Source organism: Micromonospora phaseoli (genome assembly GCF_900109115.1).
Classification (GTDB): Bacteria; Actinomycetota; Actinomycetes; order Mycobacteriales; family Micromonosporaceae; genus Micromonospora; species Micromonospora phaseoli.
Window position 1 is genome coordinate 57,213 of sequence record NZ_FNYV01000013.1, and the last position, 57,671, is coordinate 114,883.

The following is a 57,671-nucleotide window of genomic DNA, read 5'->3' on the forward strand; positions in this document are numbered from 1 at the left end:
ATCATCGTCACCGAGGAGATCATCCGATCCGGCGGCTCGTCGGGGCTGGTCGCCGCCCTCTTCACGCACGGCATCGCGCTGCCACACCTGGTCGCCACCGCCGAAGCGCACCTGATCGACCGGTACGCCCGGCCCACGCTGGCCGGTTCGATGATCGGCGCCCTGGCGATCACCGAACCGGATGCCGGCTCCGATGTGGCGAGCATCCGCACCCACGCCCGCCGCGACGGCGACCACTACGTGGTGAACGGCGCGAAGACCTACATCACCAGCGGCGTACGGGCCGACTTCGTGACCACCGCGGTCTGCACCGGATTTCCGGGCGACGGCTCGCTGAGCCTGCTGGTGATCGACAAGAGCACGCCCGGGTTCACCGTCGGCCGTCGGCTGGAGAAGCTGGGCTGGCACTGCTCGGACACCGCCGAACTCTCCTTCGTCGACGTACGCGTGCCGGTGGCGAACCGGATCGGCGAGGAGAACACCGCCTTCCTCGCGATCATGCAGCAGTTCGCCGCCGAACGGCTCTCGCTGGCCACCCAGGCGTACGCCATCGCGCAGCGCTGCGTCGAGCTGACCGTGAACTGGTGCCGGGACCGGTCCACCTTCGGCCGGCCACTGGCCAGCCGACAGCTGGTCCGGCACCGGCTGGCCGAGATGCACACCCGGGCCGAGTCCGCCCGGGCGTACGTGCATCAGGTGGCCGCGCGGGTAGCCGCCGGCGAGCCGGTGGTGACCGAGGTGGCGATGGCGAAGAACGTGGCGGTGGCGGCCGGCGACTGGGTGGTCGACCAGGCCCTGCAACTGCACGGCGGCTTCGGCTACCTGCGTGACGCCGAAGTGGAACGGCACTACCGGGACGCCCGGATCCTCGGCATCGGCGGTGGCACCACCGAGATCATGAACGAGATCGTCGCGAAGGGCATGGGCCTATGACCACGTTGGAGAGCACGGTCGACCCCGCCGCGCCGGCGCACCGGGCCAACCGGGAGGCGCTGCTGGAACGCCTCGCCGAGTTGGACACCGCGCTGGACCAGGCGCGCCAGGGCGGCGGCGAGAAGTACGTGACCCGGCACCACAAGCGCGGCAAGCTGCTTCCCCGGGAGCGCATCGAGCTGCTGCTGGACCAGGACAGCCCGTTCCTGGAGCTGTCGCCGGCGGCGGCGTACGGCACGGACTTTCCGGTCGGGGCCAGCGTGGTGACCGGGATCGGCGTGGTCGAGGGCGTCGAGTGCCTGATCGTCGCCAACGATCCGACGGTACGCGGCGGCGCGGTCAACCCGTGGTCGCTCGCCAAGACCCGGCGGGCCGGCGAGATCGCCCTGGCAAACCGGCTGCCGATGGTCAACCTGGTCGAGTCGGCCGGCGCCGACCTGCCCACCCAGGCGGAGATCTTCATTCCGGGCGGACGGGTGTTCCGCGACCTGACCCGGCTCTCGGCCGAGAAGATCCCCACGGTCAGCGTGGTCTTCGGCAACGCCACCGCCGGCGGCGCCTACGTGCCCGGGATGTCGGACTTCACCATCATGATCCGGGAACGGTCGCAGGTCTACCTGGCCGGGCCGCCGCTGGTGAAGATGGCCACCGGCGAGGACGCCGACGACGAGTCGCTGGGCGGCGCGGCCATGCACGCCACCAAGTCCGGCCTGGCCGACTTTCTCGCGGCCGACGAGCGGGACGGCATCCGGCTGGCCCGACAGTGCGTACGCCGACTCAACTGGCGTAAGCGGGGTCCGGCACCGCGCAACCCGATACCGCGACCGCCGAAGTACGACCCGGAGGAGTTGCTCGGCATCGTCAGTGCCGACCTCAAGGTGCCGTTCGATCCGCGTGACGTGCTGGCCCGGGTCCTCGACGGCAGCGAGTTCGACGAGTTCAAGCCGGCCTACGGCACCGCGCTGGTCACCGGCTGGGGCGAGCTGCACGGATATCCGGTCGGCGTGCTGGCCAACGCCCGGGGCGTGCTGTTCAGCGATGAGGCGCAGAAAGCCACCCAGTTCATCCAGCTCGCCAACGCCGCCGACACTCCGCTGATCTTCCTCCAGAACACCACCGGCTACATGGTCGGCACTGAGTACGAGCAGCGCGGCATCATCAAACACGGCGCCCTGATGATCAATGCCGTGTCGAACTCGAAGGTGCCGCACCTGACGGTCAACCTGGGTGCCTCGTACGGCGCGGGCAACTACGGCATGTGCGGCCGGGCGTACGAGCCGCGTTTCCTGTTCACCTGGCCGAACGCGCGCTCGGCGGTGATGGGCCCGGCGCAGCTGGCCGGGGTGCTGTCCATCGTGGCCCGGCAGGCCGCCGCCGCCCGCGGCCACGAGTTCGACGAGGACTCCGACAAGGCGATGCGGATGATGGTCGAGCAGCAGATCGAGTCGCAGTCCGGCGCGCTCTTCCTCTCCGGCCGGCTCTACGACGACGGGGTGATCGACCCCCGGGACACCCGTACCGTCCTCGGCCTCTGCCTGTCCGCCGTCCACAACGCACCGGTGAAGGGCGCCGACGGCTTCGGCGTCTTCCGGATGTAGGAGACCTTCCACATGATTTCCAGATTGCTGGTGGCCAACCGTGGGGAGATCGCCCGTCGGGTCTTCGCCACCTGTCGGGCGCTGGGTGTCGAGACGGTCGCCGTGCACTCCGACGCGGACGCCGACGCGCCCTTCGTCGCCGAGGCCGACCACGCGGTCCGGCTGCCGGGAAACACACCCGTCGAGACGTACCTGCGGATCGAGGCGATCCTGGACGCGGCCCGCCGGTCCGGCGCGGACGCCATCCACCCGGGCTACGGCTTCCTCGCCGAGAACGCCGACTTCGCCGCGGCGGTGACCGATGCCGGGCTGACCTGGGTCGGTCCGCCCGCGAAGGCGATCGCCGCGATGGGTGACAAGCTGGCCGCCAAGGCGCTGCTCGCCGACGCGGGCGTACCGATGCTGCCCAGCTGGACCGACCCGGAGCAGGTCACCGGCTTTCCGGTGCTGGTCAAGGCGTCCGCCGGGGGCGGCGGTCGCGGCATGCGGATCGTCCGCGACGCCGGTGGGCTCGCCGAGGCCGTCGCGAGCGCGCGCCGTGAGGCGGCTGCGGCCTTCGGCGACGGCACGGTCTTCATCGAGCGGTACGTCGAGCGTGGCCGGCACGTCGAGGTGCAGATCGTCGGCGACCGGCACGGCACGGTGCTGGCCCTCGGTGAGCGCGACTGCTCGATCCAGCGCCGGCACCAGAAGATCGTCGAGGAGGCGCCGGCAATCGTCGTCACGGAGCTGCGGCAGCGGCTGCACGCGGCGGCGGTCGCCGCCGGCCAGGCGGTCGACTACCTGGGCGCGGGCACGGTGGAGTTCCTGCTCGCCCCGGACGGCGAGTTCTACTTCCTGGAGATGAACACCCGTCTTCAGGTGGAGCATCCGGTCACCGAGGCGGTGACCGGGCTGGACCTTGTCCGGCTGCAGTTGCTGGTCGCCGAGGGCGAGCCGCTGCCGCTGGCGGCGACTCCGCCGGTCGAGGGCCACGCGATCGAGGTACGCCTCTGCGCCGAGGATCCGACCCAGGGTTTCCGTCCGGCCGCCGGCACCCTGCACCGCTTCACTGTTCCCGGGGTCGTCGGCGAGTTCACCCCGACGCGCGGCCTGCGGCTCGACTCCGGTGTGCTGGGCGGCTCGACGGTGGGTGTCCACTACGACTCGATGCTGGCCAAGCTGGTCGCCTGGGCACCCACCCGCGCCGGGGCCACCCGTATCCTGGCCGCCGCGCTTGCCCGCGCCGAGCTGCACGGCGTCACCACCAACCGCGACCTGCTGGTCCGGGTGCTGCGCAGCAGGGAGTTCGGCGCGGCCGAGGTCGACACCGGTTTCCTGGACCGGCACCCCGAGGTCTTCGCCGCACTGCTGCCGGCCGGTGAACTTCCGCTGGCCGCCCTGGCCGCCGCGCTCGCGTCGGCCGCTGACCGCCGCGTCGCCGCCCGGGTGCTCACCGGGCTCCCCTCGGGCTGGCGCAACGTGCCCGCCTTCCCGCAGGTCGCTCGCTTCGCCGGCCCCGACGGCGGCGAGATCGAGGTCCGGTACCGCCTGGACCGCACCGGCGGTCTCGCCGAGTGGTCGACGTCGACGGGCAGCGAGCCACCGCCGACGGTCACCCTGGTCGGGGCCACCGGGCAGCGGGTGGTGCTCGACGTCGACGGGGTACGGCGGGCGTACCGCGTACACCGGGTCGGGCCGGAGGTGTTCGTGGACGGCCCGGACGGGGCGGCGAGCCTGGCCGAGCTGCCACGCTTCCCGCTGCCCGGCGCGGAGTTGGCCGCCGGATCGCTGCTGGCGCCACTGCCCGGCGCGGTGGCTCGGGTGCACGTCGAGGTCGGTCAGCGCGTCGCCGCCGGCGACCTGCTGCTGACCCTGGAAGCGATGAAGTTGGAACATCCCGTCCTCGCCCCGACCGGCGGCGTGGTAACCGAGCTGCCGGTGCTGGCCGGCGGGCAGGTCGACACTGGTGCGGTGCTGGCCGTGGTCGACCCTGTTGAGGAGGCATCGTGATGAACTTCGACCTCACCGCGGAGCAGGACCAGCTCCGCGACGCGGTCCGATCGCTGGGCAGGCGGTACGGTCACCGCTACTTCGTGGAGAAGGCGAAGGCCGGCGAGCACACCACCGAGCTGTGGCACGAGGCCGGCCGGCTCGGCTACCTCGGTGTCAACATCCCCACCGAGTACGGCGGCGGGGGCGGCGGCATCACCGACCTGGCCATCGTCTGCGAGGAGTTGGCCGCCGCCGGCTGCCCGCTGCTGCTGCTCGTGGTCTCCCCCGCCATCGCTGCCACCGTGATCAACCGGCACGGCACCGAGGAGCAGCGCAAGCGTCACCTGCCCGGCCTCGCCGACGGCTCGCAGAAGATCGTCTTCGCGATCACCGAACCGGAGGCCGGCTCGAACTTCCACCGCCTCGCCACGACGGCCCGCCGCGACGGCGACGACTGGGTGCTGTCGGGCCGCAAGTGCTACATCTCCGGCGTTGACGAGGCCGGTCATGTCCTCGTGGTGGCTCGTACCGAGGACACGGCGAGCGGGAAGCTGAAGCCCGCACTGTTCGTCGTGCCGACCGGAGCCGCCGGGATGACCTGGTCCAAGCTGGACATGGAGATCGTGTCCCCGGAGAACCAGTTCCTGCTCTACCTGGACGAGGTGCGGCTGCCCGCCGACGCGCTGGTCGGCGAGTCCCTGGACGCCGGCCTGCCGGCGCTGTTCTCCGGGCTGAACCCGGAGCGCATCACGGTCGCCGCGATGGGCGCCGGCACCGGCCGGTACGCCATCGAGCGGGCTTCGGAGTACACCGCGACCCGGTCGGTGTGGGGCGGTCGGACCATCGGCTCGCACCAGGGCGTGTCACATCCGCTGGCGCACGCCGCGGTGCAGGTGGAGCTGGCCCGGCTGATGATCCAGAAGGCCGCGACCCTCTACGACGCCGGCCGCGACCTGGAGGCCGGCATCTCCGCCAACATGGCCAAGTACGCGGCCGGCGAGGCCGCGGCCCTCGCCGTCGACACGGCGGTGCAGGCGCTCGGCGGCGCCGGCATGACCACCGAGTACGGGGTGGCAACGCTGTTGGGGGCGGTCCGGGCGGGCCGGATCGCCCCGGTCAGCCGCGAGATGATCCTCAACTTCGTCGCCCAACACGTACTGGGTCAGGACAAGTCGTACTGAGCGGAGCCTGACCGCCTGCGCCCCGGCACCGTCAACGGCAGGCGGCGTCCATCCGGTGGACCGGGCGTACCCGTCGTCCCAGCCCTTCCAGCAGCGAGTCCTCGACGTGGAAGTCGTGGATCCGCAGCTGGTGCCGGGGCAGCTCCTCCTCCGAGGGGCAGAGCACCTGGCCGCGTACCTGCTCGACCGGCACGTAGCGCACCCCACCGCGCTCCTGAAGGATCACCATGTTGACATCGTCGGTGGTGACCACGTGCCCACGGATCTCCTCGGTCGCCTCGGCGGAGGTGCCGACGGTGGTCACGGTGAGCGGCAGCACCGGCGTGCTGATCACCGGCAGCGCCGCCCACGCCAGCACCACCAGCACCGCGAGCTGGGTCACCGAGGCGAGCGGCCGGATCACCACCCCGGGCAGCGGCCCGGCGACGAAGAGGGCCAGCAGCGGCGGTACGACCAGCAGCAGGATCGGCAGCGTCGCCCCCTCCCGCCAGGCGATGCGCAGCGTCGGCAGGAGCAGCCACAGGTAGCCGGCGTACCCCGCCGCGACGATCAGAGCGCGCACCACGGGGTGTTCGTGCAGGCGTTCCGGGCGGAGCTGGAACGCCGCGGCCAAGGTGGGCAGCAGCAGTGGTAGGTACAGCAGCGGCCAGGTGACCAGGGCGATCAGGAAACTCGCCGTCACGAACCAGCTCGGCGTGATCTCCATCCACCGGGCCAGCAGCGGCCGGCGGGGCATTCCGTGCGCGCTGGCGGCGAGCACGCCGCCGAGTGCGAACACCGCGACCAGCACGGTGGAGAGCAGGCGGGCCGCCGTGGTGAGGAAGCCGGCGAGCAGGTTGACCGGCCCCACATTGGCTACCAGCAGCAGCGTCGTCTGCAGCTCACCGCCGGCCTCCACGCCGAGTCGCAGGACCGAGAAGATCGCCGGTACGCCGACCACGGCCGTCCAGAACGACTGGCTGGCCCGCGCCCGGCGCTCCACCTGGTCCCAGCCACCGGCCGCCGTCCCGGTCGGCTCGGCGGACGGTGGCCCGACGTCGGTGGCGGGTTCACTGCGAGTGGTCGCCGCCGCCGTGCTCATCGCTGGGGCACCTTGTCGTCGAAGTCGACCAGCTCCGGCACGTCCAGCGGCGGCGGCTGCCGCTTCTCGACCCGCAGCCACGGCCCCAGCGTCCGGTTGTAAGCGGTCTGCCATGGGCTGGCTTCCCCCTTGAGCCCCTGTTGGTAACTCTTGTGCAGGAAGTACGCCACCAGGTCGCGCAGCGCCGGGTCGCCGATCGGCACGCCCACGCCGAGCAGTTCGCTGGTGCCGAACGGCATGTCGACGATCTCGAAGTCCTTGGGGTGGCGGGCCATGAAACCGGCGAGGATCGTCAGGTCGGAGCTGACCGCGTCGTACCTGCCGGCCCGGATGCCCTTGACGCAGTCCCGGACGTCCTTGACCACCAGCATCGGGACCTGGTGTTCCTCCAGCTCGGCCTCGCTTGTCGAGCCGCCGCTGGTGCAGATCTTGTACTTCGGGTTGCGCAGGTCCTCGATGGTGCGGATCGTGTCCCGGTGTCGGGTCGGGATCAGCACCTCCTGCGTGGTGACGAAGTACGGCCCGGCGAAGCTGACGTGCTTCTTACGATCCTCGGTGATGGAGAAGCTGGAGACGACGAGGTCGACGATGCCGCCCTGGAGGGCGGGAATCCGGTCCTCGGTGGACACGCTGACGAACTCGATGCGGTGGTCGCCCACGTAGCCGAGGGAAGCGGCGATGTAGCGGGCGATCTCGACGTCGAAACCGACATGGACGCCGTTGCGTACCTCGCCCATCAACGGCTCGTCCTCCGCCACTCCGATCCGCAGGACGGGCTGGCCCCAGATGTGCGACTCGCGGAGCTTCTCCTGCACGGAGGGCAGCTCCGGCTCCTGTCGGCTGTCACAGCCGGCCGCCGCGCCGAGCAGCAGCGTCAGCGCCACGGCGGCGGTGGTGGCGACCGAGCGGTACCGGAACCTGGAAACGCTTTCGCCCACTGGCCACCTCGCTACGTGTCGGAGTCCATACGACACCGACAGTAATAACCGCTGTCCAGAGGGGCGGAACAGCCTCAGCGGTCGGTGAGGTTGATCAGCGACAGTAGATGGGCGACCAGGGTGACAGGGACACCGAAGGCGGGGACGAGGCTCATCGGCAGGGTGGACATGAGTCCGGTGTCGACATCGGCGAGCAGGACACCGGCCGGGCTGGCCGAGTAGAGGACGCCGAGGGCGACGGCCAGGAGGAGATCGGCGATACCCACGGCCGTCCACACGACGAACAGTCGGTCGGCGCGATCGACCACGAAGAGCGCCACCAGCGGCGCGGTCAGCCCGATGGCCACATCGCCGAGGCCGGCGGGCAGGGCGAAGCCGGCGGGCAGGGCGTCGACGGCGGCGAGCGCCAAGAACGCCAGTCCGGCGACCCGCCAGGTCTGCAGGAGGGTGAGGAACCGTAGGTCGATGCCGCGGGCCCAGGCGCGGAATCGCGACGAACGCAGACCGAGGATGAGCACGACGAGCGGCGGGGCACCGGCGGCGAGCGCGAGGACCACCGGCGGCTCTCCGGGTGGCGTACGGAAGGCGCCCAGGGCGCTCGCGGCGAGCGCGGCACTGAACCAACCGGCGGCGATGACCGCGGCCGGGGTGGACCTCCAGGGAGACCGGGTACGTGTTGGTGCCGCCATCGCCCCTCCAGTTACTTTTGTTTTGCAAGCGACTGTAGGGGCGTAGCTTGTACAGTGCAAGTGACCAGGAGGTGCGAATGCCATCGGCCCGGAGCCCGGCACCCCGCTCGGACTGCGCGATCGCCGGCACGCTGGATCTCGTCGGCGACAGGTGGTCCCTGCTCATCGTGCGCGACCTGCTGTTCCGAGGCGACCTGCGCTTCGCGGACCTGGCAGCCTCAGCCGAGGGGGCACCGACGAACACACTCACAGATCGACTGCGCCGACTGGAAGAGTGCGGGATCCTCGCTCGCCGCCCCTACAGTGAACGACCCCGGCGGCACGAATATCGACTGACCGAGCGCGGCCGGGACCTCGCCCCGGTCCTGGACGCCATCGCGACCTGGGGAACCGCTCACCTACCCGGCACCCGACGGCTCGACGGCGGGTGAACCGACGCCTGGCGTGATGACCCATTCACGCTGCGTGTAGATGTTGTCTACTGTTTCGGATCCCGCCCGCGACCACCGTTGACAGATCGGCAATCTCCGACATTCTGGACGGGTGAGACGGTTCCCCGGACCTGACGCACGGACCGTGGCGACGGTCGCGGCGCTCGGGGCACTCTGGCTGCTGATCGTGCTGATCGCCGGGCGCCGACAGGACCTGCTGGGCGTCGCCATGGCCCTGCTCTGCGTCCTGCTCGCCACCGTCGCAGGTGTGGCCGTGACCGCCGCCCGGCAGCGCGACGCCGACGGCCGACCAGGTCCGGGTGGGCCCTCCGTCCACGCGGCGGTCGAGCCGCCCGGCGTCGACGCGGACACGCTGGAGACACTGGGCGACCGTGAAGCGATCCGTGCGATGCGGGACCGTCACCGCCGCGACGACCGCAGCCGCTGACCAATCGCACGGCGACGCCGGTCGGGGGCGGTCAGCCGCTGGTCAGAGTGGGTGAAGCCAGCCCATCGAGGCCCCGCCCGGCCAGGCACCGGTAGGTACGGTCGATGTCGCCGTCGGGCGGCGGCAGCACCTCAAGATTCCAACCGGCCGTCTGCCGCAGCCCGCTGAACCTCTGGAACGTCCCTTCGTTGCAGACCCGGCGCACCGCCGGATCCGCAACGATCTCGTCGTGGCCGGCATCGACCAGTGCGGCGGGCAACTGCCCCTGGGCGTAGCTCTCCCAGGTGTGCCGGGCATCGCAGGGCACCCGGCTCGCCTCGGCCCGCTGGCCACGCACCTGCACCGGCCCGAAGCACTCCAGCTCCGGCGCGCACTGAGCGCCGTCGGGCAGCGCCCCCGGCAGGGTGGCACAGCCCGGACGGAGCACGCCGGTCGCCGCCGGGCGGGCCGGAAGGGTGGGCTGCGACGACGGCACACCACCGGCTGCCCAGGCGCCGACACCCGCCGACGCGGCGAGCGCCACCACGGCCGCGGCACCCAGGAACCAACGTCGCCGGCGGTGACGTTCGGTGGAGCTCTCCGTGGGGGTCGCCGCAGCCTTCCCTGGGTGGCCGGCGGCATTGCCGGTCGGTGCGCCCATGCCAGCGGGCGTCGGGGTGTCCAGCGACAGATTGGTGAGCAGGTCGCGCAGCTCCGCGGCGGAGGGCCGGTCGCCGGGATCGTTGGCCATGCCGGCGCGCAGCACGTCGACCAGCCCTTCGGGGATGCCCGGCAGGTTGGGGATCGGCTGGTGGAACATCTCCATGACCGTGACCAGGCTCGGATTGCGCTCGGCCTGCCAGCGGGGCGGTCGCCCGTGCATGACCGCGTAGAGGGTGGCGCAGAGTGCGTACACGTCGACGGCCGGCGACGGCGGGCTGTGGCTGAACATCTCCGGCGGCGCGTACGCCGGAGTGAGCACCTCCAGAGCGACGGACGCGTCCCGCATCTCGGCGACCACGGCCAGCCCGAAGTCGGCCAGCACCGCCGAGTTGAAGTGCGAGTGCAGGATGTTGGCCGGCTTCACATCGCGGTGCAGCACGCCGGCGGCGTGCGAGTGTGCGATCGCATCCGCGATCTTGATGCCCAGGTCACGGGCCTCGGCGGCACCCAGCGGCGAGTTCCGCATCCGCTCGGCGTACGACCCGTCGCAGAGTTCCATGATCAGGTAGGGGTGCTGGTCGATGGTCACCCCGACGTCGAACAGGTCGACCACGTGCGGGTGGGACGACATCCGGCCGGCCGCGCGCGCCTCGCGCAGGAAACGCGCCTGGTCCCGCTCGCTGACCAACGTCCGGTTCTCCACCTTGACCGCGACCTCACGACCCACCGAGATCTGGGTGGCGCGGTAGACCGTGGCGTAACCGCCCCGGGCAAAGACCTGCAAGTCGGTCAGACCGGGCACGATGGGCGTCGGCAGGGCGCCGGGCGGGGTGTCGGTCACAACTTCGAAAATACCGAATGGGGCCGGCGGCTCAGCGAACCGCATCGGTGGCCGGTCCCACGCCCGACGTCTCGGCGCCGCTCCGGTCGCCCGGCAGCGGCTCGTCAGCGGTCGATCCGGCACCGCCCGAAGCGCTACGGCGGGCGTCCCACCAGAGCCCGGCAGCGGTGGCCAGCGCGCCCACGCCCTCCCAGGCCGCCACCCCGAAGAACCCGCCCGGTGCGACGTCGGCCAGCACCGCGAGGGTGAAGACCGTGAACGTCACCAGCCGGAAAACGACCGTGAAGCGGTAGAAGGCGCGCCATTCGGTGGCGGTGGCCAGCAGGTAGTAGACCCCCATGTTGAACGAGGCCATCGACGATGCCGTCACGAACACACCGGTGTGGTCGCCGGGCGCGCGGGTCTCCGGAATCTCGAAGCCGATCATCCGCAGCAGCGCCTCCGGCCAGAGCAGGCCGACCGCGCCCATCACCAGCGCCAGCACGCCGAACACCGCGATCGTCCAACCCGCGACCGAACGCGGCAGCCTCATCTGAGCCCTCCCCATCGACGGCACGACCGTCGACGTCGACGGCCGCGTGCAACTGCCACGCTAGCGGCCGCCCCCGACATGCCACATCCCCGAAACCGCCAGATCCGCATTGGTCACGCATCGACCGGACGAATCAGGCCGCACCGACCGCCGGACGGTCAAGGTAGACCCGGCAGGCGCGGGAGGAGGAGTCAGCCGGGGATGCGCAGCCGGGTGTGCAACGCCTCGGCGGCGGCCCGCTCGCTGCGCTGCTCGGTGGCGTACGCCAGGCGAACCGCATCCTCGGCGCTGGCCAACGCCTCCGCCGCTCGCCCGCAGGCGGCCAGCGCCTCGGCGAGGACGCTCATCGCGATCACCTGGCTGCGGACGTCCTCGGCCGGCAGGTTCACCGCCCGACGGGCCCAGTCCAGCGCCTGCTCCCGCTGCCCGTGAGCGAGCAGGGCCGAGGCGTAACGCGCCATCGACTGCCGACGGGAGAAGAGCAGCGACGGCGTGGTGGCGGCCGCGGTGGCGACCGGGGCCAGCAGGCCGACCGCCATGCCGGAGTCGCCGGCCGCCAGCCGGGCCGTCGCCAGCAGCACCCGGGGGGCCACCTGTGCGGGCGCCTGCGGGTTGTGCGGCTCCACGCTGGTCAGCACCGCCCGGGCGTCCCGCTCGGCGGCGGCCACGTCACCCATGTCCAGGGCGACGAAGCCACGCAGTGTGCCGGCCATCCCGGTGAGCAGCGGATGGGCCGTCCGGTGGCCGTAGGAGAGCGCGTCGGTGAGCAGGTCGGCGGCGTGCTCCGGCTCACCCAGCCCTCGGGCGACCACGCCGCGGACCACCAGCGCGAAGCCCTGCCCCCAGTCGTCGGAGGCGGCGGCGAAGTCCCGGTAGGCCCGCCGGGCCTCGCGGTCGGCGTCGACCAGCTCACCCAACTCGGCATTCGCGTACGCGTCGACGGCCCGCAGGGTGCCGACCGCCCACGCCTCGCCGACCCGCTCGCCGAAGGGCAGGAAGATCCGGGCCAGTCGACGTGCCTCCCGCAGCCGGCCGGCGAGCAGCCGGGCGAAGGCGGTGGTGCCGCGCAGCCACGCCCGGCCATACGGGTCCTTCAGCTCGGCGAAGAGCCGGGCGGCCCGGCCGAGCACCGCGTCCGTGCCGGCGAAGTCGCCCCGGGTGGTGGTCACCCAGGCCAGGTTCTGCAACGACCACGCCTGCCCTCGGCGGTCCCGCACACCCAGGCTGACCTGGTAGGCGGCGGCGAGCCGACTGCTCGCCTGGCCCAGCCGCCCGGCCAGGAAGTCCGCCATGCCGAGCCGGCGCATCGCCGACGCCCGCAGGGCCGGCAGCTCGGCATCGGTGGCCACCTGCAACGCCTCCCGCCAGCAGGACTCGGCCCGCCGCAGGTCGCCCATCGCCTGCTGGGCCTGCCCGGCGAGCAGCAGCGCACCGGCCCGGGTCGCCGCGTCCCCGGCGTTGGCAGCGATCTTCTCAGCGGAGGCCAGCGCGTCGGCGGCCCGCCCGACCTGCAACAACGCCCGGGCATGGACCACCCGGTCAACCGCCGGTACGCCGTCGCGGGCCAGTTCGGCGGCGCGTTCGGCGTACTCGACGGCGAGTATCGGCTCACCCGCGTGCAGTGACCGGCGGGTGGCCCGACCGAGCGCGGCGACGCCCAGCGGCGCGACCGCTCGGGCCGGTGCGTCCGGACGCAGCGTGACCGCGTCGGCCAGCACGGTGGCCCGTTCGACGTGCTCGGCCACGAAGTCGTCCCGGGCCGCCTCACTGAAGCCACCTGGGCCACTCGCGACGGCGACCGGGCCGCTCGGGGGCCCGACCGGGTCGGCGGGACCAGCTGCCGGAGCCGCCCAACGGGCCAGCGCGGCGTGCCGCTCGGCCAGCTCCGCCTTGCTGATCCCGGAGTACGCGGCCTCCCGCATCAGCGGCGTGGCGAACGCGTACCCGCTGCGGGTGCGGTGCAGCATCCGGCGTTGCAGCAGCTCCTCGACCGCGCGCTCCAGCTCGACGGCGGCGACCGCGGCCGGGCGGCCGTCCCGGCCGGACCGCTGTTCCCGCAGCGCCTCCAACGCGCCGTCGGGCACCGTGTCACCGACCACCGCGGCGTCCCGCAACACCGAGCGCGCCTCGGCGGGCAGCGCGTCGATCCGGGCGGCCAGCACCGCCGCGAGATCACGGGAGAGCAGCCGGCTGCCCAGTGAACCGGGGGCCAGCCGCCAGTTGTTGCCCATGCCGGCGGTGAGCGCGCCGCGCTCCATCAACAGGGTGATCAGCTCGGCCAGGTAGAACGGGTTGCCCTGGGCGGTGGCGAGCAGACGGTCGGTGTCGGCCTGGGCCAGTCGCCCACCGCCGAGGTAGCTGGTCAGCAGCCGGGACGCGTCAGCGCCGCGCAGTGGCGGCAGCGGCTGCACCTCGGCGTCCGCGACCCGGGCCAGGGTGCCGGCGGTCCGGACGAGCTCGGGCCGGCCGAGCAGCAGCACCAGTACCGGCCCGGTGAGCCGGGACAGCGTCACCTCCAGCGCCCGGATGGTCTCGGCGGTGGCGTCGTGCAGGTCGTCCACCACCATCACCAGCGGCGCCTCCTCGGCGAGCGCACTGAGCAGGTCGGCCACCGCGTTGGGCACCGCGTCGGCGTCGACCGACGGCTGGGCGCTGCCCCACTCACCCTGGTCGGTGGGGCTGCCGGCGGGCAGTTCGGCGTACCCGAGCAGGGCCAGCAACTGGTCGACGGCGACTGGTGCGGGTTCGGTGCGGGCGCGGCTGAGCCGCTGCCCGAGCCGGCGCAACCGCTCCTCGACGGCCGGGCGGGTGACCGCGGTGGCCGCGTCGTTGGGCAGGCCCGTGGCGGCCCGCACCAGGTCGGCGAGGGGTGCGAGCCGACGACGCTCGCCGAACGCGGCGCAGCGTACCGAGAGGACCCGCGCTCCGGTGTGCGCGGCGTACCGCCCGGCACCCACGTCGTAGCCGGCGGCGAGGCGTTCCACCTCGGCGGCGAACCGGGACTTGCCGATGCCCGCCTCGGCGGTCATCAGCAGCACCCGGGGCTCACCGCGGTCGATCACCTCGGCGAGCCGGCCGGCAACCCGACCGATCTCGGTCTCCCGACCGACGAAGGGCGCCTCGTCGCCGAGACCGGAGCGGGTGCCGGGGGCGTCCAGCAGACCAAGCAGCTCGTACGCCTCGACCGGCTCGCGCTTGCCCTTGAGCCGCAGCGGACGCAGCGCCCGCCAGCTGGCCACGTGCCGGGTGGCTGCGGCGGTGCGCCCCCCGGCGTAGACGGCACCGACGGCGGCGGCGTCGGCCAGCCGAGCGGCGGTGTTCACCGTGTCACCGATGACGGTGTACTCGATGGCGGCCTGGATGCCGGCGATCACGTCGCCGGTGTTGAGCCCGACCCGCAGGCCCAGCGGCGCACCGCCGCCCCGCTCGTCGTCGAGCACCCGGCGGACCGCCCGCTGCATGGACAGCGCCGCGCGGACGGCCCGCTCGGCGTCGTCCTCGTGGGCGACCGGGGCACCGAAGACCGCCATGATCCCGTCGCCGGTCAGCTTGTCGACGTGCCCGCCGAAGGTCTTGACCGCCCCGGCGAGGGCGGCGAGCACCCGGTCGGTGACCGCGCCGACGCGTTCCGGGTCGAGGTCCTCCGACCAGGAGGTGAAGTCGGACAGGTCGCCGAAGAGCACGGTCACCACCCGGCGCTCGGCGGCGGGCAGGGTCGCGGCGGCCGGCAGCGCGGCGCCGCAGTTGTGGCAGAACCGGGCGCCGGGCACGGCGACGGTTCCGCACACCGGGCAGGTCACGGTCGGTCCAACCTCGCGTCGCCGCCGTCGGATTCCCGGCCCAGGTATTCCAGTTGGGCGCGGACGGACCACTCGGCCGCCCACCACAGCGACCGGTCGACATCCGCGTAGACCCTGGCGACCACCTCGGGCGCGGTCCGGGCGCCCTCGTCGAGCGCCGAGCGGACCTGGTCGAGGCGGGCGCGGCGGTGGGCGAGGTAGAAGTCGGCGGCGGCACCGCAGTCGGCCAGCGCCGGGCCGTGGCCGGGCAGCGCCGGGATCCCCCGGTACGTGGCGAGCAGTTCCAGGCTGGCCAGGTAGTCGCCGAGGTGGCCGTCCGGATGGGCGACCACGGTGGTGCCGCGGCCCAGGATCGTGTCGCCGGTCAGCACGACCCGCCGACCGTCGTGCTCGACCAGGAAGCAGACCGAGTCGGCGGTGTGCCCGGGGGTCGGCACGAGCCGGATCGTCAGGCCGTGCCCGTCCGGGGCGGCACCGTCGAGCGCCGGGCCGCCGATGCTGTACGCGGGGTCCGCCGCGCGGACGGGCACCCCGTCGAGCAGCTCGTGCAGGCGCGGAGATGCCTCGGTGTGGTCCCCGTGCCCGTGGGTGATCAGCACCAGGCCGATCGGGCCCCACGCGGCGATCGCCGCCAGGTGTCCCTCGTCGGCTGGTCCGGGATCGACCACCACGCCGTGCGTCGCGCCCGGCGCGCGCAGCAGCCAGGTGTTGGTGCCGTCCAGCGTCATCGGCCCGGGGTTCGGCGCACGCAGCAGCGTCACCCACTCCGGCAGTTCGCTGGCGAGGGCGGTCACCGCCCCCGTCACATGCCCTCCCATGGCTGCGATCGTACGACTCCCCGGGCGAGCCTCCGCGATCTTGCAGTTCTGGTCGCCGATTCGCCCCTGTTAGGGCTCTTCGTCCCGACGAGAACTGCAAGATCGCGTAGCTGGCTGCGAGGTCCGGGGTCAGGAGACCTCGACGATGACCTCGATCTCGACCGGGGCGTCCAGCGGGAGTTCGGCGACGCCGACGGCGCTGCGGGCGTGCCGGCCGGCCTCGCCGAAAACCGTGCCGAGCAGGTCCGAGGCGCCGTTGACGACACCGGGTTGGCCGGTGAAACCGGGTGCGCTGGCAACGAAGCCGGTCAGCTTGACGACCTTGACCACGTTCTCCAGACCGACCAGCGAGTCGACGGCAGCCAGCGCGTTGAGGGCGCACCGCTGGGCGAGCTGCTTGGCCTGTTCGGCGGAGACACCGGCACCGACCTTGCCGGTGGCCAGCAGCTTGCCCTCGGCCATCGGCAGCTGCCCGGAGACGTACACGTGCTGCCCGGACTGAACCGCCGGCACGTAGCTCGCCACCGGCGGAACCACCTCCGGCAGCTCCAGCCCCAGCTCCGCCAGCTTTCCGTGCGGTCCGTTGGTCACGAAACTCACGCCTTCGGTCGTTTGAGGTAGGCGACGAGCTGTTCCGGGTTCGGTCCGGGTACGACGGAGACGAGTTCCCAGCCGTCCTCACCCCAGTTGTCGAGGATCTGCTTGGTCGCGTGGACCAGCAGCGGGACCGTGGCGTATTCCCACTTCTGCATCGGTGGAGGGCTCCCTCGGTGACTTGGACACTTCGGGGCACAGCCTACGGTCCACCGCCCGTCCGGGATGCGGGACGCTACTCGGACGCGGGCAACTGCTCGGCGGCGTGCCGCTGCTCCGGCGCGGGCGGCAACTCCCCGCAGGGGCCGGAGTGGTTGTAGGGCTGGGGGCAACGCGAGCGGCCGGGCAGCAGCAGGTCGCAGAAGACCCGGTGCCGGTTGTTCTGGTCGTCGGCGGTCGACACCTCGGTCTCACCGGCGTCCAGTTCGAGCAGGAAGTTCAGCGAGGTCGCCACCCGGCCCGCCAGGGCGGTCGCGGCGGCCAGGTCGGTCACCCGGATGGGCAGGTGGATCACGTACCCGGGGCCGTCCTCCTCTCGCCCGCCGGCCGGTTCGACGTTGGTGACCGGCTCGACGGGACGCCGGTACGACCGCTCGTTGACCGGCAGCCGGCCGGAGGAGTCACCGCCGACCGTCCGGCTGCCCCGTTGTGGCCCGGCCGGGAACTGGGCTCGAGGGGTGTTGTCCGTGTCGCGCATGTGCTGCCTCCCGGCGTAGTACCTGGTCACGACGTTGCCCACCGATCCGGGACCCCCACGCCCGGCCCGAGCCGGGCGTGCCGGAGCGACCGTAGGACCGGCGGACCGGTCCCATCAACAGGACGCGCACGCCTGATGGCATTCGGTCACATTTGCGACACCCGAGCAGCGGAAAGCTGCTCGCGGTGGCCGCACGGGAGACACCGGGCCCTCCGCAGCGGGGCCGGGGACCGTTACCCTTCCGGTCTGGACGGGCGCCCAGCCCGGCCACCCGATCCCACGCTCACCGCCTCCGCGCGGTGCTGCGCCGCACCCCGGGGGACCGATGACCCAGCCACCCGTCGGCGGCCCGACCGGCCCCGCCGACCTCCCGCCGGCCGACCGGCCGGCCCAGTCCTCCGCGCCGGCCGCCCCGGCCGGCGGCCACGATCCGTCAGCCCCTCCGCCGCACACCGGCTACCCGCCGTACCCGCCGCCAGCGGCTGCTCCGCGCCGACGGGGAGCCCTGCTGGCCTCGATCGCGCTGGTCGTGGTGCTGCTGCTCTGCGCCGGTGGCGGCGTCGCCGCCTTCCTCACCCTGCGCAACACCGAGTCCGGCGAAGGTGCGCAGGATCCGTCGGTGGCGGTCGACGACTTCCTCACCGCGATCTACCAGGATCGGGACGCGGCCAAGGCGGCCGATCTGGTCTGCACCGCCGCCCGCGACCAGGACAAGATCAGGGCGAAGGTCGCCGAGGTCGAGGAGTACGTCTCGACCCACCAGAACCCCCGGTTCCGGTGGGACACCCCGACGGTGGACAACGAGACCGGTGACCGGGCGACCGTCACCACCACCGTGACGGTGACCACCGCCGACGAGAAGATCGCCGACCAGGACCTGCGCTTCACCGTGATCCGTAAAACCGGCTGGTGGGTCTGCGAGGTCGGCTGACCTCGCCGGATGGATAGGCTCGACGGGTGGGAGCAGCGCAGCGCCCGGCTGACCGGGCCGGCAACGATTGGCCCGCCCGCCTGCACGTGGTCACCGGCAAGGGGGGCACGGGCAAGACCAGCGTGGCCGCCGCCCTGGCACTGGGCCTGGCCGCCGGTGGCCGGCGCACCCTGCTGGTCGAGGTGGAGGGGCGGCAGGGCATCGCGCAGCTCTTCGGCACCGAGCCGCTGCCGTACGCCGAACGGCACCTGGCCGACGCGCCCGGCGGTGGTGAGGTCTGCGCGCTCGCGGTGGACGCCGAGGAGGCGCTGCTCGAGTACCTGGACATGTTCTACAAGCTCGGCGCGGCCGGCCGGGCACTGCGCAAGTTCGGCGCGATCGACTTCGCCACCACGATCGCCCCGGGCCTGCGTGACGTGCTGCTCACCGGCAAGGTCAAGGAGGCCACCACCCGCACCGCCGGCCAGCGAAGGGTGTACGACGCGGTGGTGCTGGACGCCCCACCCACCGGCCGGATCGGGCGCTTCCTGAACGTCACCGCGGAGACGGCCCGGCTGGCCAAGATGGGCCCGATCAAGACCCAGAGCGAGGGGGTCTCGGCGCTGCTGCGCTCACCGATGACCGCGGTGCACGTGGTGACCCTGCTGGAGGAGATGCCGGTGCAGGAGACCGTCGACGCGATCGCCGAACTGACCGCGCTGGGCTTCGGGGTGGGCCGGGTGATCGTCAACGGCACCCGGGCGCCGCAGCCGGCGGGCCGGTTGGTCACCGAGGCGGAGTTGGAGCGGGGGTTGCGTGCCGCCGGACTGCCGGTCGACCAGCGGGTCGTGACCGGGCTGCACGAGGAGGCCCGCGACCTGGTCATCCGCCGGAAGCTGGAGGATTCGCTCCGCGCCGACCTGGTCGAACTGGGCCTGCCCATGATCGAGCTGCCGCTGCTGCCCGACGGGGTGGACCGTGCCGGTCTCGATGTGCTCGCCACCGCGCTCGTCCGCGGCGATTGACTCACACCTCACCTCGGCCAGCCGCGCGGAGCCGGTCGGCCCGATACGCTCGATTGGTGCCTTCCGAGAATGCCGCGCCGACGTTGGACGTCGACCAGATCCTGGCCGACCCGGGCGTCCGGATCGTGGTCTGCTGTGGGGCCGGCGGAGTGGGCAAGACGACCACGGCCGCCGCGCTCGCGCTGCGCGCGGCGGAGCGGCACGGCCGCCGCACGGTGGTGCTCACCATCGACCCGGCACGCCGGCTGGCCCAGTCGCTCGGTCTGACCGAGCTGGACAACACGCCTCGGCAGGTCAAGGGCATCGACGTCGAGGACAGCGGTGGCGAGCTGCACGCCATGATGCTCGACATGAAGCGCACCTTCGACGACGTGGTGTTGCAACACACGGACCCGACGAAGGCCGCGGAGATCTTCGGCAACCCCTTCTACCAGGCGATGAGCTCGACCTTCGCCGGTACGCAGGAGTACATGGCGATGGAGAAGCTCGGCCAGCTGCACGCGCGGGGCGAGTGGGATCTGATCGTGGTGGACACTCCGCCGTCGCGCTCGGCGCTGGATTTCCTCGACGCGCCGGCCCGGCTCTCCCGTTTCCTCGACGGCCGGATGCTGCGGCTGTTGCTCGCTCCGGCGCGGACCGGCGGGCGCAGCATGTTCAGCCTGGTGACCGCCTCCTTCGGGATGTTCTCCCGGGTGGTGCAGAAGGTGATCGGCACGCAACTGCTGACCGACCTGTCCGGCTTCGTGGCCGCGCTCGACTCGATGTTCGGCGGGTTCCGGCAGCGGGCTGAGCAGACGTACCGCATCCTGCAGGCGCGGGAGACGGCGTTCCTGCTGGTCGCCGCGCCGGAGTCGGACGCGGTCCGGGAGGCCGCCTACTTCGCCGGCCGGCTGCGCGAGGAGAAGATGCCGCTCGCCGGCCTGGTGCTCAACCGGGTGCACCGTCCGGCGGTGTCGGCGCTGGACGCGACGGCCAGCCGCGCCGCCGCCGAGCGGCTGGCGTCGGTCGGCGGCCACGAGCGCACCGTCGAGGTGTTGCGGGCACACGCGGCCCTGGCCGAGCAGGCGGTACGTGAGCAGCAGGTGGCCGCTCGGTTCACCGAGGCGTTCCCGCAGGTGCCGGCCGTTGCGGTGCTGGCGCAGCCCGCCGACGTGCACGACGTCGACGGGCTGCGGACGATCGGTGCGGCGATGAGCCGCTCCTGACCGACGACCGGTGCGGCGATGAGCCGCGACTGACTCAGCCGGTCAACTGCCGGCGGCAGCCAGGATCTTGTCCTGGCCGGTCTTGTCCTTGGCGTTCTTCTTCATCGCCGCCTCGAACATCTTCCGCCAGCTGGTGACCTGCGGGTGGCGGCGCAGCAGCGCGCGGCGTTCCCGTTCGGTCATGCCACCCCACACGCCGAACTCGATCCGGTTGTCCAGCGCGTCGGCCAGGCATTCGTACCGAACCGGGCAGCTCCGGCAGATCCGCTTCGCCACGTTCTGCTCGGCACCCTGTACGAACAACGCGTCCGGGTCCCCGTTCTGACACGCCGCCAGCGACGGCCAGTCAGTGATCATGCCCATCTGTACACGTCCCCCCTTGCAGTACTACCGACGCCGTCGCCGGCCAGCCGGCAATCCCCCCGGTCGTCCGGCACGCCTTACCCCAAGGCGGCACGGACGACATGGCGCTGTCGCCGCCCCCATCATGCTCTGTAGTCGCCCGATTACGCAACGTTGTCGGCCAAATCCATCATTTCGGACAGTCCCGGCTTCTCGGGCCAGGGACCGCCGCTTACCCCACCGGGGTCCGGGAAAACGCTGCGGGCTGCCTCCGCAAGGAGGAAACTCGGCACGGATCCACGCAACCAGACACCCGGTGCCACGCGTCTAGCACAACGAGGACGGCGCGCGCAGGAAATGGGGAAAAGACGCCCCAGCGCCCCTCGTTACCTGTTCGCGTACCCTGTCGAGGTGACCTGGATGCGGAAACGTGACCACAACGTACTGACCAACGCCGCATCGCTGCTCATCTGTGGGCTGCTGGCCGGCGTGGTGGTCGCCGCCGCGGCCTTCCCTGCGGTGGCGATGTCAGGCCTGGCCGCGAAGGCCGGCGCGGAGACCTTCGGCGCCCTGCCGAAGGAGCTGACGGTGTCCCGCGCACCTCAGATCAGCTATCTGCTCGCGTCCGACGGCAAGACACCACTGGCCACCATGTACGACGAGAACCGGCGCGACGTGAAGTTCGACGACATCTCGGAGAACATGCGCAACGCGATCATCGCCGCCGAGGACCACCACTTCTACAAGCACAACGGTGTCGACCTCAACGGCGTGGCCCGGGCCTTCGTCAACAACAGCGCCGCCGGCAACGACCGGCAGGGCGCCTCGACGCTGACCATGCAGTACGTCCGGATGGGCATCGCGTACTCGGCGACCCACCCGGCCGACGTGCTCGCCGCGACCGAGGACACCAGCGCCCGCAAGCTGCGCGAGATGAACTACGCGCTGCAGATCGAGAAGACGCTCAGCAAGGACCAGATCCTGGAGAGCTACCTCAATCTCGCCGCCTTCGGCAACGGCGCCTACGGCGTCTACGCCGCCAGCCAGGTCTACTTCAACAAGCCGCCCAAGGACCTGAAGATCGAAGAGGCCGCCCTGCTCGCCGGTCTGGTCAAGGCGCCAACCTCGTTCGACCCGACCACCAAGACCGGCTACCAGCAGGCGGTCCCCCGACGGAACTACGTCATCGACCACATGGTCACGATCGGGGCGATCACCAAGGAGCAGGCCGAGAAGGCCAAGGCCGTCAAGCTGGTGGTCAAGGGCAAGCGGGCGCCGAACGGCTGCGTCGCCGCCAACAAGAACGCCTGGGGCTTCTTCTGCGACTACTTCTACCGCTGGTGGATGTCGCAGGCGACGTTCGGCTCGACCTCGTACGACCGGGAGCGGCTGCTCAAGAGCGGCGGCTACACGATCATCACGACGCTGGACAAGCAGGCCCAGAACGGCGCCGACAAGGCCGTCCGGGCCGCGAAGCCGGTGGACTCCAAGGAGGCCGCGATGATCGCGGTCGTCGAGCCGGGCACCGGCCGGGTGCGGGCGTTGTCGGTCAACCGGAACTTCAAGCTCGACAACCCGGACAAGCCCAAGAACAAGCCGCACAGCGACCCGGTCCAGCGGGACAAGGGCAAGCGCGGCAACTATCCGAACACGGTCAACCCGCTGCTGACCGGCGGTGACGGGATCACCGGCTACCAGGCCGGCTCGGTCTTCAAGATGTACACGATCGTGGCCGCGCTGGAGAAGGGCATCCCGCTCAGCTACACCTTCAACGCGCCGCAGCAGTTCAAGTCCGAGTACATCATCGACCGGGGCAACCCTGCCGCCTGCGACGGGACGCACTTCTACTGCCCGACCAACTCGGGCCTCAAGGCCGGCGGCGTACAGAACATGTGGAGCGCCTTCTCCGCCTCGATCAACACCTACTTCGTGCCGCTGCAGCAGCAGGTCGGCGCGGAGAACGTGGTCGACGTGGCCAAGCGCCTCGGCATCCAGTTCCGGCAGAGCGAGGACGCGAAGTTCGCCAACAACAAGGAGGCCGCGCACCAGTGGGGCGCGTTCACCCTGGGCGTCTCGCAGGTCACCCCGCTGGAGCTGGCCAACTCGTACGCCACCCTGGCCGCCGACGGCAAGTACTGCGAGCCGATCCCGGTGCAGGAGATCCGCGACCTGGACGGCAACAAGCTGGACGTGGCCAACCCGCGTTGCGAGAAGCGGTTCAGCACCGAGGTCGCCCGGGCGGCGGTGGACGCCGCCCGCTGCCCGGTCGGTGACAACTCCTCCACCAGCAAGTGCGGCGGCAGCCGCACCGCCGCACAGACCAAGTACATCGTCGACGCACCGGTGGCCGGCAAGTCCGGCACCACCGACTCGGAGAAGACCGCCGCGCTGGTCGCCATGACCAAGCAGTACGCGGTGGCCGGCATCATGGCCGACCCGGACTGGCCGCAGACCAACGTCAAGATGAAGCACAACCGGCCCGACGGCATCAACCCGCCGGTCTGGAACACGCTGCGCGACGCCATGAAGGGCAAGAAGCGCATCAACTTCGACGCGCCCGGCCAGAAGATCTCCCTGGGTGACCAGCGCAGCATCCCCGGCGTCCGGTGCGTCTCCGTCGAGCAGGCCAAGTCGCGCATCTCCGGTGCCGGCTTCGAGCCGATCGTCTCCAGCAACCGGGTCACCTCGGACTGCCCGGCGGGCACCGCCGCCGGCACCAGCCCCAGCGGTCGCACCATCAAGGGCGGCATCGTGACGATCCAGCTCAGCGCTGGCAACGGCAGCAGCGGTCGGCCGGGCAACGGCCCGTCGTCCGGTCCGCCCAGCAGCCCCGGTCGGCCGCCGGACGACCGTCCCGGCGGCTGATCGCCACGAGTCCGACACGAACGAACGGGCGGGCACCCCACCGGGTGCCCGCCCGTTCGTCTGTCAGCAATGGCCGATCCTCGGCGGCGGCCGCGTCGAACGGGCGCGCTCCCCGGGTCCGGGAGCGAGCCGGGCCAGGCCGCCGACGAGCAACGGCCATCCGGAGTTCGTGCTGGTGGTCTCGTGCCGTCCCAGCCGTCAGAGGCCGAGCTGACGGCGTACCTCGGCGGCCACCCGGCCGCCCTCGGCCTGACCGGCCGCCGCAGCCTGGGCCGCCTTCATCGCCGGGCCCATCTGGGCCTTGCCGGTGAAGCCGCCGGCGGCGAGCGCCCCCGCCACCAGCTCGGTCAGCTCGGCGTCGGAGAGCTGCTTCGGCAGGTAGCGGTTCAGCACCTCACCCTCGGCGGTCTCCTTGGCGGCCTGCTCGGCGCGGCCCGCGTCGGCGAACGCGGTGGCGGCCTCGCGGCGCTTCTTGGCCTCCTTGGTCAGCACGGTCAGCACCTCTTCGTCGCTGAGCTCGCGCTTGGCCTTACCGGAGACCTCGGCCGTGCCGATGGCGGCCAGGGCCATCCGCAGGGTGGAGGTGGTCAGCTCGTCGCGGGCCTTCAGGGCGGCGCGCATGTCGACGGTGAGGCGGTCCTTCAGCGTGCTCATGGACGGTCAAACTACCCTGATCGGCATGCGAAAGCGCACACTATTCCGGCTCGCGACCGCAACCGTGGCGACGGGCGCCGCCGCCCTGGCGTACGCGTCGCTCATCGAGCGCAACATGTTCACCCTCCGCCGCTTCGACGTGCCGGTGCTGCCGACCGGCACCGAGCCGCTGCGCGTGCTGCACCTGTCGGACCTGCACATGACCCCCAACCAGGTACGCAAGCAGCAGTGGGTCGCCTCGCTGGCCGCCCTCGACCCCGACCTGGTCGTGGTGACCGGGGACAACATGGCGCACCCGGGGGCGGTGCCCGGTGTGCTCCGGGCGCTGCAACCGCTGCTCGACTACCCCGGGGCGTTCGTCTTCGGCTCCAACGACTACACCGGGCCGGTCTGGAAGAACCCGCTCAGCTACTTCCTGCCCGACCGGGAGTACACCGAGGGCGTCGAACTGCCCGCGGAGGAGCTGCGGGACATCCTCACCGGGGCCGGCTGGGCCGACCTGAACAACCGGCGGGTCACGGTAAAGGCCGGCGGCCGGGCGATCGACATGGCCGGCGTTGACGACCCGCACGTCGAGCGGGACGACTACGCCTCGGTCGCCGGCCCGATCTCGTCCGAGGCCGACCTCTCCATCGCGCTCACCCACTCCCCCGAGCCGGCGCTGCTCGACGAGATGGCCGCCGACGGCTTCGGCCTGCTGCTGGCCGGCCACACCCACGGCGGCCAGGTCTGCGTACCGGGGGTGGGTGCGCTGGTCACCAACTGTGGGCTGCCCAGGTCCATGGCGAAGGGCCTGCACCGCTGGCCCGGCTCGGACTCCTGGCTGCACGTCTCCGCCGGGCTCGGTACGCACCCGACCGCCCCCGTCCGCTTCGCCTGCCCGCCGGAGGCCAGCCTGCTCACCCTGATCCCCCGCTGACCCTGTTGATCAACGAGGTACCAAGTTTGACCGTCGGGACGGGTGGGCTACTATTTGTCGGCACGCCTCGGGGTGTGGCGCAGCTTGGTAGCGCGCTTCGTTCGGGACGAAGAGGTCGTCGGTTCGAATCCGGCCACCCCGACCGAGGGCAGAGGGCACATCCGATCGACGGATGTGCCCTCTGGTGTTTCCGTACAACGCCATCCCACGGTCGGGCGTCGCTGGTCCGGGGCGTCCAACCGACCTGCTGCGCCGCCGCCGGGCCGAGGGCTGTCGAGTTGGCCCGGGTCGCCGCCGCCGTCGAGTTGGGGCGACGGGTCCGACGCGATCGGGCGGCATGAGAAGGCGATTGGGCGGTACGGATGGCGGTGGCTGCCCGGCTACGCCGCCGTGCGGTGCACGTCGGCACGTTGCGCGGTAGCCTCGGGTGGGTGCGGATCATCGCGTTCCTGGCCGTCACCATCATCGTGCTGACCGCGATCCTCCTGGTCGCCGTGGCCATGACGGCCGCGGCCAAACGCCGAAACCAGGTGTCGCAGATGTCCGCCCGCTGGGCGGTGCGTCACTACGCCATACCAGGGCGCGGGCACACCGTCGTCGGGGTCGCCCTGACCGACGCGGACGGCCGGATACACGGTGAGCACGTGGTCGCGCGCATCCAGGATGACGCTCAGGACTGGCAGCGCGACTTCATCGTGGCCCGGCAGGAGGCCGAGGAGCGGGCGTTCCACCTCAACATCGACCGCCCTCCGTCGATCGAGGGCTGAAGCCGGCCCGGCCTGACCAGGCCTGGTCGCACCAACCGTGCAACGGCACAGCACTCTTGCCGAAACAAAGGATCGAGACGCTAGCAGCGCTTCCTGTTGACCAACCTGAGGAACGCTGTGCTGTTCACACATCTTTCCGGGCGGCGCCTGCTGGCGCTGCTCACCGCTTCCGTGGTGCTCGCCTCGTCGCCCGCCCCGGTTTCGGCCGCGCCCACCGACCCGCCGCACTCCTCCGTGGCGTCGATCGTGCCGCCTGCTTCCGAGTCCACGTTCACCGTCACGCTGATCACTGGTGAGAAGGTCACCGCGGTTCGGACGGCCGACGGGGGGTTGAGCCCCGAGGTGCGGGATGCCGCCGGGCGGTTGACCGGATACACCTCGCACCGGAAGGAAGGGGACACCTACGTCTACCCCCATGGGGCACTGCCGTACGTGTCCGCCGGGCTGCTCGACGAGCAGCTGTTCAACATCACCGAGTTGCTGGCGGACGGCTACGACGACGCGCACCGGGACCGGATTCCGCTGATCGTCACCTACGCCGACGGCGCGGCGGCCTCGCGTAGGACCGCGGCGCCCGAGGGTGCCCGCACCGTCCGGGCCCTGGACAGCATCCAGGGCGCCGCGCTGGACGCGGACCGCTCGGGCGCGTTCTGGTCCTCGATCACCGCGGACGGGGGTGCGGCCGCCCGCTCCACGGGCGAGCGGCTCGCGCTCACCGGCGGTATCGCCAAGGTGTGGCTGGACGGCAGGGTCGAGGCCACGCTCGCCGACAGCACCGCGCAGATCGGCGCGCCCGAGGTGTGGGAGTCCGGAAATACCGGCGAGGGTGTCGACGTCGCCGTCCTGGACACCGGCATCGACGCCGACCACCCCGACTTCGCCGGCCAACTGGCCGCCGCCGAGTCCTTCGTACCCGGTGAGACGGTGAACGACGGCTACGGACACGGCACGCATGTCGCTTCCACCATCGCCGGCACCGGAGCCGCCTCGGAGGGCAGGGAGAAGGGTGTCGCCCCGGGCGTGCGGCTGCACGTCGGCAAGGTCCTCGCCGACGACAACTTCGGCCAGGAGTCATGGATCATCAGCGGCATGGAGTGGGCGGTCCGTGACCGGCAGGCCAAGATCGTCAACATGAGCCTCGGCGGGGATCCCACCGACGGCACCGACCCGATGAGCGTGGCCGTCAACGAGCTCAGCGAAGAGACCGGCGCCCTGTTCGTCATCGCGGCTGGAAACAGCGGTCCCGGTTCCTACACGGTCGGCTCTCCGGGCGCCGCCGACGCCGCGCTGACCGTCGGCGCCGTGGACGGCGACGACCACCTCGCCTACTTCTCCAGCCAAGGTCCGCGCCTCGGTGACCGGGCCATCAAGCCCGACCTCACCGCACCCGGCGTCGGTATCCTGGCCGCCCGCTCGCAGTACTCCCAGGGCGAGGGCTGGTACCGGCTCGGTGACGGAACCTCGATGGCCGCCCCGCACGTCGCGGGCGCGGCCGCGCTGCTGGCCGCCCAGCACCCCGACTTCACCGGGCAGCAGCTCAAGGAAGCCCTGGTGAGCACCGCCAAGTCGACCCCTGAGATCAGCCCGTTCCAGGGCGGCAACGGCCGCCTGGACATCGCCGCGACCACGGCCGCGACTCTGTTCGCCACCGTCAACGCCGACTTCGGCTACCCGCAGTGGCCGACTGCGCCCGAAGGCACCGTCGGACGAGAGGTCCGCTTCACCAACATCGCCGACAGCGCGGTCACCCTCGACCTCGCCACCGCGATGGACGGCGGCCCCGCTGACCTGGTCGTCCCGTCGGCCCCGCAGGTCACCGTTCCGGCGCACGGCAGTGCGACGGTGACCCTGACCACGAACTTCGACCGGGTGCCGGCCGACCGTCTGAACTCGGGTTTCCTGACCGCGACCGACGCCGCCGGCAAGGTCCGCGCCCGCACCTCGATCGCCGTCGGCAAGGAGGGGGTACGCCACAAGCTGACCTTGAAGGCCAGGGACCGTAGCGGCCGGCCGATCCGCGGCGACCTGGTCGTGCTGGACAAGGACGGCGCCGCGTTGCCGGCGTCGCAGATCGACGAGACCGGCACCCTGGACCTGCGGCTGCCCTCGGGCACGTACTCGGCGTGGCTGAGCACCGACGTCGAGGGCGTCAACGGGCCACACTCGCGGGGATTCGCGCTGCTCCCGATACCCGAGATCACGCTCGACCAGGACCGCACGGTCGTCTTCGACGCCACCAGAGCCCGCCGGGCCACCGTGACCACTCCGCAGCCCTCCACCCCGGACGGTTCCCGCTTCGAACTGTTCCGCGAACTCGGGGGCAACCCCTGGGTCTCCGCGTGGTACGCGGGCGCCGAGTACGACAGCGTCTGGATCCTGCCCAGCGACCGGAAGGTGACGACGGGTGCCTTCTCCGTCGGCGCCCGCTGGCGCACGACCCAGCCCGCGCTGACGGTCTCGGCCGGCGGCCGCGCCTACGACGACCTGAGAGTGCAGCGCGCCAAGACCCCCCTTCCGCGCGACAAGCTCCACCTCGACACGGTCTTCGCCAACGCTGGCGACAGCGCCGGGTACGCCTCGGTGAACGCCCGGGGCAAGGCCGTCGTCGTACGCCGCAGCGACACCGTGTCACTGGAGGAGCAGGCCGCCGCGGCCGCGTCCGCCGGAGCCCGCCTCCTGCTCGTGGTCAACGACGGCATCGGGCGGCTCAGCCCATGGCCCGCCTCGTGGTGGGATCCGCGTGACCCTCCGCCGGTGACCGTGGCCACCCTCACCCGTGACGAGGGCGAGCGGTTGATCGCCCGCCTCGGGCACGAGCGACGGGTCCGGCTCGACATCACCTCCCAGCCGGAAACCGAGTACATCTACGACCTGGTCCACGACTACGTCGGCGCCGTGCCGACCGACCTCACCCACCGGATCGCCCAGCGCGACCTGGCCCGGGTCGACATGTCCTTCCGCAACTGGCGCCCGGCCCGGGCGCTCGAAACGCGCGCCGACCTGACCCCGTCGGGAGCGTCGAGCACCCTCGACTTCGTCGCGGTCCCGGCGCGAGGCGAGCGCACCGACTGGGTCACCGCCGGGGAGCAGTGGACCACCGAGGTAACCATCCCCGGCGAACAGGGCCAGCGGACGGCCCCCACCGCCTACCGGGCCGGCCCGGCGCACGAGGAACGCTGGTTCGGCCCCGTGCAACGGCCCCGCCTGCTGGACAACCACAGCGTCTTCCGCGAGGACGGCGGCCTCTCCGCCTTCATCCCCGGCTGGGGCGACTCGGGCACCGCCCACCGGGGCGACACCTACGACAACTACGCCGCCGAAAACACCCTGCGCCTCTACCAGGGCGATACGCTCCTCCGGGAAACCGACCGGTACCAGCGCATGCTCTCCGTAGGTCTGGTGAACCCACAGCCGCTGCCGTACCGCCTGGTGTCGGAGAACAAGCGCGACACCTGGGCCGGACCATATTCCACCGCCACCCTGACCGAATGGGGCTTCACCTCCGGCGCGGTCAGCCCGGGCGGGGTGTGGAACCCGTCGCTGATCCAGCTCGACTACGCCGTGGACACCGACATCGACGGGAAGACGAGACGCAACGCCCACCTCACCGTCACCGCACTGCATCTGCCGATGGCGGCCGAGGCTGCCCCCATCCGCACGGTGACCCTCGATCTGTCCTACGACGACGGCGTCACCTGGCACGACGCCAAGCTCCGCCGCAGCGGCGACGGCTGGCGCACCCGCCTGGACGCACCACGCAGCGCCGGGTTCGTCACCCTACGCGCCACCGCCCGCGACGCCCGGGGCAACAGCGTGGACCAGCGCATCACCCGGGCCTTCGGCCTGCGGTGATGGTCGGGGTGGGGCCCTCTCGTCGAAAGGAGCCCCACCCCGATTCAGTGATCCGGTGCAGCAACAGCGCGCCCGGTTCGCTGACCCAGCCGGTCTGCTCGTCGCCGCTCATCGTCAGCGTGCTCTGCCGCCAGGTGATGGTTGCGACAGTGAGCCTTCAGCAGTTGGTGTAGCCCATGCCCTTCTTCGTCCAGACGCACTTGTCGATCTGCTTACCGCTGGCGTTGCGCAGGTAGGCGGTGTCGCCGGTGTTGTTCCAGATGTAGTTGCCCGACCCCCAGTAGCGGGTGGCGGCGGTGTTCTTGCCCGTGCCGGTGCGGATGATGACGCTCTTGCCCTTGGCGAGCTTGAAGTCCCCGGTGAACTTGTAGACGTGGTTGGCCTTGTCGCGCAGCGTCCAGTTCTTCAGGTTGATCGTCGTGGCACGCCGGTTGGTCAGCTTCACGTACTCCGCCTTGAGGCTGGAGTTCGAGCGGTTGTCCACACCCGGTGAGTCGTAGTAGACCTTCGTGATCTCGATGGCCGGGGTGGCGGCGTGCGCCGGAGCGGCGACGGCGAACGAACCCCCCACCGCCACAGCGAGCGCGGCCACGAGCCCAGTAAGTCTTCTCGTCATGTGTTGTCCCCACTGACAGCGCCGGACATCCGGCGCGGATCCGTCACGCCAACGCGTGACCGGAGCGAGGTTAACGGCGCGTTGTGGCTACTTGAATACGCGTGCACGCCGGTGTCGCCAATTACGGCCACGCAGCCGCCCAACGGCATCTGGCCGGGCCAGGCCCGGCGACCGGTCCGGACGCCCTGTTCACCTCCGGTACGGGTCCGACTGGCCAAAGGGCGACCGAGAGTTACGCCTTCGATGACCGCTGTAGACCGCATGGCCCGTGCTGGTGACGGCGCTGGCCGAGGCCGCCTCCATCAGATCCACGACCGAACGGAAGGCCAACTACAACCGGAATTTGGTCGGGCTGAACCTCACTACCGGCAGCGGACACACGACGGGCACCTGGCGCAGGCGTTCGCCATGGGCCTCATCTTCCCCGGAGTGTCGGCCCTCGCCCTGGCGTTCACGCTGCCGAGCATGCGCAGTTCGACGTCTGGCCGCGCCCGTCGGAATCGCCGTCGACGCCAGCCTGCCGCGGTCGATGAGCGCATCGCGACAGCTGCCGCCTGCGACGCGCGGTGAACCCGGTGGGTCAGAAGCCGCAGGTCATCCCGGCGGTGTGGCTGACCTGCACGGTGTGCGTGACACATCCGGCTTCGGTGATCGTGTGCAGCAGCAGCGCGGTCGGCTCGTCGACCCAGCCGATCTGCTCGTCGCCGCTCATCGTCAGCGTGCTCTGCCGCCAGGTGCTCGGTGCGACGGTGAGCACCGTGCCGGCGAAGGACGCGGTCACCGACCGGTGCACGTGACCGGCGGCGACGCGTACCACATGGGGGTGTCGGAGCAGCACCTCGGCGAGCCCGTCACCGTCGGCGAGCCGGACCTCGTCGGCGGCCGGGATGCCCACCGCCACGGGCGGGTGGTGCAGGCAGACCACGGCCGGCACCTCGGCACGCGCCGCCAGCACCCCGTCGAGCCAGCCGAGCTGCTCGTCACCGAGCCGCCCGCCGCTGGAACCGGGGACCAGCGAGTCGAGCACCACCACGGTCGCGTCGGGGTGGTCGACCTGGTAGTACGCGGAGAAGCCGCCACCCAGCCAGGGTGTGCCGCCGAAGGCGTCGAGCAGCGACTCCCGGTCGTCGTGGTTGCCCGTCACCAGGTGCACCGGCAGCGGGAACCGGCCGATCACCTCGCGCAGCACCGCGTACTCGTCGGGGCGACCATGGTCCGCCAGGTCGCCGGTGATGACCACGCAGTCCGGCCGGGGTGCCAGCGCCAGCACCCGGCCGAGCGCACGGTGCAGGCCGGCGGCTGGCTCGGCGCCGAGCACGCCGGTGGTCAGGTGCGGATCGCTGAGGTGGGCGATGAGCATCGGGCCTCCACTCGACCGGAAACACCAACGCTATCGTCGCGGCCCGCTCCGCGTGGCCCCACAGGCCGCGTCCACAGCCTGTGGATAGCACATGTGTACGACTTCAGGTTGCTCACAGGTCGGCGTGAGTACGCTTGATCAGCGGCCCGGCGCCACCGGGAACGGATCCGAACCTGGAACGACGTGCGAGTGAATCACCAGAAGGTCATTCGTGATGTGACGGTCCGGCTGCCCATGGCGTCGACCGTCACGGAGGTCTGCGAGGCGGCCGTCAGCGCCCTCGCCCGCTACACCCCTGCCACCATCGCCATCCTGCTGCACGTCCACGGCCGGCTCCGCTGCGTCGCCGCCACCGGATCCTGGCAGGTCTTCGCCACCGTGGCACCGGACGCCGGAATCGTCGGCCGGGTCTACACCGGCGGCCAGCCGGCCATCGTCCCGGACGTCGACGCCGATGCCGACCACATCCCGGTACGCCCCGACGTCACCGCCGAGCTGTGCGTACCGGTGCTGGATCCGGCCGGCCGGCCCATCGGGGTACTCGACCTGCAGTGGACCGGCCCGGCCGACCTGGCGTCCTGGCAGGTGGTCGCCGAGCGTGTCGCCGCCCGCCTGGGCGCCCGGATCGTGGCGCTCGGCGGGCCGGCGGAGAGCCGCAGCGAGAAGTTGCTCCGGCATGCCTCCGCGATGACCGCCGCCACCACCGAATGGGACCTGATGGCGGCCGCGATCGCAGCGGCCCGGGACGTGTCCACCCTCGCTGCGGCCGTCCTGCTGCTCGGGGGTCGCGGCGGCCCCCGACTCGGCGCACCGACGGTCGCCCCCGACGGGCTGGAGACGCGGATACGTGCCGAGCTGGGCGAGGTGGGCCGCTCGGCGCTGCGGCGCATCATCGACCGGGCCCATCGCTACGGCGCCGGTTACACCCTCGGCGAATCCGGCCACCCGCCCACCGCCGAGCACGAGCCGCTGGTCCGGGCCGGGGTGGGCACGCTGGTGGCGGTGCCGTTCGGGCCGCCCGAGCGGGGCGGCGTGCTGCTGGTCGCCGACGAGCGGTTGCTGCGACCGGATCCGACCACGGTCAACCTGATGGAGTTGCTGGCCGGTCAGGCGTGGGGCTGCCTGGACCGGCTACGCACCCTGGACCGACTTCGGGTGCAGGCCAGCTCCGACCCGCTGACCGGGCTGCGGCACACCGGCCCGTTCGGGCAGCGGATCGCCTCCGCGACCCCTGGCCGTACCGCCCTGCTGGCGATCGACGTGGACGGTTTCAAGACCGTCAACGACACCTACGGCCATCAGGCGGGCGACCGGGTGCTGGTCGACCTCGCCCGGGCGTTGGAGGGTGCGCTTCGCCAGGGCGACGAGCTGTACCGGATCGGCGGGGACGAGTTCGTCGCGGTGATCGAGGTGGGCCTCCCCGACGAGGCCGTACGGGTCGCCGAACGGCTCACCGAGGCGGCCCGCCGGATCGGCCGGACGATCAGCGTCGGCGTGGCCCTGCCCCACCCGGGCGAGTCCCCCGAGCTGACGCTACGCCGCGCCGACCAGGCTCTCTACGCCGTCAAGCGCCGAGGCCGCGACGGCGTCCACCTCTCCGCCGCCTAGGTGAGGTCCTTGGCCAGGAGTTCGGCGATCTGGGCGGTGTTCAGGGCGGCACCCTTGCGGAGGTTGTCGCCGGTGACGAAGAAGTCCAGGGCGCGGGGGTCGTCGAGGGCGCGCCGGATCCGGCCGACCCAGGAGGGGTCGGTCCCGACCACGTCGATCGGCATCGGGAACTCGCCGGCCGCCGGGTCGTCGACCACGATCACCCCGGGCGCGTTGCGCAGCACCCCCCGGGCCCCATCGGCATCGATCTCGGTGGCGAAGACGGCGTGTACCGCGACCGAGTGGCCGGTCACCACGGGCACCCGTACGCAGGTGGCGGAGACCTTGAGGTCGGGCATCCCGAGGATCTTGCGCGACTCGTTGCGCACCTTCATCTCCTCGGACGACCAGCCGTAGTCGGCCAACGAGCCCGCCCAGGGCACCACGTTGAGCGCCAGCGGGGCGGGGAACGGGCCGAGTTCGTCACCGACGGCCTGACGCACATCGCCGGTACGCGAGCCGAGCAGCCGATCACCGGCCACCTTGGTCAACTGGTCGTGCAGGACGTCCGCGCCCACCTGGCCCGCGCCGGAGACCGCCTGGTAGGAAGCGAGCACCAGCTCACGCAGGCCGTACTCGCGGTGCAGCGGGGCGACCGCGACGATCATCGCGAGGGTGGTGCAGTTGGCGTTGGCCACGATGCCCCGGGGCCGGTTGCCCAACTGCTCGGGATTGATCTCCGGCACCACCAGCGGGACGTCCCGGTCCATCCGGAAGGCACCGGAGTTGTCCACCACCACGGCACCTCGGCTCACCGCGATCGGCGCCCAGTGCGCGGAGACCTCGTCCGGCACGTCGAACATCGCCACGTCGACGCCGTCCAGCGCCTGCTCGGTCAGGGTCTGGACGGTCAACTCCTCGCCCCGGCAGCGGACCTTGCGCCCGGCCGACCGCTCGGAGGCCAGCAGGCGGATCTCGCCCCAGACATTGCGACGCCCGGTGAGCAGCTCACACATCACCGTGCCGACGGCCCCCGTCGCCCCGACCACGGCCAGGGTGGGCAGCCCGGCCACCCGCGCTACCGCCCCGTCCCCGCGTACACCACGGCTTCGGTGTCGCCGCCGAGGTCGAACGCCTGGTGGATGGCGCGGACCGCCGCGTCGAGGTCGGTGTCCCGGCAGACCACCGAGACCCGGATCTCCGAGGTGGAGATCATCTCGATGTTCACCCCGGCCTGGCCGAGCGCGGCGAAGAAGCCGGCAGCCACCCCGGGGTGGGACCGCATCCCGGCACCGATCAGGGAGACCTTGCCGACGTGGTCGTCGTAGAGCAGGCCCTTGAAGTTGACCGCCTCCTGGATCTTGCTCAGCGCGGCCATGGCGGTGGGCCCGTCGGTCTTCGGCAGCGTGAAGGAGATGTCGGTGCGGCCGGTGCCCTCGGTGGAGACGTTCTGCACGATCATGTCGATGTTGATCTCGGCGCCCGCGACGGTGTCGAAGATGCTCGCGGCGGCGCCCGGCTCGTCGGGCACCCCGACGATGGTGATCTTGGCCTCGCTGCGGTCGTGGGCAACCCCGGTGATCAGTGCCTGCTCCACGGGAAGCTCCTCTATCGATCCGGTGACCATGGTGCCGGTGTTGGTCGAGTATGACGAACGGACGTGGATCGGCAGCCCCGCCCGGCGGGCGTACTCCACGCTACGCAGGTGCAGCACCTTCGCACCGCAGGCGGCCAGCTCCAGCATTTCCTCGTAGGTGATCTGCTTGATGTGTCGGGCGTTCGGGACGATCCGCGGATCGGCGGTGAAGACCCCGTCCACGTCGGTGTAGATCTCGCAGACGTCCGCACGCAGCGCCGCGGCCAGCGCCACCGCGGTGGTGTCCGAGCCGCCCCGGCCCAGCGTGGTGACGTCCTTGGTGTCCTGCGAGACGCCCTGGAAACCGGCGACGATGACCACGGCGCCCTCGTCCAGCGCACCCTTGAGCCGCCCCGGGGTGACGTCGATGATCCGCGCCCTGCCGTGCACCGAGGTGGTGATCACGCCCGCCTGCGAACCGGTGAACGAGCGGGCTTCGTACCCCAGGTTGTGGATCGCCATCGCCAGCAGCGCCATGGAGATCCGCTCGCCGGCGGTGAGCAGCATGTCCAGCTCGCGCCCCGGGGGCAACGGACTGACCTGGTTGGCCAGGTCGAGCAGCTCGTCGGTGGTGTCGCCCATCGCGGAGACCACCACCACCACGTCGTCGCCAGCCTTGCGGGCGGCGACGATGCGCTCGGCCACCCGCTTGATCCGCTCGGCGTTGGCGACGGAGGATCCGCCGTACTTCTGCACCACGAGTGCCACGACGGCGCACTCCCTCCCGGTTGCCCTGAGCGTGCCGACGCCGCCGGCACCGGGCTTGGCGTGCCGGCGCGCCGGCAATGGGTTTGGCGTGCCGGCGCCGCCGGCACCGTGGCCGGCGGCGCGGGTCGGACGACCTCAGGGTATCGGGCCGCTCTGACCGCCGGGTCAGGTGATCCCACGATCCGGCCTCGGGCCGCGACGAGGGTGGTGTGCGACACGCCGGCGATGCCGCCCCTTCCGGGGGTGTCCGAAAGCCGGTCCAACACCCAGAATGGCCGGGTGCGCCCCGTCCACCATCCGGCCCGCCTGCTGACCGCGCCGTTCGCGCTCCTCGTCCTGTTCACCGGCTGCTCGTCCGAGCCGCCCGCCACCCCCGCGCCGCCGCCGAGCGCCGCGCCGCGGCCCGCCGGGCTGGATGCGGCCCGCGACGAGCTGGCCGCCCTCGCTGCCGCCGCCCAGGATCGACATCTGGTCGCCCGGTACACCCTGCGGGTGGACGGCATCGCCGACCGGCTGATCGTCTTCACCAGCGCGAATGACGACAGCTGGCGGGTGGACGTACCGGCGGGCGCGCTCGGTGGCACGGCCGACATCTCGCTCGCGGCAACACCCGACGGACTGTTCCAGTGCGGGCTGCCGTCGGCGACCAGGCCGGAGCCGGCCAGTTGCGTACGCCTCGGCGAGCGCGACGACACGCTGCCGCGGCGGCTCGACCCGCGGGTGCAGCATCCGTTCACCGACTGGCTGAAGGTGCTGACCGACCGACGCGCCCCGCTGTCGGTCTCGCCGGCCATGGCGCCGCCCGGAGCGACCGGCAGCTGCTACTCGGTGGAGACCACGGTCGCCTCGATCAACTCGCCGCTGGACGCGGGCATCTACTGCTTCGACGCCGACGGCACCCCGACGGCGGTACGGGCGGCGTTCGGCACGCTGACGCTGGCCGCGCCGCCTGAGCCGGCACCGACCACCGTGGCGCTCGCCGGACCGGTGGTGGAGGCCGAGCCGCTGGGCATGGCGGCACCACCTGTCGAACCGTCCTCGCCGATCAGCACCGAACCCGGCAGCACCGAGCCCGGCGGCACTGTGCCAGGCGGCACCGGGCCGGACGCGGCAACGCCCTGACGATAAGTCCGTTACGGGTGTTTTACCCCACACTTCACCACCCCCGGCAAGGCTTTTAAAACGCCCATACGGGACGCTCTTCGCATGACCGACCTCACTCCGCTGCTCGCGTTCCGCTGGAGCCCCCGGTCCTTCGATCCGGTTGCGGAGCTGACCCACGCCGAGACGGCGACGCTGCTGGAAGCCGCCCGATGGGCGCCCTCCGTCGGCAACCGACAGCCCTGGCGATTCGCGGTGGGGCACCGTGAGGACGAGACCTTCAAGCGGATCCTGGTCAATCTGCCGCCGGCCGACCAGCGGTGGGCCGGGCGCGCCAGCGTTCTGCTGCTCGCCGCGTACCGGCACGCCGGCAACCCGTTCGCGACGTACGACCTGGGCCAGGCGGTGGCCCACCTGACCGTCCAGGCCACCGCGCTGGGGTTGCACGTCCGTCAGGTGACCGACCTCGATCGCGCCGGCCTGGTCGCCGATCTCGACCTGCCCCGCGACGTGCGACCGTGTGTGGTGGTGACGGTCGGCCAACTGGGCGATCCGTTCAGCCTCCCGGCCGACCTGCTGGCCGATGAGACCTCGCTACGGCACCGCCGACCACTGGCCGAACTGGTGATGAGCTGGGCAGACTCCGCGGTCTGAGCCCTCTCGCGCGAGCCTCGTCCCAAAGTCCGGACCGACCTTCCCAGACGCCGTCCCATCACGTAGTGTCACTCTGTCATGTGGCAGGCGCACCTTCTCCTTGGTCGCCGCGACGAGGCCTGACGGCCGGCACCTCGTCGCGGAGTCGAACCGCGCCGCCAGCACTGTCTCGGATCTTTTGTTCGGCACCGCTGCCGACTTTCGCTGCTGACCCACATGACCACAGGAGAACTCCGCCATGGCTCACCCAGCCGGCACCACCGACGTTGACTCCGATCCCATCGCCCGACAGCGTCCCAGCCGGATGCCGTACCAGCGGTACCAGCCGTACCAGCAGCAGTTCCCGATCGCCCTGCCCGACCGCAGCTGGCCCACCCGGCAGGTCGAGGTCGCGCCGCGCTGGTGTGCGGTCGACCTGCGCGACGGCAACCAGGCGCTGATCGACCCGATGTCGCCGGAGCGCAAGCGACGGATGTTCCAGCTCCTGGTGCAGATGGGCTACAAGGAGATCGAGGTCGGCTTCCCGTCGGCCAGCCAGACCGACTACGACTTCGTCCGGCAGCTGATCGAGCAGGACCTGATCCCCGACGACGTCACGATCCAGGTGCTGACCCAGTGTCGGGAACACCTGATCGACCGGACCTTCGCCTCGCTGCGTGGCGCCCGCCGGGCGATCGTGCACTTCTACAACTCCACCTCCACGTTGCAGCGCCGGGTAGTGTTCGGGCTGGACCGCGACGGCATCACCGACATCGCCACCACCGGCGCCCGGCTGTGCCAGAAGTACGCCGAGATCCACACCCCGGACACCGAGATCCACTACGAGTACTCGCCCGAGTCGTACACCGGCACCGAGCTGGAGTACGCGCTGGACGTCTGCGCCAAGGTCATCGAGGTGGTCGACCCGACCCCGGACCGCAAGCTGATCGTCAACCTGCCGGCCACCGTCGAGATGGCCATGCCGAACGTGTACGCCGACTCGATCGAGTGGATGCACCGGCACCTGCCCCGGCGCGACAGCCTGGTGCTCAGCCTGCACCCGCACAACGACCGGGGCACCGGGGTCGCCGCCGCCGAGCTGGGCCTGCTGGCCGGGGCCGACCGGATCGAGGGCTGCCTGTTCGGCAACGGCGAGCGCACCGGCAACGTCGACCTGGTGACGCTGGGGTTGAACCTCTTCTCCCAGGGCATCGACCCGATGATCGACTTCTCCGACATCGACGAGATCAAGCGGGCCGTCGAGTACTGCAACCAGCTGCCCGTACCCGAGCGCCACCCGTACGCCGGCGACCTCGTCTACACCGCCTTCTCCGGATCCCACCAGGACGCCATCAACAAGGGCTTCGCCGCGCTGGAGGCCGACGCCGCGGCGGCCGGCGCGCCGGTCGACCAGTTCACCTGGGCGGTGCCCTACCTGCCGATCGACCCGAAGGACCTGGGCCGCAGCTACGAGGCGGTGATCCGGGTCAACTCGCAGTCCGGCAAGGGCGGCGTCGCGTACATCATGAAGACCGAGCACCAGCTCGACCTGCCACGCCGGCTCCAGATCGAGTTCTCGGGCGTGGTGCAGGAGGTCACCGACCACGACGGCGGCGAGGTCTCACCGGCCACCATGTGGCAGATCTTCGCCGGGCAGTACCTGCTCGACCACCAGACCGACCCGGCGGTGACCCTGACCGAGTACGCCATCGGCACCGCCGACGGCAAGGTCGAGATCACCGCCCAGGTCGGCGTCGCCGGGCAGCCGCGTTCGGTCACCGCGATCGGCAACGGCCCGATCGACGCGTACGTCAACGGGCTCGGCTCGGCCGGCGTGAGCGTACGCGTGCTCGACTACCACGAGCACGCGCTCTCCTCGGGCGGGGACGCGCAGGCCGCCGCGTACGTCGAGTGCGAGGTCGATGGGCGGACGGTCTGGGGCGTCGGCATGGACGCCAACATCGTCACCGCCTCCATCAAGGCGGTCACCAGCGCCGTCAACCGCGCCCGCCGCTGAGGTGCAAGGAAGGGCCCCTTGTTAACACCGGCCGAGCCGTGGGCGTTAACAAGGGGCCCTTCCTATACAGAATCCGTTAACAAGGGCCCCCTCCTTACATCCGGTTATTTCGGGGTGGAGACCGGCATCGAGTGGCAGGGCTGGGCGGGCGGCGGTCGTCGGGCCGGACGACGTACCAGCAGGACGGCGATGGCCGCGCCGGCCAGCAGCAGCCCGGCGCACCAGAGCAGCGCGCCACGATATGCGGCGGTGAGTTCGGCGGGTTGCTCGTAGCCGGCACCGGAGAGACCGACCAGCAGCGGCAGGGCCGCCACCGCCAACAGGCCGCCGACCCGGGAGGCGGCGTTGTTGAAGCCGCTCGCCACCCCCGCGAAGCGGTCCTCGACGGCGGCCAGCACCGAGGCCGTCAGCGGCGCCACCACCAGGGTCAGCCCGGCCCCGAACAGCGCCACACCGGGCAGCACCTGACCCCAGTACGAGGCACCCGGTGAGACCTCGCGCAGCATCAACAGGCCGCCGGCGGCCAGTACCGGGCCGACCGTCAACGGCAGCCGTGGCCCGATCCTCGTGGACAGCGCCCCGGCACCGGGCGAGCCGATCAGCAGCAGCAGCGTCATCGGCAGCAGCGCCAGGCCGGTGAGCAGCGCCGACCAGTCGAGCACGTTCTGCAGGTAGACGGCGATGAAGAAGGTGAACCCGCCGAGCGCGGCGTAGACCAGCACGGTGAAGACGTTCAGCACCGAGAACAGCCGGCTGCCGAACAGGCCGGTGGGCAGCATGGCGGCCTCACCGCGCCGCCGCTCGACGAACACGAAGGCCACCGCGGCGAGCACCGCGACCAGTGCCGCCGCCAGTACGGCCGGCGAGTGCAGGCCGCGCCCGGGCGCGTCGACCAGGGCGTACGTAACACCGGCCAGACCGAGCGCGCCGAGCAGCGCCCCCGCCACGTCGAACCGGCGCGCCCCCCGGGTCCGAGAGACGCTCTCGTCCCGGCTCTCCGGCACCCAGCGAAGGGTTGCCAGCACCACGAGCACGGCCAACGGCACGTTCAGGAAGAAGATCCACCGCCAAGAGAGCGCGTCGATCAGCCAGCCGCCGATGAACGGGCCGAGCGCGGTGGAGACGCCGGACAGGCCCGACCACGCCCCGATCGTCTTCGCCCGGTCGTCCGGGTGGAAGCTGGCCTGGAGCAGGGACAGCGAGCCCGGGGTCAGCAGCGCGCCGCCCGCGCCCTGCAGGAACCGCGCGGCCACCAGCCAGTCGGTCCGCAGGGCCAGCCCGCAGAGTACGGAGGCGATGGTGAACCAGACGACGCCGAGCAGGAAGATCCGTCGCCGCCCGAAGCGGTCGCCCAACGCCCCTCCGAGCAGCACGAACGCCGCGAGGGTGAGCAGGTAGCCGTTGACCGTCCACTGTAGGCCGGCGACGGAGGCGTCGAGTTCGGCGCCGAGTCGGGGCAGCGCCACGTTGACCACGGTGCTGTCCAGGAAGACCATCCCGGAGGCGAGCACGGCGGCGACGAGGGTGCCCCGGCCGGCGCTGCTTCGCAGCCGGAGGGCGTGCGCGGGTTCAGGCATGGGTACCAATCTGCCGTGCGTCATCTGTCAGACACCACGAAACGCCGAAACCTCGCCCGGGTACTGTGCGGGATCGCCGGAAGACCGCAAGCTGGAGAGGTGTCGTCTGTGCGTACCAGATCAGGATCCCGCGCCCTGGGGGCGCTCGCGCTCGCCGCGGCGCTGACCTTCGGCGCGGCCGGTTGCGTCCCGCTCGACGAGCAGGAGGCGCCGCCGAGCGGTGACGGCGGTACCGCCACCCAGATGCTCGACCAGCTCACCGTCGCCGAAGCCAGCTCGATGCGGGGCTACAGTCGCAGCCATTTCCCGCACTGGCGCAAGACCGGCCAGAACTGCGATGTCCGGGACACCGTGCTGGAGCGCGACGGCAAGGACATCCGGCATTCCGGCTGCAACGTGGTGGGCGGCCGGTGGGAGAGCGTCTACGACGGGCGCTCCTTCACCGACCCGTCCAGCGTGGACATCGATCACATGGTCCCGCTGGCCAACGCCTGGCGTTCCGGTGCCGACGACTGGGACGACACGAAACGCGGCAATTTCGCCAACGACCTCGACCGACCGCAGCTCTTCGCGGTTTCCGCGTCCTCAAACCGGGCAAAGGGTGACCAGGATCCGTCCCAGTGGAAGCCACCAAGCCAGTCGTACTGGTGCCAGTACGCCGGTGACTGGGTGGCGGTGAAGCACCACTGGCGGTTGACGGTGACCAGCGCCGAGAAGGCCGCGCTGACCGACATGTTGGAGGGCTGCACATGGGAGAGCAAGCCGTAACCGGCGCCGACGGTGCCCCGGCGCCCGGCTCCGGTGGGCAGGACGCCGCAGCCACCGGCAGTCCGCCGCCAGCCGGCCCGGCCACGGCCGGGATGACCGCCGACGGCACCGCCGCCCACGAGGTGCAGGTGCCGGGTGCCGGAATGGCCGCTGACGCCGGTGGCGCCACCGGCCCACAGAGCCGGACCACGGACATCGTGCCGGGGCCCGGCGGGGTGATGACCGACGAGGTCGGCGTGGTCACCGGCGAGTTGACCCTGCGCACCGACTTCGCCGACGGGCAGGTCACCCTGCACGTGCAGTACAAGGACGCCGACGAGTGGTACGTGGTCACCGGCGGCAAGGCGTCGCTGGGTGACGCCGCCGGGCTGGACGCGGTGCACAGCATCGCCGTCGGCCTGCTGAACCGTCCCGAGGGCTGAACCCGGCGCCCTGCCTACACGAAGGAGCCGGGTTCGCTGGGGGCCGAGACGACGCCGGGCTCCTCGCCCTCGCCCGCCGGGCGGATGATCTCCGCGCTCACCTTGTGCGGGCGAAGCTCGCCGCTGGCGATCTGCTCGGCCCAGTGGCAGGCGACCCGACTGGCGCCGATCTCCCGCAGCACCGGCCGCTCGTCGGCGCAGCGGGTCGGCTGCGCCCACGGGCACCGGGTGTGGAAGCGACAACCCGCCGGGGGGTTCGCCGGCGAGGGCAGGTCACCGGCGAGCAGGATCCGCTCCCGGCGGTCCTCCACGTCCGGATCCGGCACCGGCACCGCCGACATCAACGCCCGGGTGTACGGGTGCAGCGGCTCGGTGTAGAGCCGGTCGCTCGGTGCCTCCTCGACCAGCGCACCCAGGTACATCACGCCGACCGTGTCGGAGATGTGGCGGACCACCGCCAGGTCGTGCGCGATCACCAGATAGGTCAGACCGAGGTTGTCCTGCAACTCGTCGAGCAGGTTGACCACCTGGGCCTGGATCGACACGTCCAGCGCGGAGACCGGCTCGTCGGCGACGATCAGCTCCGGCCCGAGCACCAGCGCGCGGGCGATGCCGATGCGCTGGCGCTGGCCGCCGGAGAACTCGTGCGGGTAGCGGGAGAGCGCCCAGCGCGGCAGCCCGACCTTGTCCAACGTCTCGGCGATGATCTTCCGCCGGCCGTCCCGGTCACCGCCGATGCCGTGCGTCTGCAGGCCCTCGGTGAGGATCGACTCGACGTTCTGCCGTGGGTCGAGGCTGGACATCGGATCTTGGAAGATCATCTGCATTCGCCGGCGCATCGTGCGCAACTTGCCGGAGGCCAGCTTGGTCAACTCGACCCCGTCGAAACTGACCTCCCCGGCGGTGGGCGGAGTGAGCTGGAGCAACGCCCGCCCGAGGGTGGACTTGCCGCAGCCGGACTCGCCGACCAACCCGTACGTCTGGCCGCGCCGGATGCTCAGGTCGACGCCGTCGACCGCCTTGACGTGGCCGACCGTCCGGTCGAACAGCACCCCCCGCTTGATCGGGAAGTGCACTTTCAGGTCCCGGACCTCGACGAGGATGTCGCTGTCGGTCATGACTTCTCCTCCTCGCGCGGCGCCGGCACCGGGCCACCGGCCGGCGTGCCCGCATCCAGGGCCTCGGCACCGATGACCGGCGCCGGCCCGTCGCCGTCGGCGGTATCCGCCGACTCGGCCGCCGCAATCGACGACGCCGCCGCGGTCGGCGACGCCGCTGCGGTGGTGGGCACGATGCCGGGCAGCGGGGCCGGGTTGATGCAACGGTAGCTACGGCCGTCGTGGGTGAGCACCAGATCCGGCGGTTCGCCGACGCAGGCGTCCACCCGGCGGGTGCAGCGTGGGGCGAAGGCACAGCCCTCCGGCCACGGCAGCAGGTCCCGTACCGAGCCGGGGATCGGGTTGAGCCGCTCTCCGCGCCCGGCGTCCAGGCGCGGCACCGAGGCGAGCAACCCCACGGTGTACGGGTGCCGTGGCTCGCGGAACAGCGGACGCCGCCGCGCGGTCTCCACCACCCGACCGCCGTAGAGCACGTTGACCGTGTCGCACATGCCGGCCACCACGCCCAGGTCGTGCGTGATCATCACCAGCGCGGTGCCGGAGCCGCGGACCAGGTCCTTCAGCAACTCCAGGATCTGCGCCTGGATGGTGACGTCCAGGGCGGTCGTCGGCTCGTCGGCGATCAGCAACCGGGGCTGGCAGGCCACCGCCATGGCGATCAGGGCGCGCTGGCGCATCCCACCGGAGAGCTGGTGGGGGTACTCCTTCAGCCGCCGCTTCGGGTCGGGGATGCCCACCCGGTCCAGCAACTCGGCGGCCTCCTTCGCCGCCGCGTCCCCCTTCATGCCACGGTGCCGGGTCAGCACCTCGGTCACCTGGAGGCCGATCGGTACGACCGGATTCAGCGACGACAGCGGGTCCTGGAAGATCATCGCGATGTCCCGGCCCCGGATGTCCCGCCGCGACCGGTCGTCGAGCTGGAGCAGGTCGGTGCCGTCGAACATCGCCTTGCCGCCGACCCGCAGGCCGGGCTGCTTGGGCAGCAGCCCCATGATCGCCAGCGAGGTGACCGATTTGCCGCAACCGGACTCGCCGACCAGGCCGACCACGTCCCCGGCGTCCACGGAGAAGGAAACCCCGTCGACGGCCCGCACGGTCCGCTGACCGCGTCGCGCGAAGGTGACGGAGAGGTCGTCCACTTCGAGTAGTGCCATGGAGAGAACCTACTTCCGCAGCTTCGGGTCGAGCGCCTCACGCATCGCCTCACCGAGCAGCGTGAAGCCCAGTGCGGTGATGATGATGGCGACCGCCGGGTAGATGGCCAGCGCGGGCCGGATGCCGATCCACTGCTGCGCGTCGGCCAGCATCACGCCCCACTCGGGCGTGGCCGAGTCGGGGTTGCCCAGGCCCAGGAAGGACAGCGCGGCGGCCTCGATGATCGCGGTGGCCAGCGTGAGGGTGGCCTGGACGATGACCGGGGCGAGCGAGTTGGGCAGCACATGGGCCAGCGCGATCTTCGACTTGCGTACGCCGAGCGAGGTGGCCGCCAGCACGTAGTCGCTGTTGGACTGGACGATCATCGAGCCGCGCAGCAACCGGGCGAAGACAGGCACCGAGACCATGCCGACCGCGATCATCACGGTGGTCAGGCTCGGCCCGAGCAGCGCGGCGATGCTCACCGCCAGCAGCAGGCTGGGCAGCGCCAGCAGCATGTCGATGAAGCGCATCAGGGTGGTGTCGATCCAGCGGCCCCAGCGACCGCCGAGGCCGGCGGCGGCGCCGGCGACGCCACCGATCAGCGCGCCGATGGCGAGACCGATCATGGTGGCGACCACGCCGACCAGCAGGGTCTGTCGGGCTCCGACGACCATCCGACTGAAGACGTCCCGGCCCTGGTGGTCGTAGCCGAGCCAGTGCTCGGCCGAGTGACCCGGGATCAGGCCCTGACCCACCCGGACCACGCCCTCGCGGATGCCGATGGTGTCCGTCGGGCCGTACGGCACGAAGAACGGACCGACGACCGCGACCAGTACGAAGATGGCCAGGATGACCGCGCCGACGATGGCCGCCGGATTGCGTCGCAGCCGGCGGAAGGCGTCCTGCCAGAGGCTGACCCCTCGCTCCTCCTCACGGGCGGCGAGTTCGGCGAGCCGGTCGATCTTCTCGCGCTTCTTCCCGCTGATGATCGTCATCGGACCCTCACCCTCGGGTCGATCAGGCTGTACGAGAGGTCCACGATCAGGTTCACCAGCACGTAGACCACCGCAATGATCATGATGAAGCCCATCAGGACCGGATAGTCGCGCTGGCTGATGGAGTCGGCGAGGAAGGCACCGATCCCGCTGAACGCGAAGACGGTCTCGGTGAGCACCGCGCCGGAGAGCAGGCCGCCGGTGAGCAGGCCGATCGAGGTGGCCACCGGCAGCATGGCGTTGCGCAGCACGTGCCGGCGACGGACGACGTTCTCGGTCAGGCCCTTTGCCTCGGCGGTGCGTACGAAGTCCTCGTTGAGCACCTCGAGCACGCTGGCCCGGGTGATCCGGACGATGATCGCCAGCGGAATGCTGGCCAACGCCATCCCCGGCAGCACAAGGTGCCAGAGCGCATCGGCGGCGGCGTCCCACTCCCGGGTCATCAGCCCGTCGAGGACGAAGAAGTTGGTGATCCGGGTGGCGCCGAGGGTCGGGTCCTGTCGGCCGCTGGAGGGGAACCAGCCGAGGTTCTCCGAGAAGATCGCCTTGAGGATGTACGCCAGGAAGAAGACCGGGATGCAGATGCCGATCAGCGACCCGCCGACGGAGGCGTGGTCGAGGAACTGACCGCGCCGGCGGGCGGCCAGATAGCCCAGCGGGATGCCGATGCCGATCGCGATCACCATCGCGGTGATGGTCAGCTCGACGGTGCCGGGGAAGCGCTGGAGGAACTCCGTGGTGACCTCGCGCTTGGTCGAGATCGACGTGCCCAGGTCGAGGCGGATCATCCGCCGGACGAACCGGCCGTACTGGATCAGGATCGGCTCGTCGAGGCCGAGGTTGCGGCGGATCGCGGCGCGCATCTCGGGCGTGCCCCGCTCGCCCAGGATGGCGGTCTCGGGGCCGCCGGGCAGCCGGCGGAGCCAGATGAACAGCAGGATGGAGAGCCCGAACAGCGTGGGTATCAGCTGCAGCAGGCGTCTGACGATGAACCGGAACACGGCCGCCTCGTAAGGGTGCTTTGCCGATCGCGGGCGGGCGCTGTGGTACAGCGCCCGCCCGCGGTCTGTGCGTCAGATCAGGACTTGAACTCGGCGGTGGCGAACCGCTCGTCGGTGAGCGGGCTCGCCGTGACCCCGGTCACGTCCTTGCCGAACACGATCGCCGGCGGCGAGTGCGAGATCGGCACACCGGGCAGGAAGTTCATGATGTCGGCGTTGAGCTCCTTGTAGAGCGCCACCCGGGCCGCCGGGTCGGCGGTCGAGTCAGCCTGCTTGAACTTCTCGAACAGGGCCGGGTTGTTGTAGCCCCACTCGTCCTTCTGCCGGTCGAAGAAGGTACCGATGAAGTTGTAGCCGTCGCCGTAGTCGCCGGTCCACCCGAGGAAGTGCAGGTCGTGCTTGTCGCCGGAGGTGGTGGCGTTGAGGTAGTCCGGGCTCCACTTCAGCGGGATCGGCTCGATCTTGATGCCGGCCGCCTGGAGGTCCGCCGAGACCAGCTCGAAGAGGTCCTTCGGGTTGGGCATGTACGGCCGGGTGACCTCGGTGGGGTAGTGGAACCGCAGGGTCAGGTCCGACGCACCGGCCTCGGCCAGCAGCGCCTTGGCCTTCTCGACGTCGTACTCGTACTTGGTGACGTCGCCGTTCCAGCCCTCGACGGTGTCGGGGAAGAAGTTCACCGCGACCTGGGCGCCCGGGGGCAGCTTCGAGTCGACCAGAGCCTGACGGTTGACCGCGTGGGCCAGCGCCTGCCGGACCTTCAGGTCGGCCAGCTTCGGGTTCCCCTTCTGGTTGATCGCCAGGTAGAGGATGTTGAAAGCCGGGCGGGTCAGGACGTTGAAGCCCTCGCCCTTGAGCGGCTCGACGTCGGCCGGGCCGACCAGATCGTAGCCCTGGATGCCGCCGGAACGCAGCTCCTGCTTACGGGCGTTCTCGTCCGAGATGGTCTTGAAGATCAGGCTCTTCAGCTTGGCCTTCTCGCCCCAGTAGTCCTCGTTCCGCTCCAGGGTGAGCGTCTTGTTCGGGACGTCCCAGGCCTTGAACTTGAACGGACCGGTACCGGTCGGGTGCTCGGTCGCGTACGCCGGGTACTTGATGTCGTCCGCACTGCCCGAGACGTTGCTGGCGTCGTGCGCCTGCAGCGCCGTGGGGCTGTGGATGGAGAAGGAGGGCAGCATCAGGGCCGCCGGGATCTTGCTGGAGACCCGGGTGAAGGCCAGGCTGACCGTGGTGGGGTCAGTGGCGGTGCAGGACTTGAAGAGGCTCTCGCCGAGGGTGTCGTCCTCGTTGGCGGCGAAGCCGCCCATCACGTCCTGCCAGTACGCGGTCACGTCCGGGCTCTGCATCAGGCCCTTGGCGTTGTACCAGCGGTCGAAGTTGACGCAGACGGCCTCGGCGTTGAAGTCGGTGCCGTCGTGGAACTTCACGCCGGACCGCAGCTTGAACGTCCAGGTCGTGCCCGCGGCGTCCGGCTCCCAGGACTCGGCGAGGCCGGGGCTGACCTTGGTGCCGCCCTCTTCCGGGCGGACCAGCGTCTCGAACACCTGACGGGCCACGCGCAGCGACTCACCGTCACTGGCGAAGCTGGGGTCGAGCACCTTCGGGTCTCCGGCAACGCCGAAGACGAGGGTGTCCTTGCTATTACCGCTGGAACCTTCGCGGTCGCTCTCGGCACAACCTGCTACCGCGAGGGCCGCGGCCGCCACGGCCGCGATAGCGACCTTCGGCCTGGATGCACGCATGGTGCTTCACCTCGTCCTAGGGGGTACGGACAACGTGGTGACAGGGTCACCGATGGCCGTGACCTTAGCTCCCGTTCGGACCGGCCGGAAACGGCGCGGGAAGCTCTTGGTACCGGATCGTGTCCTTAGTGCCTGGCACCGGCAACCCGGGCCGGCAGGCTAACGGACAAAGTACCGCAATAGCCCCATACAATCGATATCATTCTGTTACATCGATTGGACGGCTCACTAACACCGGTGTCATACCACCGACCGGTACCTCTCACGGCGTAGGCGGTGCCGGGCACGAGGGCAGACGTACCAGATCGAAGCCGGCCTCCGGTGCGCCCAGCGCCCGGAAGTCGAGCCGGTGACACAGCTGCAGCAGGCCGTCCGGCCATGGACCGTAGGCCTCGGTCGACTCGACGACCAGGGACAGTTCCGGCTCCCGGCGGATCTCCCAGATGTCCACCCGCTGCTCGGCGGCCAGGGTGCGCAACCGGTCGTCGGACGTCCTGGCCCCGGCGGCGACCACCGCATCGGCGTAGCTGCCAGCCCGTCGGTCGAGTTCCGCCGCAGCCGCCGTCTCGCCGCGGTCGCTCGCCTCGCGGAACTGGCGCAGCTTTCCCGCGAAACACCACCAAACGGCCAGCACGGCAAGCACCAGCAGGGCAGCCAACACCGCCGGCGCCCAGGGTCGGTTGTCCCGTTCCTGCCGCACCTCGACCTCCCTCGCGCCGCGGGCAACCGGTGGGGCCGGCCGCTACCGGCCGACCCCAACCGGCGCAATTCAGTTGTAGCCGACGGCAGACAGTCGGGCGGTGACCGCATTTGCGTACGTCACGTTGCCGGTGTCCTTCGGATGGAACGAGGCGCGGCTGAGGCAGACGTTCAGGCCGGCCGTGATCCATCCGACGCAGGTGGCGTAGGTGTCACCCGACACCATCCGGAAGTCACCCTCGCCCTCCGGGCCGACCACCACCGAGTTGATGTCGTCGGGCACCAGGATGTCGTGGGTGGTGTCGTACTTGCGGCAGGTGCCGTGATCGAGCATTCCCTCGACCATGTCGGTGAACTGGACCTTACGGCCCGCAGCCCGGGCCTGGTCCACCATCTGACGCTGACCGTCGCGCATGTGCAGGGCGAGCCGGTTGACCATGCTCATCTCGCCACTGCTGTACCGGCCGAAGACACACTGGTCCTGGTGGTAGTCGGCGAACAACCGGGGATAGCCGACCAGCATGATCGTGGCGTTCGGCGCCCGGGTCGCCACCGCGTCGATGAGTTGGCGCACCTGGTAGTGCGAGTTGTCGATCCGCTGACGTACCAGCGACTCGTAACTGGCGGTGTCGCAGGATTCGATCGCGCAGTGGCTCATCGTGCCGGAGAAGTTGGCGTCGTTGCCGCCCGCGGAGAGCAGCACCAGGGTGGTGTTGACGTCCAGCGCTCCCGACTCGATCTGCGACATCTCCCGGAACTGCCCCTCGGCCTGCCCGTGGTAGTAACCGATCGAGGGTGACGAAGCCTGCCAGTGGCTCGGTGTCGCCGTACCACGCATCTTCGCCGCCGTGGCGCCCGAACAGCTGACGAACTGGAAGTCGACGTTCGGGTCGTGTGCCGCCACCCGATCCTTGATCGAGCTGGACGAGCCGGGCAGCCGGGTCAGCATCTGCCACGACCGGTCGGTCCGCCGGCACGCGTTCCAGGCCTGGTTGCCGTAGTTGTTGTCCGTCTCGCCGTAGTAGCCGCCGGCGCCCTCGCCCGATCCGTACGAGTCACCCATCGCCACCACGAAGTGCCGGGGCTTGGCGGCGAGCGGCACGAAGGCCACCGCGTCCCAGGCCACGTCCTCCACTCCCTTGCCGTCCTCGGTGATGTTGGTCAACTCGACGTACTGCGCGGCCTGGTTGGAGAACTGGTAGGTACCCAACTTCACCCAGCGATGCTGCTCGGTCCGGGTCGGGATGTACCGGGTCTTCACCCCCTGCCCGGTGTTGATGGTGTACTTCGCCTGCTGGGTGTGCGCCCCGTGATCCGGTATGTGCACCATCACCGTGGCCCAGCCGTTCAACCGGTTGGTCGTCGTCCAACGCCCGGTCACCTTGTGCGGGGAGGTCTCGGACTGCTGGCTGTGCGCGAACCAGAAGTGACCGCCGAAGCCACCGCCGATCTGGTGGGTGTCCACCTTGCCGGGGTAGATGGTCGTCCCGTTCGGCCCTGGTCGCCCCTGGTAGGTGAAGGAGAACTTTCCGACCCGCGTGTGGTTGCGAGCGCAGCCCTGCGGACCGAGGGCGCTGGCGCTGTCGATGTCGTCGACGACCAGGGCGTTGTCCGGCAGGCCGGCCCGGCCGCACTGCGAGTCGTAGATGGCGGTGGCGTACGGGCGGGGCTCGACGCTGGTGTACCGCCTGGTCTCCAGGCCGCAGTTGATCGCGCAGTCCGTCCAGGTCACCGGCCCGCTCCACCAGCACTTCAGGTCGTCCCGGGTGCACGGACCCGCCGGCTCGCCCGGGTGGCCACCCGGCACCTGCGAGGTGGCCGGGTCGCAGGCGTTGCGCGCGGGTACGCAGAAGGTGAACCGGGTCGGCTGGGCCACCAGCTTGTTGCGCTCCAGCGCGGTGGAGTACGTCGGCGAGTAGTTGCCCGTCGAGTAGTTGTACCGGCGCAGCGAGGTGTAGGCGAAGCCCATCACCCGCTCCGGGTACGACCAGTGGTTGGGGTGCTTGGCGTTGTCGTACCCGATGTCGTCGTCGATCGGCGGGTTGGCGGTCGGCACGTCCAGCGGTGCGGTGAGGAACATCTGCCGGTCCGGCGGGAAGTTCGGGTTGCTCGGGTTGTTCGCCCAGCCCACGCCCCAGGGCTCCGACCCGGACTGTGGATAGAAGCCCGTGTTGTACGCCCAGATGGCGAACCACCAGTTCTCGATGTACTTCGGGTCGCCGTTGTTGGCGATCAGGCCGGCGTCGCGGGTGGTGTTCCACTTGTCCTGGAGGATGCGCAGTCCGGCGGCGGCGTTCGTGGCGTAGTCCAACGCCACCGCCTGCTGCTTGGTGTAGTCCCACTGGACACCGGTGATCCACTGGTCGGTGTCGGACCGCTTCATCCCGGTGGTCACCTGGCCGACGCCGTAGCCACAGTCGGTGTGACCCCAGTTGATCTTTGTGACGTCGGGGTTCGCCAGGTCCAGCCCGTAGAAGCCGAGACTGGTCAACGGGTTACCGGCGAGCCCGTCCACGGCGTGCCAACTGGCCTGGAGCAGGTTCGACTCCTGAGCCAGGATGCCGAGGAAGACCTGGGCCGGCACGAAACCACCGCCCGACAGGGGCAGCGAGGGAAACATCCCCTGCGGCGCGTACGCCGGCAGCCCGTTGTTGGCCCAGTTGGCCGGCCGCTGGAAGGTCAGCTGACCGCGTACCGCGAGGTTGGCGGCCCACTCCATCTGCTCCCGGCTGGGCTGGTAGACCTGGATGTTCTCGTCGTTGCGGGGCACCGCGCAGGACCGGTCCGGGTCCCAGGGCACCGTCGCCGGATCCGGATCGGCCGCCAGGGTACGGGCGGCCGTGCCGTCATCGGAACCGCCGGCCGCGGCCGTCCGCTCCCGGCCCGCCCGGTGCAGCGCCGGTGCCACGCTGAACGCCACATCCGACCCGTCGGCGAGCTGAGCCGAGATCGCCACCCGGTCCGGCCGGCCGTCACCGGCACCGCCGCCCTGCCCGGCCGCCTCGGTGCCGGTACGTACCCGGGTGACCACCAGGTCGCCGCTGCGCGACACGTCGCTGTCCGGCAGCGCGTCGACGGACCGCCACCGGGCCGGCAGCGACCGGCCGGCGAGCCGGGCGCCACTGCGACCGCCCACCACGAAGACCTGACCGTCCGCACCAGGCCGCAGCTTGACCGTGCCGAGCGGCGCCGAGGCCACCGTCGTCAGCTCGCCTCCCGCGTAGCGGACCAGGTCGGTGGTGTCGGCCCGAGCCACCTGGAACGCGACATCGCCGGCCCCGTCGGGTAGCAGCCGGAAAGGGGTTCCGCCGGTGCGGGCCCGGGTGGTGAGCCGGCCCTGCCGGTCGACGCTGACCAACTCGTCGCCCTTGGCGGCGACGATCGTCTGCCCCACCGGAATGGCGGAGGTGACCTGGCCGGGCGTGATCACCTGCCGGCCGCTGCCGGCCCGACGGGTGTCCACCGTGGTCAGCACCGTCCGCGCGGCGGTACCCGCCTCCGGGGTGGCCGGCAGCTCCAGCCGGGTCAGCACCGCGCTCTCCCCGGTGCCGCAGCCCGGATTGTGATACGCGAGCGAGTAGCGCTCGGGCAGCTTGCTGACCCGACCCGTCTCCAGGTTCACCACGGCCGCGAACGCACCCGCGTTGGAGAGCGTCTCGCGGTTGGTGAACTGCCGGGGGGCGTAGACCGCCACCGCCGTACGACCCGACCCGGTGAGGCACGCCTGGCCCACCCACTGATCCGTCGCCACGCCGGGCTCCGCCAGCGTCGCCACGGTCCGCCACTGGTAGGCAGCGTCGGCGTCCGCCACCAGAATGTGCAGCCCGGTCTCGTCGGCTGAGGTGGTCATCACCCGGTCGGCCGAGCGCCGCCAGGACTTTCCGAGCCGGCGGTCCGGGTCCAGTACCCGGTCCGGTGCGAGCGGTGCCGCCTGCGGTGGTCGGGGCGGACCGGGATCAGGATCCGGAGTGGACGGCGCGGCTGACGCCGCCGTGCCGGACGGCGCCAGCGGGACAAGCACCGCCAACGCCAGCAACGAGACAAGGGAACGACGCACGGTGACCTCCGCGAACCCGGACAAGGGCGTCCAGATTCACGGAGCGCACCACCGGTACGTCATCGTCGGCCCACCGCCACACCACCGCCGGTTTGAGCCAACCCACACCGGGGTCACCGCCCGCCGCACTGGCGGGTCGTCACACGGCCCGGCGCCCCTCGAAGGCCCGGCCCAGGGTGATCTCGTCGGCGTACTCCAGGTCGCCGCCGACCGGTAGCCCGCTGGCCAACCGGGTCACGGCGATCCCCATCGGCTTCACCATCAGCGCGAGGTAGGTGGCGGTCGCCTCCCCCTCGGTGTTCGGATCGGTGGCCAGGATCAGCTCGCGGACCTCGCCGCCGCCGAGCCGGACCAGCAACTCGCGGATGCGTAGGTTGTCCGGCCCGATGCCCTCCAACGGATTGATCGCCCCACCGAGCACGTGGTACCGACCGCGGAACTCACCGGTCCGCTCGATCGCGACCACGTCCTTCGGCTCCTCGACCACGCAGATCACCTCGTCGGTGCGGCGCGGGTCGCGGCAGATCCGGCACTGGTCGGACTCGGCGACGTTGTAGCAGCTGGTGCAGAAGCGGACCAGCTCCTTGACCTTCCGCAGCGCCCCGGCCAGCCGGTTGACGTCGGCCGGGTCGGCGGACAGCACGTGGAAGGCGATCCGCTGGGCGCTCTTCGGGCCCACGCCCGGCAGCCGCCCCAGCTCGTCGATCAGATCCTGGATCGCGCCCTCGTACATCTGGGGCTCAGAACCCGGGCAGGCCGAGGCCGCCCATCCCGCCGGTGACCGGGCCCATCTTCTGCTCGGTCAGCTCCCGGGCCGCCTCGGAGGCGTTGTGCAGCGCGGCGACGACCAGATCCTCCAACGTCTCCACGTCATCCGGGTCGACCGCCTTGGGGTCGATCTTGATGCCCTTGACCTCACCGGAACCGGTGACGGTGGCGGTGACCAGACCCCCACCGGCGGTGCCGGTCACCTCGGCCTCGGCCAGCTCGGCCTGCGCCTTGGCGATCTGCTGCTGCATCTTCTGCGCCTGCTTCAGCATCTGCTGCATGTTCGGCTGTCCACCAGGCCGCACGATGACTCCCTCAACTCGCCTACCCTGCCGCCGCCCACCCTAACGGTCCCACCGACCCCGCCCTCGCCCGCCGCACCCCCGCCGCCACACATCCCACGTCGACCTCCCACGTCTAGCTATCGACGGTGGAATCGGGATCAGTCGGTGATCTTCTCGGCGCCGCCGAAGGTCTCGCGGAGAAGGCGAACGGCCTGCTCCTCGCTCGACTCGCGGGCGGTCTTCTCGTCGATGATCTCGTCGAGCGGCTCGTCGCCCGGGTCGAAGCCTTCATAGGCAGGAGCGGCAGCCCGTTGCGCGCCGCCGGGGCGTCCCGCGCCATCGCGCACCGGGCCGTCAAAATCGGGGTCGTACGGCGGCTCGCCGGCGAACTCGACGTCCGCGGTCCGCCGTGTCGCCGCAGCGGTACGCACACCCCGGCCAGCCGCCGCCGCCCGAGCCGCCGCGATCGCGCTGCTCACCGGGGCGCCACCGGGGCCGCTGCTGCCATTGCCATTGGTCGCCGCACCCTGTCGCGGCGGTACGGCCGCCCTCGACCCGCCCGGCGAACCACCCGAAGCACCGGCCCCGCCCGCCGGGGCACCGGCCCGACCGCCCGCCAGGGCACCGGCCCGACCTCCGGCCGAGGCACCGGCCGCGCCGGCCGGGGCAGCAGGCCCGCCCGCCGGAGAGACGACGGGAGGCGCGGCCGAGCCGCCGGGGCGAGCCGCCTCCGGCCACCCGTCATCCAGGTCACCGCCCGCAGGAGCGGCAGCGGCCGATGCGGAACCACCGGGGCGGGCCGGCTCCGGCCAGTCCTCGTGGTCGTCCGCGGCAGCGGTGGGCGGAGCACCACCCGGCCCGCCCGCGTCACCAGCACCAGCATCGGCATCGGCATCGGCATCGGCATCGGCAGTCTGGCCGGACGGGGTGGGGGCAACCTCGGAGCCCTGGGCACCGCCCCCGCCGTGGCCGGCATCGCCCGCACCCTGGCCGGCATCGCCCGCACCCTGGCCGGCATCGCCCGCACCCTGGCCGGCATCGCCCGCGCCCGGGCCGGCACCGCCCGGGCCGGCACCGCCCGGGCCGGCACCGCCCGGGCCGGCGGCGGTCGGGTCAGCGGGAGGGGCGGGACGGGATGCGGCGCGAGGGTTGCCGGGCGACATGCCGCCGCGCTCACCGGCCACCTCGCACCGGATCTGCCAGCGCCCGCCCAACTCCTCGTAGAGCGCGTCGGTGAGCACCTGGGCGTGGTCGGACATCATCCGGGCCAGCACGCCCGACTTCACGGTGAGCACGAGCGTGTCGCCGTCGAGGTCGCGTACGACCGCATCGCGCATCAGCGCGGCGATCCGCTTGTTGCTCCGGTTGACCTTGCCGACCACCTCCGGCCAGACCCGGCGCACCGCGACCGCGTCCAGCACGCCCGGGGTCACCGCGCCGGGGCGGGGCGGCTCCGGGGTCGCCGGATCCGGCATGACGGCCGACGCTGGTACCGGTTGCCGGGACGGGGTCGCACCGGCGGCTGCGCCGCCCTGGCTCCCACCCGACCGGCCCGAGGGACCAGGCCCACCGGGGGTTCCGTTCGCTGCGGCGCGGGAGCCCGAGTCCGCCCCACCGCCCGTCGGGGAGGTACCGGCCACCGCTGCCCCCGAAACGGCCGGTGCGGTCACACCGTCGCGGGTGACGGGTGCGGGTGCGCCGTCGCGGGTGACCGGTGCGGGTACGCCGTCGCGGGTGACGGGTGCGGGTGCGCCGTTGGCGGTAGCCGGCGCGGCAGCGCCGGTTTCGGCCCTGGTCGCGGCGGCAGCCGCGGGCGCGGCGGGAGGCTGGGTGCGTACCGCCGGGGGGTCGGTGGGGGGTGCGGAGCCGGCGGCGGCCGACGGCGCGTCGGTGCCGGCGAGGGTGAGCCGGCGTTCCATCCGTTCGAGGCGCTGGAGCAGGCCGCCGGTGGAGTCGTCGACGCCGGGCAGCAGCATCCGGGCGCAGATCAACTCGAGCAGCAGCCGGGGCGCGGTGGTACCACGCATCTCCACCAGGCCGTCGTGCACGATGTCGGCGCAGCGGGACAGGGTGCCCGGGCCGAGCTGTTGGGCCTGGGCGGCCATCCGCTCGATCTGGTCGTCCGGCCCGTCGATGAGGCCCTTGGTGGCGGCGTCCGGCACCTGTTGGAGCACGATCAGGTCGCGCAGCCGTTCCAGCAGGTCGGCGGCGAACCGGCGGGCGTCGTGCCCGGCCTCGGCGACCCGGTCGACGGTGGCGTACGCGGCAGCGCCGTCCCCCGCCGCGAGGGCGTCGCACATCTCGTCGATCAGCGCCGCGTCGGTGACGCCGAGCAGCGCGGCGGCCCGGGCGTAGGTCACGCCCTCCGGGCCGGCACCGGCGATGAGCTGGTCGAGCACGGAGAGACTGTCCCGGGCACTGCCGCCACCGGCCCGCACGACCAGGGGGAAGACCGCCGGTTCGACCTGGACGCCCTCGGCCTCGGTGAGCTGCTCAAGGTACGGCCGGAGGGTCTTCGGCGGGATCAGCCGGAACGGGTAGTGGTGGGTCCGCGACTTGATCGTCCCGAGGACCTTCTCCGGCTCGGTGGTGGCGAAGATGAACTTGACGTACTCCGGCGGCTCCTCGACCAGCTTGAGCAGGGCGTTGAAGCCGGCCGACGAGACCATGTGCGCCTCGTCGATGACGTAGATCTTGAACCGGCTGTTGGCCGGCGCGAAGAACGCCTTCTCGCGCAGCTCGCGGGCGTCGTCCACGCCACCGTGGCTGGCCGCGTCGATCTCGATGACGTCGATCGAGCCGGCCCCGTCGCCGGAGAGCGAGCGACAGGAGTCGCAGGTGCCGCAGGGCTCCGGGGTGGGGCCGTGCTCGCAGTTGAGCGAGCGGGCCAGGATGCGGGCGCTGGACGTCTTGCCGCAGCCGCGCGGGCCGGAGAAGAGGTACGCGTGGTTCAGCCGCCCGCTGCGCAGCGCCTGCGACAGCGGCTCGGTGACGTGCTCCTGCCCGATGACCTCGGCGAAGGTACGCGGCCGGTACTTGCGGTAGAGCGCCAGTGCCACGGCGTCCCGCCTCCTCTCGACCGAGCCATTCTGCGCCGACCCGCGCCGCCTGACCACCCACCCCGCCGCCGGAGCGGCGCGGTCCAGTGCTGATCAGCTCCGTTTCGCGGATATGGCGGCATCACAGTGCTCGGAACACCCCCACATCGGCGACCTGGAGTCGATCACGCCGCCGTCGGGCAGGACCACGCGGGCACGAGACAAAAAGGCCCCCCGTGCACCCGGCAGAGCTCGCTTATCCTTGCTGCCTTCCGGCCCTGGGGAGGTTCACGAGATACCGCCGCACGGGAGGTGGCCCCAGCCTACCCGACCCGTGCCGGATCCTCAGGGGGTGGTGGGGTGGGCGGGTCGACGAAGACCTGTATCCTGATCGGCGGAGGATTCGCCTAGAGGCCTAGGGCGCACGCTTGGAAAGCGTGTTGGGTTTACACCCTCACGAGTTCGAATCTCGTATCCTCCGCTCACCTGAGCAGCACCACGAGAGGGCCGGCCCGACGGGGACCGGCCCTCCTTCGTCCCTACCCGATTTCCTTCACCGGCGGGTCCGGAGTCAGCCGAGGACCGAGACCGACGAGTTGGCGCCGACCGTACCGGTGATCAGGTTCTGGAACGGCGCCGGCCGGTTCGGCCCGGTGACCAGCCGTACGGAGAGA

The 57,671-nt window shown here is 71.3% G+C and carries 47 protein-coding genes, 2 tRNA genes and 1 other RNA gene (2 of these 50 cut by a window edge); 21 read left to right on the forward strand and 29 right to left on the reverse strand.

Annotated elements, in window-relative coordinates; all coding sequences use genetic code 11:
- The 4 genes in view from BMY89_RS25690 to BMY89_RS25705 are tightly spaced (at most 12 nt apart) and all read left to right on the forward strand, a layout consistent with a single transcriptional unit that may run on beyond the window.
- Nucleotides 1-933, forward strand: the 3' portion of a protein-coding gene (locus tag BMY89_RS25690; RefSeq protein WP_092382652.1) for an acyl-CoA dehydrogenase family protein. 207 nt of this gene lie to the left of the window's left edge; the window shows 933 of its 1,140 coding nt (coding positions 208-1,140); its start codon lies beyond the left edge, outside the window; its stop codon occupies nucleotides 931-933.
- Nucleotides 930-2,531: an acyl-CoA carboxylase subunit beta gene (locus BMY89_RS25695; protein ID WP_092382653.1), complete on the forward strand. Its 1,602-nt coding sequence runs from the start codon at nucleotides 930-932 to the stop codon at nucleotides 2,529-2,531. Before BMY89_RS25690 ends, BMY89_RS25695 begins: the two co-directional genes overlap by 4 nt.
- A 12-nt stretch (nucleotides 2,532-2,543) precedes the next feature.
- Nucleotides 2,544-4,523, forward strand: coding sequence for an ATP-binding protein (locus BMY89_RS25700; protein WP_092382654.1), 1,980 nt, complete (start codon nucleotides 2,544-2,546; stop codon nucleotides 4,521-4,523).
- Complete coding sequence (locus BMY89_RS25705; protein WP_092382655.1) at nucleotides 4,523-5,686, forward strand: acyl-CoA dehydrogenase family protein; 1,164 nt, start codon at nucleotides 4,523-4,525, stop codon at nucleotides 5,684-5,686. The genes BMY89_RS25700 and BMY89_RS25705 overlap by 1 nt, the downstream gene beginning before the upstream one ends.
- 31 nt (nucleotides 5,687-5,717) lie before the next feature.
- On the opposite strand, the gene BMY89_RS25710 is transcribed toward BMY89_RS25705, so the two are convergent.
- The 3 genes from BMY89_RS25710 to BMY89_RS31145 all read right to left on the reverse strand — a co-directional run bounded on the left by BMY89_RS25710 (nucleotide 5,718) and on the right by BMY89_RS31145 (nucleotide 8,394).
- Complete coding sequence (locus tag BMY89_RS25710) at nucleotides 5,718-6,767, reverse strand: hypothetical protein (RefSeq protein WP_092382656.1); 1,050 nt, start codon at nucleotides 6,765-6,767, stop codon at nucleotides 5,718-5,720.
- Nucleotides 6,764-7,705 (reverse strand): transporter substrate-binding domain-containing protein, encoded by a 942-nt coding sequence (locus tag BMY89_RS31140; protein ID WP_232521543.1) that lies wholly within the window; start codon nucleotides 7,703-7,705, stop codon nucleotides 6,764-6,766. Before BMY89_RS31140 ends, BMY89_RS25710 begins: the two co-directional genes overlap by 4 nt.
- A gap of 74 nt (nucleotides 7,706-7,779) precedes the next feature.
- Nucleotides 7,780-8,394, reverse strand: coding sequence for a hypothetical protein (locus BMY89_RS31145; RefSeq protein ID WP_139218010.1), 615 nt, complete (start codon nucleotides 8,392-8,394; stop codon nucleotides 7,780-7,782).
- Between the two features lie 77 nt (nucleotides 8,395-8,471).
- Between BMY89_RS31145 and BMY89_RS25720 the strand changes: the two genes are divergently transcribed.
- Both BMY89_RS25720 and BMY89_RS25725 read left to right on the forward strand, forming a co-directional pair.
- A complete protein-coding gene (locus tag BMY89_RS25720) occupies nucleotides 8,472-8,825 on the forward strand; it encodes a winged helix-turn-helix transcriptional regulator (protein ID WP_092382657.1) in 354 nt (117 codons plus the stop codon).
- Nucleotides 8,826-8,937: 112 nt separating this feature from the next.
- Complete coding sequence (locus BMY89_RS25725) at nucleotides 8,938-9,273, forward strand: hypothetical protein (RefSeq protein WP_139218011.1); 336 nt, start codon at nucleotides 8,938-8,940, stop codon at nucleotides 9,271-9,273.
- A 31-nt stretch (nucleotides 9,274-9,304) separates the two neighbouring features.
- On the opposite strand, the gene BMY89_RS25730 is transcribed toward BMY89_RS25725, so the two are convergent.
- From BMY89_RS25730 to BMY89_RS25760, 7 genes are all read right to left on the reverse strand, one after another.
- Nucleotides 9,305-10,756 carry a serine/threonine-protein kinase gene (locus BMY89_RS25730; RefSeq protein WP_092382659.1) on the reverse strand — a complete coding sequence of 484 codons (1,452 nt, stop codon included), beginning with the start codon at nucleotides 10,754-10,756 and terminating at the stop codon, nucleotides 9,305-9,307.
- Nucleotides 10,757-10,787: 31 nt separating this feature from the next.
- The gene (locus BMY89_RS25735) at nucleotides 10,788-11,288 is read right to left on the reverse strand and encodes a hypothetical protein (RefSeq protein ID WP_092382660.1); all 501 of its coding nucleotides are present in this window, start codon (nucleotides 11,286-11,288) and stop codon (nucleotides 10,788-10,790) included.
- A gap of 191 nt (nucleotides 11,289-11,479) precedes the next feature.
- Nucleotides 11,480-15,088 (reverse strand): adenylate/guanylate cyclase domain-containing protein, encoded by a 3,609-nt coding sequence (locus tag BMY89_RS25740; protein WP_092382661.1) that lies wholly within the window; start codon nucleotides 15,086-15,088, stop codon nucleotides 11,480-11,482.
- Nucleotides 15,085-15,906 (reverse strand): MBL fold metallo-hydrolase, encoded by an 822-nt coding sequence (locus BMY89_RS25745; protein WP_092382662.1) that lies wholly within the window; start codon nucleotides 15,904-15,906, stop codon nucleotides 15,085-15,087. The genes BMY89_RS25740 and BMY89_RS25745 overlap by 4 nt, the downstream gene beginning before the upstream one ends.
- Before the next feature lie 129 nt (nucleotides 15,907-16,035).
- Nucleotides 16,036-16,497: a RidA family protein gene (locus tag BMY89_RS25750; protein WP_092382724.1), complete on the reverse strand. Its 462-nt coding sequence runs from the start codon at nucleotides 16,495-16,497 to the stop codon at nucleotides 16,036-16,038.
- 5 nt (nucleotides 16,498-16,502) lie between these two features.
- Nucleotides 16,503-16,658 (reverse strand): Sp36 family protein, encoded by a 156-nt coding sequence (locus tag BMY89_RS25755; protein WP_013736319.1) that lies wholly within the window; start codon nucleotides 16,656-16,658, stop codon nucleotides 16,503-16,505.
- 77 nt (nucleotides 16,659-16,735) lie between these two features.
- Nucleotides 16,736-17,197: a hypothetical protein gene (locus tag BMY89_RS25760; RefSeq protein ID WP_092382663.1), complete on the reverse strand. Its 462-nt coding sequence runs from the start codon at nucleotides 17,195-17,197 to the stop codon at nucleotides 16,736-16,738.
- A gap of 325 nt (nucleotides 17,198-17,522) precedes the next feature.
- Between BMY89_RS25760 and BMY89_RS25765 the strand changes: the two genes are divergently transcribed.
- From BMY89_RS25765 to BMY89_RS25775, 3 genes are read left to right on the forward strand one after another with little or no spacing between them, the layout of a single operon-like run.
- The gene (locus BMY89_RS25765; RefSeq protein ID WP_092382664.1) at nucleotides 17,523-18,128 is read left to right on the forward strand and encodes an Rv0361 family membrane protein; all 606 of its coding nucleotides are present in this window, start codon (nucleotides 17,523-17,525) and stop codon (nucleotides 18,126-18,128) included.
- 26 nt (nucleotides 18,129-18,154) lie between these two features.
- On the forward strand, nucleotides 18,155-19,132 hold the full coding sequence (locus BMY89_RS25770) for an ATPase BagA (protein WP_092382665.1): 978 nt from the start codon (nucleotides 18,155-18,157) through the stop codon (nucleotides 19,130-19,132).
- A 53-nt stretch (nucleotides 19,133-19,185) separates the two neighbouring features.
- A complete protein-coding gene (locus BMY89_RS25775; RefSeq protein ID WP_175510424.1) occupies nucleotides 19,186-20,337 on the forward strand; it encodes an ArsA family ATPase in 1,152 nt (383 codons plus the stop codon).
- 42 nt (nucleotides 20,338-20,379) lie between these two features.
- Here the strand turns inward: BMY89_RS25775 and BMY89_RS25780 are convergent, their stop codons facing one another.
- On the reverse strand, nucleotides 20,380-20,700 hold the full coding sequence (locus BMY89_RS25780; protein WP_092382667.1) for a WhiB family transcriptional regulator: 321 nt from the start codon (nucleotides 20,698-20,700) through the stop codon (nucleotides 20,380-20,382).
- A gap of 399 nt (nucleotides 20,701-21,099) precedes the next feature.
- Here BMY89_RS25780 and BMY89_RS25785 point away from each other — a divergent pair, with 399 nt between their 5' ends.
- Complete coding sequence (locus BMY89_RS25785; RefSeq protein WP_092382725.1) at nucleotides 21,100-23,544, forward strand: penicillin-binding protein; 2,445 nt, start codon at nucleotides 21,100-21,102, stop codon at nucleotides 23,542-23,544.
- Nucleotides 23,545-23,742: 198 nt separating this feature from the next.
- Here BMY89_RS25785 and BMY89_RS25790 read toward each other — a convergent pair whose 3' ends face one another.
- Entirely contained in the window at nucleotides 23,743-24,198 is a 456-nt protein-coding gene (locus BMY89_RS25790; protein ID WP_092382668.1) for a GatB/YqeY domain-containing protein, read from the reverse strand.
- Nucleotides 24,199-24,223: 25 nt separating this feature from the next.
- On the opposite strand from BMY89_RS25790, the gene BMY89_RS25795 reads away from it, so the two are divergent.
- The 4 genes from BMY89_RS25795 to BMY89_RS25810 all read left to right on the forward strand — a co-directional run bounded on the left by BMY89_RS25795 (nucleotide 24,224) and on the right by BMY89_RS25810 (nucleotide 29,736).
- Complete coding sequence (locus BMY89_RS25795) at nucleotides 24,224-25,117, forward strand: metallophosphoesterase (protein ID WP_092382726.1); 894 nt, start codon at nucleotides 24,224-24,226, stop codon at nucleotides 25,115-25,117.
- A 68-nt stretch (nucleotides 25,118-25,185) separates the two neighbouring features.
- Nucleotides 25,186-25,259 (forward strand) — tRNA-Pro (locus tag BMY89_RS25800).
- A 289-nt stretch (nucleotides 25,260-25,548) separates the two neighbouring features.
- Entirely contained in the window at nucleotides 25,549-25,884 is a 336-nt protein-coding gene (locus BMY89_RS25805) for a hypothetical protein (protein ID WP_139218012.1), read from the forward strand.
- Nucleotides 25,885-26,001: 117 nt separating this feature from the next.
- Nucleotides 26,002-29,736, forward strand: coding sequence for a S8 family serine peptidase (locus tag BMY89_RS25810; RefSeq protein ID WP_232521544.1), 3,735 nt, complete (start codon nucleotides 26,002-26,004; stop codon nucleotides 29,734-29,736).
- A gap of 157 nt (nucleotides 29,737-29,893) precedes the next feature.
- On the opposite strand, the gene BMY89_RS25815 is transcribed toward BMY89_RS25810, so the two are convergent.
- Nucleotides 29,894-30,352 carry a lamin tail domain-containing protein gene (locus BMY89_RS25815; RefSeq protein WP_232521545.1) on the reverse strand — a complete coding sequence of 153 codons (459 nt, stop codon included), beginning with the start codon at nucleotides 30,350-30,352 and terminating at the stop codon, nucleotides 29,894-29,896.
- Between the two features lie 580 nt (nucleotides 30,353-30,932).
- Nucleotides 30,933-31,712 carry a phosphodiesterase gene (locus BMY89_RS25820; protein ID WP_092382670.1) on the reverse strand — a complete coding sequence of 260 codons (780 nt, stop codon included), beginning with the start codon at nucleotides 31,710-31,712 and terminating at the stop codon, nucleotides 30,933-30,935.
- Nucleotides 31,713-31,946: 234 nt separating this feature from the next.
- Here BMY89_RS25820 and BMY89_RS25825 point away from each other — a divergent pair, with 234 nt between their 5' ends.
- Nucleotides 31,947-33,320 carry a sensor domain-containing diguanylate cyclase gene (locus tag BMY89_RS25825; protein WP_372433302.1) on the forward strand — a complete coding sequence of 458 codons (1,374 nt, stop codon included), beginning with the start codon at nucleotides 31,947-31,949 and terminating at the stop codon, nucleotides 33,318-33,320.
- Here the strand turns inward: BMY89_RS25825 and BMY89_RS25830 are convergent.
- Both BMY89_RS25830 and BMY89_RS25835 read right to left on the reverse strand, forming a co-directional pair.
- Nucleotides 33,317-34,372 (reverse strand): aspartate-semialdehyde dehydrogenase, encoded by a 1,056-nt coding sequence (locus BMY89_RS25830; RefSeq protein ID WP_092382672.1) that lies wholly within the window; start codon nucleotides 34,370-34,372, stop codon nucleotides 33,317-33,319. The two genes, BMY89_RS25825 and BMY89_RS25830, sit on opposite strands and share 4 nt — an antisense overlap.
- Before the next feature lie 5 nt (nucleotides 34,373-34,377).
- Complete coding sequence (locus BMY89_RS25835; RefSeq protein ID WP_092382673.1) at nucleotides 34,378-35,643, reverse strand: aspartate kinase; 1,266 nt, start codon at nucleotides 35,641-35,643, stop codon at nucleotides 34,378-34,380.
- Nucleotides 35,644-35,922: 279 nt separating this feature from the next.
- Between BMY89_RS25835 and BMY89_RS25840 the strand changes: the two genes are divergently transcribed.
- The 3 genes from BMY89_RS25840 (at nucleotide 35,923) to leuA (ending at nucleotide 39,394) form a co-directional block, all read left to right on the forward strand.
- Entirely contained in the window at nucleotides 35,923-36,765 is an 843-nt protein-coding gene (locus BMY89_RS25840; RefSeq protein ID WP_232521546.1) for a hypothetical protein, read from the forward strand.
- 84 nt (nucleotides 36,766-36,849) lie between these two features.
- Nucleotides 36,850-37,398: a nitroreductase family protein gene (locus BMY89_RS25845; protein ID WP_092382674.1), complete on the forward strand. Its 549-nt coding sequence runs from the start codon at nucleotides 36,850-36,852 to the stop codon at nucleotides 37,396-37,398.
- A gap of 238 nt (nucleotides 37,399-37,636) precedes the next feature.
- Nucleotides 37,637-39,394 carry a 2-isopropylmalate synthase gene (gene leuA, locus BMY89_RS25850; RefSeq protein WP_092382675.1) on the forward strand — a complete coding sequence of 586 codons (1,758 nt, stop codon included), beginning with the start codon at nucleotides 37,637-37,639 and terminating at the stop codon, nucleotides 39,392-39,394.
- Between the two features lie 104 nt (nucleotides 39,395-39,498).
- Here leuA and BMY89_RS25855 read toward each other — a convergent pair whose 3' ends face one another.
- Complete coding sequence (locus tag BMY89_RS25855) at nucleotides 39,499-40,971, reverse strand: MFS transporter (RefSeq protein ID WP_092382676.1); 1,473 nt, start codon at nucleotides 40,969-40,971, stop codon at nucleotides 39,499-39,501.
- 108 nt (nucleotides 40,972-41,079) lie between these two features.
- Here BMY89_RS25855 and BMY89_RS25860 point away from each other — a divergent pair, with 108 nt between their 5' ends.
- Both BMY89_RS25860 and BMY89_RS25865 read left to right on the forward strand, forming a co-directional pair.
- Entirely contained in the window at nucleotides 41,080-41,739 is a 660-nt protein-coding gene (locus BMY89_RS25860) for an HNH endonuclease family protein (protein WP_092382677.1), read from the forward strand.
- The gene (locus BMY89_RS25865) at nucleotides 41,721-42,161 is read left to right on the forward strand and encodes a hypothetical protein (protein WP_092382678.1); all 441 of its coding nucleotides are present in this window, start codon (nucleotides 41,721-41,723) and stop codon (nucleotides 42,159-42,161) included. The genes BMY89_RS25860 and BMY89_RS25865 overlap by 19 nt, the downstream gene beginning before the upstream one ends.
- A 14-nt stretch (nucleotides 42,162-42,175) precedes the next feature.
- On the opposite strand, the gene BMY89_RS25870 is transcribed toward BMY89_RS25865, so the two are convergent.
- The 11 genes from BMY89_RS25870 to ffs all read right to left on the reverse strand — a co-directional run bounded on the left by BMY89_RS25870 (nucleotide 42,176) and on the right by ffs (nucleotide 57,312).
- A complete protein-coding gene (locus BMY89_RS25870) occupies nucleotides 42,176-43,279 on the reverse strand; it encodes an ABC transporter ATP-binding protein (RefSeq protein WP_092382679.1) in 1,104 nt (367 codons plus the stop codon).
- On the reverse strand, nucleotides 43,276-44,433 hold the full coding sequence (locus BMY89_RS25875; RefSeq protein WP_232521547.1) for an ABC transporter ATP-binding protein: 1,158 nt from the start codon (nucleotides 44,431-44,433) through the stop codon (nucleotides 43,276-43,278). Before BMY89_RS25875 ends, BMY89_RS25870 begins: the two co-directional genes overlap by 4 nt.
- A gap of 9 nt (nucleotides 44,434-44,442) precedes the next feature.
- The gene (locus tag BMY89_RS25880; RefSeq protein WP_092382680.1) at nucleotides 44,443-45,411 is read right to left on the reverse strand and encodes an ABC transporter permease; all 969 of its coding nucleotides are present in this window, start codon (nucleotides 45,409-45,411) and stop codon (nucleotides 44,443-44,445) included.
- On the reverse strand, nucleotides 45,408-46,412 hold the full coding sequence (locus tag BMY89_RS25885) for an ABC transporter permease (RefSeq protein WP_092382681.1): 1,005 nt from the start codon (nucleotides 46,410-46,412) through the stop codon (nucleotides 45,408-45,410). Before BMY89_RS25885 ends, BMY89_RS25880 begins: the two co-directional genes overlap by 4 nt.
- A gap of 77 nt (nucleotides 46,413-46,489) precedes the next feature.
- Nucleotides 46,490-48,151: an ABC transporter substrate-binding protein gene (locus tag BMY89_RS25890; RefSeq protein WP_092382682.1), complete on the reverse strand. Its 1,662-nt coding sequence runs from the start codon at nucleotides 48,149-48,151 to the stop codon at nucleotides 46,490-46,492.
- Between the two features lie 262 nt (nucleotides 48,152-48,413).
- Nucleotides 48,414-48,851 (reverse strand): hypothetical protein, encoded by a 438-nt coding sequence (locus BMY89_RS25895; protein WP_092382683.1) that lies wholly within the window; start codon nucleotides 48,849-48,851, stop codon nucleotides 48,414-48,416.
- A gap of 69 nt (nucleotides 48,852-48,920) precedes the next feature.
- The gene (locus tag BMY89_RS25900) at nucleotides 48,921-52,907 is read right to left on the reverse strand and encodes a golvesin C-terminal-like domain-containing protein (protein WP_139218013.1); all 3,987 of its coding nucleotides are present in this window, start codon (nucleotides 52,905-52,907) and stop codon (nucleotides 48,921-48,923) included.
- 139 nt (nucleotides 52,908-53,046) lie between these two features.
- The gene (gene recR / locus BMY89_RS25905) at nucleotides 53,047-53,640 is read right to left on the reverse strand and encodes a recombination mediator RecR (protein ID WP_092382685.1); all 594 of its coding nucleotides are present in this window, start codon (nucleotides 53,638-53,640) and stop codon (nucleotides 53,047-53,049) included.
- Nucleotides 53,641-53,647: 7 nt separating this feature from the next.
- A complete protein-coding gene (locus BMY89_RS25910; protein ID WP_232521555.1) occupies nucleotides 53,648-53,956 on the reverse strand; it encodes a YbaB/EbfC family nucleoid-associated protein in 309 nt (102 codons plus the stop codon).
- Nucleotides 53,957-54,117: 161 nt separating this feature from the next.
- Complete coding sequence (locus BMY89_RS25915) at nucleotides 54,118-57,018, reverse strand: DNA polymerase III subunit gamma and tau (protein WP_092382687.1); 2,901 nt, start codon at nucleotides 57,016-57,018, stop codon at nucleotides 54,118-54,120.
- 204 nt (nucleotides 57,019-57,222) lie between these two features.
- Nucleotides 57,223-57,312, reverse strand: an RNA gene (gene ffs / locus BMY89_RS25920) — signal recognition particle sRNA small type.
- Nucleotides 57,313-57,393: 81 nt separating this feature from the next.
- Here ffs and BMY89_RS25925 point away from each other — a divergent pair.
- Nucleotides 57,394-57,478 (forward strand) — tRNA-Ser (locus BMY89_RS25925).
- Between the two features lie 90 nt (nucleotides 57,479-57,568).
- Here the strand turns inward: BMY89_RS25925 and BMY89_RS25930 are convergent.
- On the reverse strand, nucleotides 57,569-57,671 hold the final stretch of the coding sequence (locus tag BMY89_RS25930; RefSeq protein WP_092382688.1) for a right-handed parallel beta-helix repeat-containing protein. The gene runs 1,079 nt beyond the window's last position; the window shows 103 of its 1,182 coding nt (coding positions 1,080-1,182); its start codon lies beyond the right edge, outside the window; the stop codon is at nucleotides 57,569-57,571.

Coding starts and splice junctions, on each gene's coding strand:
- BMY89_RS25765 (WP_092382664.1), top strand. CDS start 17,523: ATGACCCAGCCACCCGTCGGCGGCCCGACCGGCCCCGCCGACCTCCCG.
- BMY89_RS25705 (WP_092382655.1), top strand. CDS start 4,523: ATGAACTTCGACCTCACCGCGGAGCAGGACCAGCTCCGCGACGCGGTC.
- BMY89_RS25880 (WP_092382680.1), bottom strand. CDS start 45,411: ATGACGATCATCAGCGGGAAGAAGCGCGAGAAGATCGACCGGCTCGCC.
- BMY89_RS25760 (WP_092382663.1), bottom strand. CDS start 17,197: ATGCGCGACACGGACAACACCCCTCGAGCCCAGTTCCCGGCCGGGCCA.
- BMY89_RS25790 (WP_092382668.1), bottom strand. CDS start 24,198: ATGAGCACGCTGAAGGACCGCCTCACCGTCGACATGCGCGCCGCCCTG.
- BMY89_RS25720 (WP_092382657.1), top strand. CDS start 8,472: ATGCCATCGGCCCGGAGCCCGGCACCCCGCTCGGACTGCGCGATCGCC.
- BMY89_RS31145 (WP_139218010.1), bottom strand. CDS start 8,394: ATGGCGGCACCAACACGTACCCGGTCTCCCTGGAGGTCCACCCCGGCC.
- BMY89_RS25785 (WP_092382725.1), top strand. CDS start 21,100: ATGCGGAAACGTGACCACAACGTACTGACCAACGCCGCATCGCTGCTC.
- BMY89_RS25870 (WP_092382679.1), bottom strand. CDS start 43,279: ATGACCGACAGCGACATCCTCGTCGAGGTCCGGGACCTGAAAGTGCAC.
- BMY89_RS25700 (WP_092382654.1), top strand. CDS start 2,544: ATGATTTCCAGATTGCTGGTGGCCAACCGTGGGGAGATCGCCCGTCGG.
- BMY89_RS25755 (WP_013736319.1), bottom strand. CDS start 16,658: ATGCAGAAGTGGGAATACGCCACGGTCCCGCTGCTGGTCCACGCGACC.
- BMY89_RS25910 (WP_232521555.1), bottom strand. CDS start 53,956: ATGCAGCAGATGCTGAAGCAGGCGCAGAAGATGCAGCAGCAGATCGCC.
- BMY89_RS25815 (WP_232521545.1), bottom strand. CDS start 30,352: ATGACGAGAAGACTTACTGGGCTCGTGGCCGCGCTCGCTGTGGCGGTG.
- BMY89_RS25855 (WP_092382676.1), bottom strand. CDS start 40,971: ATGCCTGAACCCGCGCACGCCCTCCGGCTGCGAAGCAGCGCCGGCCGG.
- leuA (WP_092382675.1), top strand. CDS start 37,637: ATGGCTCACCCAGCCGGCACCACCGACGTTGACTCCGATCCCATCGCC.
- BMY89_RS25795 (WP_092382726.1), top strand. CDS start 24,224: ATGCGAAAGCGCACACTATTCCGGCTCGCGACCGCAACCGTGGCGACG.
- BMY89_RS25890 (WP_092382682.1), bottom strand. CDS start 48,151: ATGCGTGCATCCAGGCCGAAGGTCGCTATCGCGGCCGTGGCGGCCGCG.
- BMY89_RS25845 (WP_092382674.1), top strand. CDS start 36,850: ATGACCGACCTCACTCCGCTGCTCGCGTTCCGCTGGAGCCCCCGGTCC.
- BMY89_RS25875 (WP_232521547.1), bottom strand. CDS start 44,433: ATGGCACTACTCGAAGTGGACGACCTCTCCGTCACCTTCGCGCGACGC.
- BMY89_RS25735 (WP_092382660.1), bottom strand. CDS start 11,288: ATGAGGCTGCCGCGTTCGGTCGCGGGTTGGACGATCGCGGTGTTCGGC.
- BMY89_RS25745 (WP_092382662.1), bottom strand. CDS start 15,906: ATGGGAGGGCATGTGACGGGGGCGGTGACCGCCCTCGCCAGCGAACTG.
- BMY89_RS25865 (WP_092382678.1), top strand. CDS start 41,721: ATGGGAGAGCAAGCCGTAACCGGCGCCGACGGTGCCCCGGCGCCCGGC.
- BMY89_RS25825 (WP_372433302.1), top strand. CDS start 31,947: ATGGCGTCGACCGTCACGGAGGTCTGCGAGGCGGCCGTCAGCGCCCTC.
- BMY89_RS25710 (WP_092382656.1), bottom strand. CDS start 6,767: ATGAGCACGGCGGCGGCGACCACTCGCAGTGAACCCGCCACCGACGTC.
- recR (WP_092382685.1), bottom strand. CDS start 53,640: ATGTACGAGGGCGCGATCCAGGATCTGATCGACGAGCTGGGGCGGCTG.
- BMY89_RS25820 (WP_092382670.1), bottom strand. CDS start 31,712: ATGCTCATCGCCCACCTCAGCGATCCGCACCTGACCACCGGCGTGCTC.
- BMY89_RS25695 (WP_092382653.1), top strand. CDS start 930: ATGACCACGTTGGAGAGCACGGTCGACCCCGCCGCGCCGGCGCACCGG.
- BMY89_RS25780 (WP_092382667.1), bottom strand. CDS start 20,700: ATGGGCATGATCACTGACTGGCCGTCGCTGGCGGCGTGTCAGAACGGG.